The organism is Methyloversatilis sp. NSM2, assembly GCF_038066675.1.
In the GTDB taxonomy this organism is placed as follows: Bacteria; Pseudomonadota; Gammaproteobacteria; order Burkholderiales; family Rhodocyclaceae; genus Methyloversatilis; species Methyloversatilis discipulorum_A.
The window spans coordinates 54,267-110,720 of the sequence record NZ_JBBUKV010000010.1; the positions used below are offsets into that span (position 1 = coordinate 54,267).

At 67.4% G+C, this 56,454-nt stretch carries 55 protein-coding genes and 1 tRNA gene (2 of these 56 running past the window's edge); 36 read left to right on the forward strand and 20 right to left on the reverse strand.

Features of this window, described 5'->3' with window-relative positions; genetic code table 11:
- The 4 genes from WJU27_RS16265 to WJU27_RS16280 form a co-directional block, all read right to left on the reverse strand.
- Positions 1-622, reverse strand: the 5' end (the start) of a protein-coding gene (locus WJU27_RS16265) for a DNA topoisomerase III (protein ID WP_020162915.1). It extends 2,009 nt beyond the left edge of the window; 622 of the gene's 2,631 nt are visible here — the first part of the coding sequence; its start codon is at positions 620-622; the stop codon falls past the left edge of the window.
- A 185-nt stretch (positions 623-807) separates the two neighbouring features.
- Positions 808-1,269, reverse strand: coding sequence for a DUF494 family protein (locus WJU27_RS16270; protein ID WP_020162914.1), 462 nt, complete (start codon positions 1,267-1,269; stop codon positions 808-810).
- 82 nt (positions 1,270-1,351) lie between these two features.
- Complete coding sequence (gene dprA / locus WJU27_RS16275; RefSeq protein ID WP_341422755.1) at positions 1,352-2,434, reverse strand: DNA-processing protein DprA; 1,083 nt, start codon at positions 2,432-2,434, stop codon at positions 1,352-1,354.
- Positions 2,435-2,437: 3 nt separating this feature from the next.
- Positions 2,438-3,454, reverse strand: a complete 1,017-nt coding sequence (locus WJU27_RS16280) for a LysM peptidoglycan-binding domain-containing protein (protein ID WP_020162912.1) — start codon at positions 3,452-3,454, stop codon at positions 2,438-2,440.
- 222 nt (positions 3,455-3,676) lie between these two features.
- Here WJU27_RS16280 and def point away from each other — a divergent pair, with 222 nt between their 5' ends.
- The 9 genes from def (at position 3,677) to WJU27_RS16325 (ending at position 13,742) form a co-directional block, all read left to right on the forward strand.
- Positions 3,677-4,180 carry a peptide deformylase gene (def, locus tag WJU27_RS16285; RefSeq protein ID WP_020162911.1) on the forward strand — a complete coding sequence of 168 codons (504 nt, stop codon included), beginning with the start codon at positions 3,677-3,679 and terminating at the stop codon, positions 4,178-4,180.
- Positions 4,180-5,112, forward strand: a complete 933-nt coding sequence (gene fmt / locus WJU27_RS16290) for a methionyl-tRNA formyltransferase (RefSeq protein ID WP_341422756.1) — start codon at positions 4,180-4,182, stop codon at positions 5,110-5,112. The genes def and fmt overlap by 1 nt, the downstream gene beginning before the upstream one ends.
- A 128-nt stretch (positions 5,113-5,240) precedes the next feature.
- Positions 5,241-6,095: a zinc metalloprotease HtpX gene (htpX, locus tag WJU27_RS16295; protein ID WP_019915927.1), complete on the forward strand. Its 855-nt coding sequence runs from the start codon at positions 5,241-5,243 to the stop codon at positions 6,093-6,095.
- 102 nt (positions 6,096-6,197) lie between these two features.
- On the forward strand, positions 6,198-6,587 hold the full coding sequence (locus WJU27_RS16300) for a DUF2237 family protein (protein ID WP_020162909.1): 390 nt from the start codon (positions 6,198-6,200) through the stop codon (positions 6,585-6,587).
- Between the two features lie 139 nt (positions 6,588-6,726).
- Positions 6,727-7,947 carry a 16S rRNA (cytosine(967)-C(5))-methyltransferase RsmB gene (gene rsmB, locus WJU27_RS16305; protein ID WP_341422794.1) on the forward strand — a complete coding sequence of 407 codons (1,221 nt, stop codon included), beginning with the start codon at positions 6,727-6,729 and terminating at the stop codon, positions 7,945-7,947.
- A complete protein-coding gene (locus WJU27_RS16310; RefSeq protein ID WP_341422757.1) occupies positions 7,898-8,509 on the forward strand; it encodes a DUF4390 domain-containing protein in 612 nt (203 codons plus the stop codon). The genes rsmB and WJU27_RS16310 overlap by 50 nt, the downstream gene beginning before the upstream one ends.
- Complete coding sequence (locus WJU27_RS16315; RefSeq protein ID WP_341422758.1) at positions 8,506-10,608, forward strand: sensor histidine kinase; 2,103 nt, start codon at positions 8,506-8,508, stop codon at positions 10,606-10,608. The genes WJU27_RS16310 and WJU27_RS16315 overlap by 4 nt, the downstream gene beginning before the upstream one ends.
- 15 nt (positions 10,609-10,623) lie before the next feature.
- Positions 10,624-11,871: a sigma-54-dependent transcriptional regulator gene (locus tag WJU27_RS16320; RefSeq protein WP_020162905.1), complete on the forward strand. Its 1,248-nt coding sequence runs from the start codon at positions 10,624-10,626 to the stop codon at positions 11,869-11,871.
- A gap of 371 nt (positions 11,872-12,242) precedes the next feature.
- Positions 12,243-13,742 (forward strand): YifB family Mg chelatase-like AAA ATPase, encoded by a 1,500-nt coding sequence (locus WJU27_RS16325; protein ID WP_020162904.1) that lies wholly within the window; start codon positions 12,243-12,245, stop codon positions 13,740-13,742.
- A 10-nt stretch (positions 13,743-13,752) separates the two neighbouring features.
- On the opposite strand, the gene WJU27_RS16330 is transcribed toward WJU27_RS16325, so the two are convergent.
- Both WJU27_RS16330 and pyrE read right to left on the reverse strand, forming a co-directional pair.
- On the reverse strand, positions 13,753-14,379 hold the full coding sequence (locus WJU27_RS16330; protein ID WP_341422759.1) for a DUF4124 domain-containing protein: 627 nt from the start codon (positions 14,377-14,379) through the stop codon (positions 13,753-13,755).
- A gap of 2 nt (positions 14,380-14,381) precedes the next feature.
- A complete protein-coding gene (gene pyrE / locus WJU27_RS16335; protein ID WP_341422795.1) occupies positions 14,382-15,002 on the reverse strand; it encodes an orotate phosphoribosyltransferase in 621 nt (206 codons plus the stop codon).
- A 53-nt stretch (positions 15,003-15,055) separates the two neighbouring features.
- Between pyrE and WJU27_RS16340 the strand changes: the two genes are divergently transcribed.
- From WJU27_RS16340 to WJU27_RS16370, 7 genes are all read left to right on the forward strand, one after another.
- On the forward strand, positions 15,056-15,850 hold the full coding sequence (locus WJU27_RS16340) for an exodeoxyribonuclease III (RefSeq protein WP_341422760.1): 795 nt from the start codon (positions 15,056-15,058) through the stop codon (positions 15,848-15,850).
- 38 nt (positions 15,851-15,888) lie between these two features.
- A complete protein-coding gene (locus WJU27_RS16345) occupies positions 15,889-16,920 on the forward strand; it encodes an SGNH/GDSL hydrolase family protein (RefSeq protein WP_296807624.1) in 1,032 nt (343 codons plus the stop codon).
- A 55-nt stretch (positions 16,921-16,975) separates the two neighbouring features.
- Positions 16,976-17,296, forward strand: a complete 321-nt coding sequence (locus WJU27_RS16350; RefSeq protein ID WP_019915939.1) for a DUF883 family protein — start codon at positions 16,976-16,978, stop codon at positions 17,294-17,296.
- A gap of 7 nt (positions 17,297-17,303) precedes the next feature.
- Entirely contained in the window at positions 17,304-17,684 is a 381-nt protein-coding gene (locus tag WJU27_RS16355) for a phage holin family protein (RefSeq protein ID WP_020162899.1), read from the forward strand.
- Positions 17,681-17,971 carry a YqjK family protein gene (locus tag WJU27_RS16360; protein ID WP_296807621.1) on the forward strand — a complete coding sequence of 97 codons (291 nt, stop codon included), beginning with the start codon at positions 17,681-17,683 and terminating at the stop codon, positions 17,969-17,971. Before WJU27_RS16355 ends, WJU27_RS16360 begins: the two co-directional genes overlap by 4 nt.
- 70 nt (positions 17,972-18,041) lie before the next feature.
- On the forward strand, positions 18,042-18,899 hold the full coding sequence (locus WJU27_RS16365) for an HDOD domain-containing protein (RefSeq protein ID WP_020162897.1): 858 nt from the start codon (positions 18,042-18,044) through the stop codon (positions 18,897-18,899).
- 85 nt (positions 18,900-18,984) lie between these two features.
- The gene (locus WJU27_RS16370; RefSeq protein ID WP_341422761.1) at positions 18,985-20,376 is read left to right on the forward strand and encodes an AmpG family muropeptide MFS transporter; all 1,392 of its coding nucleotides are present in this window, start codon (positions 18,985-18,987) and stop codon (positions 20,374-20,376) included.
- A 50-nt stretch (positions 20,377-20,426) separates the two neighbouring features.
- Here the strand turns inward: WJU27_RS16370 and metW are convergent, their stop codons facing one another.
- The 4 genes from metW to WJU27_RS16390 form a co-directional block, all read right to left on the reverse strand.
- Positions 20,427-21,029 (reverse strand): methionine biosynthesis protein MetW, encoded by a 603-nt coding sequence (gene metW / locus WJU27_RS16375; RefSeq protein WP_020162895.1) that lies wholly within the window; start codon positions 21,027-21,029, stop codon positions 20,427-20,429.
- Between the two features lie 13 nt (positions 21,030-21,042).
- Positions 21,043-22,185 (reverse strand): homoserine O-succinyltransferase MetX, encoded by a 1,143-nt coding sequence (gene metX / locus WJU27_RS16380; RefSeq protein ID WP_020162894.1) that lies wholly within the window; start codon positions 22,183-22,185, stop codon positions 21,043-21,045.
- Between the two features lie 188 nt (positions 22,186-22,373).
- Complete coding sequence (locus WJU27_RS16385) at positions 22,374-22,691, reverse strand: heavy metal-binding domain-containing protein (protein WP_341422762.1); 318 nt, start codon at positions 22,689-22,691, stop codon at positions 22,374-22,376.
- A 68-nt stretch (positions 22,692-22,759) separates the two neighbouring features.
- The gene (locus WJU27_RS16390; RefSeq protein WP_020162893.1) at positions 22,760-23,488 is read right to left on the reverse strand and encodes a YebC/PmpR family DNA-binding transcriptional regulator; all 729 of its coding nucleotides are present in this window, start codon (positions 23,486-23,488) and stop codon (positions 22,760-22,762) included.
- Positions 23,489-23,628: 140 nt separating this feature from the next.
- On the opposite strand from WJU27_RS16390, the gene WJU27_RS16395 reads away from it, so the two are divergent.
- From WJU27_RS16395 to WJU27_RS16420, 6 genes are all read left to right on the forward strand, one after another.
- Positions 23,629-24,846, forward strand: coding sequence for a signal protein (locus WJU27_RS16395; protein ID WP_232415932.1), 1,218 nt, complete (start codon positions 23,629-23,631; stop codon positions 24,844-24,846).
- A gap of 8 nt (positions 24,847-24,854) precedes the next feature.
- Positions 24,855-25,280, forward strand: a complete 426-nt coding sequence (locus WJU27_RS16400) for a hypothetical protein (protein WP_043363971.1) — start codon at positions 24,855-24,857, stop codon at positions 25,278-25,280.
- Positions 25,270-26,889, forward strand: a complete 1,620-nt coding sequence (locus WJU27_RS16405; protein ID WP_232415931.1) for a sensor domain-containing diguanylate cyclase — start codon at positions 25,270-25,272, stop codon at positions 26,887-26,889. Before WJU27_RS16400 ends, WJU27_RS16405 begins: the two co-directional genes overlap by 11 nt.
- A gap of 97 nt (positions 26,890-26,986) precedes the next feature.
- Positions 26,987-28,516, forward strand: a complete 1,530-nt coding sequence (locus WJU27_RS16410) for a helicase HerA-like C-terminal domain-containing protein (protein WP_020162889.1) — start codon at positions 26,987-26,989, stop codon at positions 28,514-28,516.
- Positions 28,516-29,403 carry a DMT family transporter gene (locus WJU27_RS16415; RefSeq protein ID WP_341422763.1) on the forward strand — a complete coding sequence of 296 codons (888 nt, stop codon included), beginning with the start codon at positions 28,516-28,518 and terminating at the stop codon, positions 29,401-29,403. Before WJU27_RS16410 ends, WJU27_RS16415 begins: the two co-directional genes overlap by 1 nt.
- 70 nt (positions 29,404-29,473) lie before the next feature.
- Positions 29,474-31,375 carry a M48 family metallopeptidase gene (locus tag WJU27_RS16420; protein WP_341422764.1) on the forward strand — a complete coding sequence of 634 codons (1,902 nt, stop codon included), beginning with the start codon at positions 29,474-29,476 and terminating at the stop codon, positions 31,373-31,375.
- A 13-nt stretch (positions 31,376-31,388) separates the two neighbouring features.
- Here WJU27_RS16420 and WJU27_RS16425 read toward each other — a convergent pair whose 3' ends face one another.
- The 3 genes from WJU27_RS16425 to WJU27_RS16435 are packed head-to-tail and all read right to left on the reverse strand — an operon-like array spanning position 31,389 to position 36,306.
- The gene (locus tag WJU27_RS16425) at positions 31,389-32,972 is read right to left on the reverse strand and encodes a sensor histidine kinase (protein WP_020162886.1); all 1,584 of its coding nucleotides are present in this window, start codon (positions 32,970-32,972) and stop codon (positions 31,389-31,391) included.
- Entirely contained in the window at positions 32,972-33,340 is a 369-nt protein-coding gene (locus WJU27_RS16430) for a response regulator (protein ID WP_296807581.1), read from the reverse strand. The genes WJU27_RS16425 and WJU27_RS16430 overlap by 1 nt, the downstream gene beginning before the upstream one ends.
- Positions 33,337-36,306 carry an ATP-binding protein gene (locus WJU27_RS16435; protein ID WP_341422765.1) on the reverse strand — a complete coding sequence of 990 codons (2,970 nt, stop codon included), beginning with the start codon at positions 36,304-36,306 and terminating at the stop codon, positions 33,337-33,339. The genes WJU27_RS16430 and WJU27_RS16435 overlap by 4 nt, the downstream gene beginning before the upstream one ends.
- 126 nt (positions 36,307-36,432) lie before the next feature.
- Here WJU27_RS16435 and WJU27_RS16440 point away from each other — a divergent pair, with 126 nt between their 5' ends.
- A complete protein-coding gene (locus tag WJU27_RS16440) occupies positions 36,433-37,317 on the forward strand; it encodes a ChaN family lipoprotein (RefSeq protein WP_341422766.1) in 885 nt (294 codons plus the stop codon).
- A complete protein-coding gene (locus WJU27_RS16445) occupies positions 37,317-39,317 on the forward strand; it encodes a M1 family metallopeptidase (RefSeq protein WP_341422767.1) in 2,001 nt (666 codons plus the stop codon). The genes WJU27_RS16440 and WJU27_RS16445 overlap by 1 nt, the downstream gene beginning before the upstream one ends.
- Here WJU27_RS16445 and WJU27_RS16450 read toward each other — a convergent pair.
- The 6 genes from WJU27_RS16450 to WJU27_RS16475 form a co-directional block, all read right to left on the reverse strand.
- On the reverse strand, positions 39,304-40,290 hold the full coding sequence (locus WJU27_RS16450; protein ID WP_341422768.1) for a septal ring lytic transglycosylase RlpA family protein: 987 nt from the start codon (positions 40,288-40,290) through the stop codon (positions 39,304-39,306). The two genes, WJU27_RS16445 and WJU27_RS16450, sit on opposite strands and share 14 nt — an antisense overlap.
- A 2-nt stretch (positions 40,291-40,292) precedes the next feature.
- On the reverse strand, positions 40,293-41,456 hold the full coding sequence (gene rodA, locus WJU27_RS16455) for a rod shape-determining protein RodA (RefSeq protein ID WP_341422769.1): 1,164 nt from the start codon (positions 41,454-41,456) through the stop codon (positions 40,293-40,295).
- Complete coding sequence (mrdA, locus tag WJU27_RS16460) at positions 41,437-43,326, reverse strand: penicillin-binding protein 2 (protein WP_341422770.1); 1,890 nt, start codon at positions 43,324-43,326, stop codon at positions 41,437-41,439. The genes rodA and mrdA overlap by 20 nt, the downstream gene beginning before the upstream one ends.
- A gap of 182 nt (positions 43,327-43,508) precedes the next feature.
- Positions 43,509-44,033 (reverse strand): rod shape-determining protein MreD, encoded by a 525-nt coding sequence (gene mreD / locus WJU27_RS16465; RefSeq protein ID WP_020162878.1) that lies wholly within the window; start codon positions 44,031-44,033, stop codon positions 43,509-43,511.
- A complete protein-coding gene (gene mreC / locus WJU27_RS16470) occupies positions 44,030-44,932 on the reverse strand; it encodes a rod shape-determining protein MreC (RefSeq protein ID WP_020162877.1) in 903 nt (300 codons plus the stop codon). The genes mreD and mreC overlap by 4 nt, the downstream gene beginning before the upstream one ends.
- Positions 44,933-45,035: 103 nt before the next feature.
- Positions 45,036-46,079, reverse strand: a complete 1,044-nt coding sequence (locus WJU27_RS16475) for a rod shape-determining protein (RefSeq protein WP_019915967.1) — start codon at positions 46,077-46,079, stop codon at positions 45,036-45,038.
- 261 nt (positions 46,080-46,340) lie between these two features.
- Between WJU27_RS16475 and gatC the strand changes: the two genes are divergently transcribed.
- From gatC to gatB, 5 genes are all read left to right on the forward strand, one after another.
- Positions 46,341-46,628 carry an Asp-tRNA(Asn)/Glu-tRNA(Gln) amidotransferase subunit GatC gene (gene gatC / locus WJU27_RS16480; protein ID WP_304013681.1) on the forward strand — a complete coding sequence of 96 codons (288 nt, stop codon included), beginning with the start codon at positions 46,341-46,343 and terminating at the stop codon, positions 46,626-46,628.
- A gap of 8 nt (positions 46,629-46,636) precedes the next feature.
- A complete protein-coding gene (gene gatA / locus WJU27_RS16485; protein WP_341422771.1) occupies positions 46,637-48,091 on the forward strand; it encodes an Asp-tRNA(Asn)/Glu-tRNA(Gln) amidotransferase subunit GatA in 1,455 nt (484 codons plus the stop codon).
- Positions 48,092-48,240: 149 nt separating this feature from the next.
- On the forward strand, positions 48,241-48,552 hold the full coding sequence (locus WJU27_RS16490; RefSeq protein WP_020162874.1) for a hypothetical protein: 312 nt from the start codon (positions 48,241-48,243) through the stop codon (positions 48,550-48,552).
- Positions 48,549-49,055: a hypothetical protein gene (locus WJU27_RS16495; protein WP_341422772.1), complete on the forward strand. Its 507-nt coding sequence runs from the start codon at positions 48,549-48,551 to the stop codon at positions 49,053-49,055. The genes WJU27_RS16490 and WJU27_RS16495 overlap by 4 nt, the downstream gene beginning before the upstream one ends.
- 19 nt (positions 49,056-49,074) lie before the next feature.
- A complete protein-coding gene (gene gatB / locus WJU27_RS16500; protein WP_341422773.1) occupies positions 49,075-50,544 on the forward strand; it encodes an Asp-tRNA(Asn)/Glu-tRNA(Gln) amidotransferase subunit GatB in 1,470 nt (489 codons plus the stop codon).
- A gap of 226 nt (positions 50,545-50,770) precedes the next feature.
- Here gatB and WJU27_RS16505 read toward each other — a convergent pair whose 3' ends face one another.
- The gene (locus WJU27_RS16505) at positions 50,771-51,784 is read right to left on the reverse strand and encodes an integron integrase (protein ID WP_341422796.1); all 1,014 of its coding nucleotides are present in this window, start codon (positions 51,782-51,784) and stop codon (positions 50,771-50,773) included.
- Between the two features lie 130 nt (positions 51,785-51,914).
- Between WJU27_RS16505 and WJU27_RS16510 the strand changes: the two genes are divergently transcribed.
- From WJU27_RS16510 to WJU27_RS16540, 7 genes are all read left to right on the forward strand, one after another.
- Entirely contained in the window at positions 51,915-52,310 is a 396-nt protein-coding gene (locus WJU27_RS16510) for a hypothetical protein (protein WP_020163345.1), read from the forward strand.
- Between the two features lie 31 nt (positions 52,311-52,341).
- Positions 52,342-52,428, forward strand: a tRNA-OTHER gene (locus WJU27_RS16515).
- Entirely contained in the window at positions 52,428-53,201 is a 774-nt protein-coding gene (locus tag WJU27_RS16520; protein WP_341422774.1) for a hypothetical protein, read from the forward strand. Before WJU27_RS16515 ends, WJU27_RS16520 begins: the two co-directional genes overlap by 1 nt.
- 67 nt (positions 53,202-53,268) lie before the next feature.
- Complete coding sequence (locus WJU27_RS16525) at positions 53,269-53,784, forward strand: hypothetical protein (protein WP_341422775.1); 516 nt, start codon at positions 53,269-53,271, stop codon at positions 53,782-53,784.
- A 156-nt stretch (positions 53,785-53,940) separates the two neighbouring features.
- On the forward strand, positions 53,941-55,479 hold the full coding sequence (locus WJU27_RS16530; protein ID WP_341422776.1) for a transposase: 1,539 nt from the start codon (positions 53,941-53,943) through the stop codon (positions 55,477-55,479).
- Between the two features lie 219 nt (positions 55,480-55,698).
- Positions 55,699-56,301 carry a DMP19 family protein gene (locus WJU27_RS16535; RefSeq protein WP_341422777.1) on the forward strand — a complete coding sequence of 201 codons (603 nt, stop codon included), beginning with the start codon at positions 55,699-55,701 and terminating at the stop codon, positions 56,299-56,301.
- 137 nt (positions 56,302-56,438) lie between these two features.
- Positions 56,439-56,454, forward strand: the start of a protein-coding gene (locus WJU27_RS16540) for a hypothetical protein (RefSeq protein WP_341422778.1). Its footprint extends 266 nt past the window's final position; 16 of the gene's 282 nt are visible here — the first part of the coding sequence; its start codon is at positions 56,439-56,441; the stop codon falls past the right edge of the window.

Genomic DNA, 56,454 nt, shown 5'->3' on the forward strand with positions numbered 1-56,454 from the left:
CGCGGCGCACCACGATGGCCAGCGTCGGCGTCTGCACGCGACCGACCGTGGTCAGATGGAAGCCGCCGGTCTTGGAATTGAACGCGGTCATCGCCCGCGTGCCATTGATGCCGATCAGCCAGTCGCTCTCGGCGCGCGACATCGCCGCCTGACGCAGTCCTTCGACTTCCTGCGCCGAACGCAGGCCGGCAAAGCCGTCGCGGATCGCGGTGGCCGTCATCGACTGCAGCCACAGCCGTTCGATCGGCTTGTTCGTCTTGCTGTGCTCGACGATGTAATTGAAGATGAGCTCGCCCTCGCGCCCCGCGTCACAGGCATTCACCAGGCCGTCGACGTCCTTGCGCTTGATCAGCCGGGTGAGCAGGCGCAGCCGCTCGGCGGTCTTGTCTATCGGGTTCAGCGTGAAGCGGGGCGGAATGACCGGCAGGTGCGCGAACGACCACTTGCCGCGCTTGACCTCGTATTCCTCCGGCACCGCCAGTTCGAGCAGGTGGCCGACCGCCGAGGACAGCACGTAGTCCTCGCTCTCGAAGTAATCGCCTTCGCGCGTGAAACCTCCCACGGCGCGCGCAATGTCCTGCGCGACCGACGGCTTTTCCGCGATGATCAGTTTCTTGCCCATGCCCGCCCGATACCTGCCGCCGGCTTGCGCGCGCAGGATGCGCGCCGGTTCAAGCGGCGTGAAAGCGGCGCATGATAGGGACAAAAAATCCGAACAGGCAAGACAAGTTGACCCGGCGGACGAAATGCGGGCTGCGATTCATCCGGCCGGGCAGGTCCTGCGCCGCGGCGTCGGGACCGCACTTGTCAGTGCGGCGCGCGCGGCTCGTCGTCGTCCGACAGCAGTTCCTCGAGCACCAGCGTGTCGGTCGTGACCTGCTGGTTCCACAGCACCATCAGCACGATCACCTTGAGCTGGGCCAGCGACACTTCCTCGTCTTCCAGCGCCAGCGCGCGTTCGACGACGATTTCGCGGGTCAGCGCATTGATCGCGCCGGCCTCTTCGAGGAAGGCGAGAAAGCCGCGGCACTCGGTGTCGAGGCGCGACTGTTCGGCGGCCGAGTACAGACGGATGGAACGGCTTTCAGCCGCGATCAGCGGCTTCTCGGCGCCACCGGCGCTTTCGAGACCGGACAGCCAGCCCATGGCTTCCTCGATTTCATCCTGCTCGAAACCGGCGGCCGAGAGCTTGCGTGCGAGCTGGTTGGGCTCGGGATAACTGTCCAGGTGCGCGTAAGTTTCGAAAAGATAGACCAGAACGTCGATCATGATTCGGCTCCGCGCGAGCCGGTCGGCAGGCGTGCCTACCGGCGGGTTTGTAACCCGGCAGCGCGCGACGCGCACTGCCGTACTACCTGATGCGCTGGTAGCGTCCGTCGGGCAGCAGCGCCACCCGGTTTTCGAGTTCCAGCGAGAGCAGCATGGCGGAGAGGGTGTCCGCCGTCAAGCCGGTATGTTGCGACAGCACATCGATTCCGACCGGGTCGAAACCCATCGCGTCGAGCAGCGGACTGCCGTCCCCGGTCGGCGTTTCCACGGCGGTTTCAGGTGGCGGCGCCGGCTGCAGCTCGGACAGGATGTCGCGCGCATCGTCGACCAGCTTGGCCCCCTGGCGGATGAGCTGGTGGCAGCCCTTGGACAGCGGCGAATGGATGGAACCAGGAATCGCGAACACCTCGCGCCCCTGTTCGCCGGCCAGCCGGGCGGTGATCAGCGTGCCGCTGCGCGCTGCCGCCTCGACCACCAGTACGCCGCGCGCGAGGCCGGAAATGATGCGGTTGCGGCGCGGGAAGTTGTCGCGCAGCGCGGGCGTGCCAAGCGGGAATTCGCTGACGATGGCGCCATGCTCGGCGATGCGCCGCGCAAGATCCTGGTTGCGCGGCGGATAGATGCGGTCGGCGCCGGTGCCTACCACGGCCACCGTGCTGCCGACGCCGTCCAGCGCGCCGGTGTGCGCCGCGGCGTCGCAGCCCAGCGCCAGTCCGCTGACGATGGTGAGCCCGCCGCGCGACAGCTCTCGCGCGAACTGCTCGGCGTTGGACGCGCCCTGAGCGGTCGCGTTGCGGGCGCCGACGATGGCCAGCGCGCGCGTATTCAGCAGTTCCGGCCGGCCCTTCACGTAGAGCAGCGTCGGCGGGTCGGCGATTTCGAGCAGGGCTTGCGGGTAGGCCGCGTCGGCCAGCGTGATCAGATGGTTGCCCGGCTGTGACGCCCAGGCCAGTGTGCGCGCGACCTGTTCGTCGCCGTCGAAAGCTGCCAGCGCACGCGCCGCGCGCTCACCGACCGCGGCCCGCACCGCTGTGCCGGCCGCGGCGAAGATGTGTTCGGGCAGGCCGAACACCGACAGCAGGCGGCGCTGCGTCTCCAGCCCGACGCCGCGGGTCAGCGTCAGCCGCAGCCAGGCTGCAGTCGAAGCGTCGCTGGCGACCGGCACGCCTTACGGCTTGCGGAAGCGGTCGCCGACGGTGATCGGACGCTTGGCGTCCATCACCAGCGCGTAGGAAATGTTTTCGTAGACGCGGAACACGAACACCAGGCCGGAACGTTCGTCCGGCAGCTGGTAGGTGTCGATCTTCTGATCCTGGCGGATATCGACCTTGCTGCCGGCCAGATAGGCGGCGAACACATGACCGATCTCGACGCCGTCGTTGGAGCCACGGTTCAGCAGCACGACGTTGTGGCGGCCGGACGACGCCACGCCGCCGACGATGCGTGCAACGCTGCCCTGGATGTCCTGCTCCGGCGCACGCGGCGCATAGGCAACGACCTCGGGCAGACGGGCCGGCACCAGACGGTCGCCCTTGCCGATCTCGAACTGCGCCGACACGACCTGGAAGGTGGCCGGCTCGCCTTCGCGCATCAGTTTCACGTCACCCAGGTACTCGGCCTCGTAGCCGATCACCTGTTTCGTTTCCGGATCGCGGATCGGCGCCGCCGGGCGATAGACATGCCACAGCGGCTTGTTTTCGGTGACGCCGCTCACGTAGGCGGTATCGCCGGCGCTCAGATAGACGCGCCCCTCTTCAGTGCCGACGACGCGCGGCGCCGTTTCGTTGAAGCCGGCTTCGACCGCGATCGGCTTGGTCAGGAAGGGCTCGATCGCCTTGTGCGGAATCGACGCGATCGGTTCCTTGACCGCTTCCTCGTAGGTCTGCGGGCTCAGCTTGACCGGCTGCCCGACGCGCAGCCGCGGCGAACCGCCGAAGTCATCGAGATAGACGATCTGGCCGGGATAGATCAGGTGCGGATTGCGGATCTGCTCGCGATTGAGCCGCCACACTTCGGGCCAGCGCCACGGCTCCTTCAGGAAGAGGCCGGCGATGCCCCACAGCGTGTCGCCCGGCTTGACGACGTGCCGGTCCGGCGCGTTGCCGGCGATGGCCGGCGGTGCGGACTGGGCGAAGGCAGTCGCGCTTGAAAGGGCGACCAGCAGGGAGCATATAATCTTGCGCATGGTGTGGCCTCGCACGGGCAGCGCCTGCGCATGCAGGAACCTGCCGGGGGTTTGCCTTTCAATATCGTTACGAACCGGCTCCACCTTGAATGCCCTGCACCGTCGAAACGGTGACTTGGCAAGGCGGCACGCCAACTGCATGCCGAAGTGTAGCAAGCGGCGTCTTGTAATGACAGTCTGCATGAAAATTCACCGCTAATCCATTAAATCAGCACGACTTTTATGGCCCTGCTCCCGATTCTGAAATTCCCCGACCCCCGCCTGCGCAAGAAGGCGGCGCCGGTCACCGCGGTGGATGATTCCATCCGCAGGCTCGCCGCCGACATGGCCGAAACCATGTACGCCGCGCCGGGCATCGGGCTGGCCGCAACGCAGGTAGACGTGCACAAGCAGGTGATCGTGATCGACATCAGCGAGGACAGATCCGGCCTGATCACGCTGATCAACCCGCGCATCGTCGAGCGCGACGGCGAACAGGTCTACGAAGAAGGCTGTCTGTCGGTGCCCGGCATCTACGACAAGGTGACCCGCGCCGAACACGTGAAGGTGCGCACGCTGACGCTGGACGGCAGCGAGCAGGACATCGACGCGCACGGCCTGCTGGCCGTCTGCATCCAGCACGAGATGGATCACCTGCAGGGCAAGGTGTTCGTCGACCACCTGTCGCAGCTGAAGCAGACGCGGATCAAGACCAAGCTCGCGAAACAGGCGCGTGAAACCGCCTGATGCGTCCGCGCATCGCCTTCGCCGGTACCCCTGAGTTCGCTGCCCGCGCGCTCGACGCGCTGGCCGGCTTCGACTGCGACATTCCGCTGGTGCTGACCCAGCCCGACCGCCCGGCCGGGCGTGGCATGAAACTGATGCCCAGCCCGGTCAAGCAGCGCGCGCTGGCGCACGGCCTGAGCGTGGCCCAGCCGGACACGCTGAAGACGGCCGAACTGCGCGCACCGCTGGTCGAGGCCGCGCCGGACCTGCTGGTGGTGGTCGCCTACGGTCTGCTGCTGCCGCGCGCCGTGCTCGACATTCCGCGCCTCGGCTGCATCAACATCCATGCCTCGCTGCTGCCGCGCTGGCGCGGCGCCGCGCCCATTCACCGCGCGATCGAGGCGGGCGACGCCCGCACCGGCATCACGCTGATGCAGATGGACGAGGGACTGGATACCGGCCCGATGCTGGCCGAGCGCGTCGTCGACATCACCGACTACGACACCACCGCAACGCTGCACGACCGGCTGGCCGCCACCGGCGCACAACTGCTGATCGACACGCTGCCCGAGCTGCTGGCCGGACGCGTCAGACCGGTGCCGCAGCCGGCCGACGGCGCCTGCTACGCGGCGAAGATCGGCAAGGCCGAGGCGGCGCTGGACTTCCGTCGTCCGGCGGTCGAACTCGAGCGCGCGATCCGCGCCTTCAACGCCTTCCCCGGCGGACTGATGACGGTGGAGGGCACGCCGATCAAGCTGTGGCGGGCTCGCGTCGAGCCGACCAGCGGCGAGCCCGGACGCATTCTCGCGGTCGGCGACGAGGGTGTCGTGATCGCCTGCGGGGAGGGCGCGCTGCGCGTGACCGAACTGCAGAAGCCGGGCGGCAAGCGGCTGCCGGCCGCCGATTTCCTGCACGGCCATCCGCTGGTGGTCGGCCAGTACGCCGAGACGTGACCCGTCGCCGCAGTCTCGCCGCCCGCGGGATTTCCTTGTAAGCGCAGTTTTCACCGGCGGCGGCGCTTGAATTTCTTGCTTCGCGCACGATCTATAGTGCGCTTCCTCTCTTACTGAAAGGTATTCGAATGTTCGGCAACTGGCTCAAGACCTCGATACTGATGGCGGGCATCGTCGCGCTGTTCGGCGTGGTCGGTGCGGCCATCGGCGGTCAGCAGGGCATGCTGATCGCACTGCTGTTCGGTGGCGCCACCAACCTGTGGGCCTACTGGTTCTCCGACAAGATGGTGCTGCGCATGTACAACGCGCGCGAAGTCGACGCCGCCTCCTCGCCCTACCTGTACAACATGGTGGCCGAGCTGGCGCAGCGCGCGCAGCTGCCGATGCCGCGCGTCTACATCATCGACGAAGCGCAGCCCAACGCCTTTGCCACCGGCCGCAATCCGGAGAACGCCGCGGTGGCCGCGACCACCGGCATCATCCAGATGCTGTCGGCGCGCGAACTGCGCGGCGTGATGGCGCACGAACTGGCGCACGTGAAGAACCGCGACATCCTGATTTCGACCATTTCGGCCACCGTGTCAGGTGCGATCTCCGCGCTGGCGCAGTTCGGCATGTTCTTCGGCGGCGGCCGGGATTCGGAAGGCCGCCCGGCCAATCCGGTGCTCAGCATCGCCGTCGCCATCCTGGCGCCGATCGCCGCGATGCTGATCCAGATGGCGATCTCGCGCACCCGCGAGTTCGGCGCCGATCGCGAAGGTGCGGCCATCTCCGGCGACCCGGAGGCACTGGCGAGCGCGCTGGCCAAGATCGACGCCTACGCCCGCGGCATTCCGATGCCGACGGCCGAAGCGCATCCGGAAACCGGTCAGATGATGATCATGAACCCGCTGTCCGGCGGCGGCCTGCGCGGCCTGTTCAGCACCCACCCGGCGACCGAGGAACGCATCGCGCGGCTGCGCGCACTCGCCACCGGTCGCTGACACACACCCCCGCCATTGCGGCATCATGCCCGCAGCGTGCGCAGCTTTCGCGGCGCGCGCTGCGGGTTTCGTCTTTCATCTGTACAACGTGGAGATGCCGACATGGATCGAGGCTGGAACGGCGGCGGCGGCGCGCGCAACGTACTCGGCGGACCGCTGGAGCCCTGTTCGTTCAAGCCCATCACCGGTTTCTTCCGCGACGGCTGCTGCAACACGGACGAGAACGACTTCGGCTCGCACACCGTGTGTGCGGTCATGACCGACGCCTTCCTCGACTTCTCCCGCTCGCGCGGCAACGACCTGTCGACGCCACGCCCCGAGTACGACTTCCCCGGCCTGCGCGCCGGCGACCGCTGGTGCCTGTGCGCGATGCGCTGGCGCGAGGCATTCGAGGCGGGCCAGGCGCCGCAGGTGGTACTGGTCGCTACGCACGAGTCGGCCCTGCGGCACGCGCCGCTCGATGCATTGAAGGCCCACGCGTGGGCGGGCTGAACGCAGCGCTTACAATCGCGCTCCTGCGCCCGGCCATCACCCGCATCCAAGATTGAATTCCACTCCCCGCCCCCCCAGGACGCTTCCTGCTGATTCGCTCGCCGCATCGCTGCTCGACGCCGCACACGCCGTCGCCGGCGTGCTGCAGGGTGAGGCGCTCGATGACGCCTTCGGCCACGTCGCTGCGCAGTCGACCAACGGTGCCGCCGTGCGCGACCTGGCTTACCAGTGCCTGCGCGCGCACGCCGGCATCGAACGCCGGCTGGCCGTGCTGGTGCCCAGGCCGCTGCGCGAAACCGATCGCCGCGCGCTGCTGCTGGTCGCGCTGTGCCGGCTCGAAGCGCGGCCCGACACGGCGCACACCACGGTAAACCAGGCGGTCGAGGCAGCGCGCGTCCTGGGCGGTGATCGCTTTGGCGGGCTGATGAATGCGGTACTGCGCAACGCGCAGCGCCGTCACGCCGAACTCGACGCGGCGGTTGCCGCCGATCCGGCCGCCCGGCTGCAGCACCCGCAGTGGTGGCTGGACATGCTGCGTCACGACCATCCCGATCACTGGCAGGACATCGCCGCGCAGGGCAATGTCCACCCGCCGATGGCGCTGCGTGCGAACCGCCGCCGCACGACGCCACAGCAGGCACTGGCGCAGTTGCAGGCGGCCGGCATCGTGGCGCAGATCCGCGGCGACGACGGCCTGCTGCTGGACAAGCCCTGCCCGGTATCACGCCTGCCCGGCTTCGCCGACGGCGAGCTGTCGGTGCAGGATCTCGGCGCCCAGCGCGCGGCCGCGCTGCTCGATGTCGCGCCGGGCCAGCGCGTGCTCGACGCCTGCGCCGCCCCCGGCGGCAAGGCGTCGCACCTGCTCGAACGGGCCGAACTCGACCTGCTGGCACTGGACCACAGCGAACCGCGTACCCGGCGCATCGCCGAGAACTTCGAGCGGCTGGGTCTGCGTGGCCGGATCGCGGTCGGCGACGCCGCGCGGCCGGACGACTGGTGGAACGGCACAGCGTTCGACCGCATCCTGGCCGACGTGCCATGCAGCGCCTCCGGCGTCGTACGTCGCCACCCGGACGCCAAATGGCTGCGCCGTCCGCAGGACATCGCCAGCTTCGCCGCCCAGCAGCGCGCGATACTGGATGCGCTTTGGCGCGTGCTCGCTCCGGGTGGTAAATTGCTCTATGCCACCTGTTCGGTGTTCCGCGCCGAAAATCAGGATCAGGTGGCCGCCTTCACCGCCCGCCATTCCGACTGCCTACGTCTGAGCCCATGTGGTGCGCCAGATCTGCAACTGCTGCCGACCGCCGAGCATGACGGCTTCTATTACGCACTGCTGCAGAAGTCTCCGCGCGCTGGCTGAGCGCGCGCGCGCGCTGCTGCTGGCGTTGCTGATCGCGACGCTGGCCGGCCACGCGTCGGCCGCCGGCGTCACCCTGCGCGACGTGCGCCTCGACCACGGCGACGACGGCTACCAGTTGTCCACCGATGTTTCGATCGCGCTGTCGCCGCGGCTGGCCGAAGCGGTGACGCGCGGCGTCGCGCTGTACTTCGTGCTCGAGTTCGAGATCAGCCGGCCACGCTGGTACTGGCTGGACGAAGACGTGGTCGAACGCAGCCAGACCTACCGTCTCAGCTATCACGCACTGACCCGGCAGTACCGCGTGTCCACCGGCGCGCTGCATCAGAGCTTCGACACGCTGGACGAGGCACTGAAGCTGATCGGACGCCTGCGCAGCTGGCACGTGGTCGACTACGACCGCCTGAAGGCCGGCGAGAGCTATGTCGCCTCGCTGCGCCTGCGCCTGGATGTGACGCAGCTGCCCAAACCTTTCCAGCTCAGCGCAATGAGCAATCGCGACTGGACGCTGGAATCGGAATGGCAGCGCTGGGGCTTCACCGCACAGCCGCAGGAGGCGCGATGAGGGCCTTCATCGTCGCCACCACGGCGATCAGCGGCGTGCTGTTGCTGCTGCTGTCGCTGGCCAGCGAGAACACCGAGCTGTTCGCACGCAATTACCCGCTGCTGCTCGGCATGAACATCACGGTCGCGGTCGGCCTGCTGGCGCTGGTCGCCTGGCTGGTGACGCAGCTGCTGCGCGAGCACCGCGCCGCCGTGTTCGGCTCCCGCCTGAAGCTGCGTCTGTTCGCCGCCTTCGCCGCGCTCGCCGTGGCACCGGGCGCGCTGATCTACGTGCTGTCGGTGAACTTCGTGTCGCGCTCGGTCGATTCCTGGTTCAACGTGCGCATCGAACAGGCGCTCGAGGGCGGCCTCAACCTCGGCCGCAACACGCTGGACTACGTCTCCGCCGACCTGCTCGAAAAGGCCCGCGCGATGGCGCGCGAACTGGGCGACACGCCCTTGATCCGGCGCAGCGCGCGGCTGGACGAGCTGCGTGAGCAGTCGGGCGCCGCCAGCGCGACGCTGTTCTCGTCCGCCGGCCGCGTGCTGTCGACCAGCTCGGCGGCCACCCGGCTGGTGCCGCCGTTGCCGTCGCCGTCGCAACTGCGGCAGGCGCGCCAGGGCGCCGGTTTCGCCGCGGTCGAGAGCGACGTCGACGCCGGACTGACGGTGCGCGCGCTGGTGTTCGTCGGCAGCGGCGCGCTCGCCTCCGACGCCCCGGTGCTGCAACTGACCCAACCGCTGCCGGCTTCGCTCGCGCAGAACGCCGAAGCGGTGCAAAGCGCCTACCGCGACTACGAAGAGCTGTCGCTTGCGCGCGCCGGGCTGAAGCGCATCTTCGCGCTGACACTGACGCTGGCGCTGCTGCTCGCGCTGCTGTCGGCGCTGGCGGTGGCCTTCGTCATCAGCCGTCGCATGTCGGCGCCGCTGTCCATCCTGGCGCGCGGCACCGACGCGGTGATGCAGGGCGACTTCAGCCCCATCCCGGCGGTCGCCTCGCGCGACGAACTGGGCACGCTGACCCAGTCCTTCCGCCGCATGACGGAACAGCTGAACGAGGCGCGCGCGCAGGCCGAGCGCAGCCGCGCCGAAACCGAAGCGGCGCGCACCTATCTCGAAGGCGTGCTCGGCAACCTGTCGACCGGCGTGCTGGCCTTCAGCCCGTCGACGAAATTGCGCGCCGCCAACCAGGGCGCGATGGCCATCCTCGGTGACACGCTGGAGGGGTGGGAAACGCTGACGCTGGCGCAGTGGCCGCGGCATGCCGAACTGCGCGACACCATCGTCGCCGCGATCGACGAGGCGCAGGAATCGTGGAGCCGGCAGATCGACATCCCCGACCCCTTCGGTCCCGGCAAGACGCTGCTGATCCGCGGCTCGCAGCTGCCGGCGGCCGGCGGCGGCGGCTTCGTCGTCGTGTTCGACGACATCACGCAGCTCATTTCCGCGCAGCGCAGCGCCGCCTGGGGCGAGGTCGCGCGGCGGCTGGCGCACGAGATCAAGAACCCGCTGACGCCGATACAGCTGTCGGCCGAGCGGCTGCAGTTCAAGCTGTCGGACAAGCTCGACGCGGATGGCCAGAAGATGCTGGCACGCGCCACCTCGACCATCGTCGATCAGGTCGAGGCGATGAAGAACATGGTGAACGCCTTCCGCGACTACGCGCGGCTGCCGGCGCCGGCGCTGGCGCCGCTCGATCTGAACCGGCTGGTCGACGAAGTGCTCGGCCTGTACGAAACGTCGGCCGCCCGCATCGAGCGCCAGCTGTCGCCGGACCTGCCCCAGGTCGCCGGCGATGTCGGACAGCTGCGGCAGGTGATCCACAATCTGCTGCAGAACGCGCAGGACGCGCTGGCCGAGGCCGACGCGCCCTGCATACAGATCCAGACGCGGCGCCGGGGGGGGCGTGCGGAACTGGCGGTGCGCGACAACGGCAGCGGCTTTCCGCCGCAGGTGCTGGCGCGCGCCTTCGAGCCCTATGTCACGTCCAAGGCGCGTGGCACCGGGCTCGGGCTGGCCATCGTCAAGAAGATCGTCGATGAGCACGAAGGTCGCATAGAAATAGAGAACGTCGCGCCGCATGGCGCGGAAATCCGCATCTCGCTGCCACTGGCGGCATGAAGGAATCAGGGAAGAATGGCTCGCATACTGGTCGTAGATGACGAAATGGGGATCCGCGAACTGCTGTCGGAAATCCTCAGGGACGAAGGGCACGACGTGACGCTCGCCGAGAACGCGGCGGCGGCACGCGCGGCACGCACGGCGCAGAAACCGGATCTGGTACTGCTCGACATCTGGATGCCCGACACCGATGGCATTTCGCTGCTGAAGGAGTGGGCTTCGGGCGGACAGCTGACGATGCCGGTCATCATGATGTCCGGCCACGGCACCATCGATTCGGCGGTCGAGGCAACGCGCATCGGCGCGATGGACTTCCTCGAGAAGCCGATCGCGCTGGCCAAGCTGCTGAGCGCGGTCAAGCGCGCGCTGGCGCGCGGCGCCTCGCCCGAGCAGAGGCCGAGCGCGCCGTCGCTGAGCGCGGTCGGACGCAGCGGTGCACTGCGCGACCTGCGACGCAAGATAGAACAGATGGCCGCCCGCTCACGCGTCGTCCTGCTGCGCTGCGGTCCGTCCAGCTTCGGCGAACTGGCGGCGCGCACGCTGGCCGCGCCCGGCCGGCGCTGGCTGGAACTGGCGACCATCAGCGGACCGATCACGCAGGAACAGCTCGATGCCGCGCGCGGCGGCGTCATCCACACCGGCGACATCGCTCACCTGTCGCGCATGCAGCAGAAGAACCTCGCTTTCGCGCTGGAGCGGCTCGACCGCCTGGACGCCCGGCTGATCGCCTGCTGTGCGCAGGGTGCGCCGGAACTGCAGGCGGCAGGCTGGGAAGAGGCCGTGCTGGCGCGGCTGTTCGAGATCGTGCTGCCGCTGCCGGCGCTGGCCGAGCTGCGCGACGAAGTGGCCGATCTGGCCGAGGACGTGCTGAAACATCTGGTCGAGGCAGGCGAGGTACCGACGCGGCGGCTGGCCGAGTCGGCACGTCCGCTGCTGCGCCAGCACGGCTGGCCCGGCGGCTACGGCGAACTGGTGTCGGTGCTGCGCTCGGCCGCGCTGGCCGCGCTCGACGACGAGGTGGACGCGAGCGCGCTGCGCGCGCTGCTGCGGCCGACCGGCACACCGGTGCTGCCCGGCCTCGACCAGCCGCTGCGCGAAGCGCGCGAGGCCTTCGAGCGCATGTACTTCGAGCACCACATGGAACGCGAGGGCGGCAACATGACCCGCCTGGCGGAACGCTCCGGACTGGAGCGCACCCATCTGTACCGCAAGCTCAAACAGCTCGGACTGCCCATCGGACGGCGCGGCGAACACCACGAGTAGCGCGCGTCGCGGCCGGCACGATCCGACCGGAATGCCTTCTGCCCGGGCCGGAGGCGGGGTTCTGTGGGAGGGGTCCTGACCCCGACAGCAGCCTGCAGAGTGCAACGGCGGCGTCGCGGCCAGAGCCGCTCCCACAGGGGTTGCGCCTGACCGTGAGCTTGCGCTGGAGCCGGGGTTCTGTGAGAGGGCTCTTCTGACCCCGACGAGCCTGTGCCGAAGCCGGCGAACCTCGGCGCCCGCGTCGCCGCCAGGGCCGCCCCCACAAGAGTTGCGCTCGATCCGGTGTCAAGTTCGACGGCTCTCGCGGCACACGCCCCATGCCATGCGGATTTGCGGTTAGACTTCGCGGCGTCTCATTCCATGACATACAGATGTCTCTCGCCATCCTGCGCAGCCGTGCGCTTGCCGGCATGCAGGCGCCGGAGGTTGCGGTCGAAGTCCATGTGTCGAACGGCCTGCCCGCCTTCTCGCTGGTCGGTCTGCCGGACGTCGAAGTGCGCGAGGCGCGCGACCGGGTGCGGGCGGCCATCCTCAGTTCCGGCTTCGACTTTCCGGCGCGGCGCATCACGGTCAATCTGGCGCCGGCCGACCTGCCAAAGGAATCGGGCCGCTTCGATCTGCCGATCGCGCTGGGCATCCTGATCGCCGCCGGTTCGCTCGAAGCAACGGACATCGACGGCATCGAGTTCGCCGGCGAACTGTCGCTGACCGGCGCGCTGCGCCCGGTGCGCGGCGCCCTGCCGATGGCGCTCGGCGCCCGCGCCGCCGGCCGCACCTTCGTGCTGCCCGCCTCGTCGGCGCCGGAGGCGGTGATCGCCGGCGGCATCGACGTGCGCGCCGCGACCTCGCTGCTCGACGTATGTGCGCATCTGTGCGGGCAGTCGGCGCTGCCGCGCGCGGTGCCGGCCAGCATCACTGAACGGGTTGCTTGCGCGGATCTGGCCGACGTGCGCGGGCAGCGCGGTGCCCGCCGCGCCCTGGAGATCGCCGCCGCCGGCAATCATTCGCTGCTGATGTCTGGGCCGCCAGGCACCGGCAAATCGATGCTGGCCGCCCGCTTCACCGGCCTGCTGCCGGACATGGACGAAGCCGAGGCGCTCGATACCGCGGCAGTGCTGTCAGGCGCCGGTCTGTTCGACCCGGCGGCGCTCGGCCGCCGCCCCTTCCGCGCACCCCATCACTCGGCCAGTGCGGCGGCGCTGGTCGGTGGCGGCGCCATTCCGCGGCCGGGTGAAATATCGCTGGCGCACAACGGCGTGCTGTTCCTCGACGAACTGCCCGAGTTCGACCGCCGCGTGCTGGAGGCGCTGCGCGAGCCACTGGAAACCGGCCACGTGACCATTTCACGCGCCGCCCACCGCGCCGAGTTTCCGGCCCGCTTCCAGCTGATCGCGGCGATGAATCCCTGCCCCTGCGGCTATCTCGGTCACCCGTCGGCACGCTGTCGCTGCACGCCGGACCAGATCGCGCGCTACCGCGGCCGGCTGTCCGGGCCGCTGCTCGACCGCATCGACCTGACGGTCGTCGTACCACCGCTGACCGAACACGAACTGCGCGCCGGGCCGGGCGAGGCCAGCGTCGAAGTAAGGCAGCGGGTGTGTGCGGCGCGCGCGCTGCAGCAGCGGCGGCAGGGCAAACCGAACCAGCGGCTTGAAGCGGCAGACATCGACCGCCATTGCCCGCTGGACGACGCGGCGCACGCTCTGCTGGCGCAGGCGATGAACCGGCTCAGGCTGTCGGCGCGCGCCTATCACCGCTGCCTGAAGGTGGCGCGGACGATTGCCGATCTGAACGGACGGGAAGTGATTGCGGCGAACGAAGTCGCCGAGGCGGTGCAGTTCCGGCGCGCACTCGACGCGCCGGCGAGCTGAGGCCGGGCGCTCAGCGGTTGCCGGCGATCTCGCGGAAGCGCGCGCGGTCTTCCTCGAAGCGCTTGCGGGTATCGACCAGATCGCGCTCCTTCTGCGCGATGTTCTCGCCGATCTGCCGCAGATCCTCGCCATTGGTGTCCAGCCTGTCCTTGATTCCGGACGGCACACGCTTTCCCTTGGCGGTGAATGCGGCGGCGTCCTTCTCCAGCTTCTTGTGACGCTCGCTCAGCGTCTGCTGCTGCTCGCGCAGACGGGACAGCAGTTCTTCGATGTCGGCGATGCGCCGGTCGCGCGCGGCGTCGATCTCGCGTTCGCTGGTGTAGGTGTTGAGCAGCGTGGTGTCGCGACGTCGCTGCTCCTGACGCACCATTTCCTCGTCGCGCGCCTTCTTCGCATCGGCATCGCGCTTGGCGCGCTGCGCCTCGGTCATCGGCGCCTCGACCTGCTTGACCGTCGCGCCCTGGCTGTTCAGCTCGCGGTAGCCGCGGTCGGCACAGGCGGCCGGGAGCACGTCACCGCACACCTGCTGGCCGCGCGCGTCCTTGCAGCAGTAGACGCGCGCCTCGCTCGCGGGCACGTGCAGCAGGGCCAGCGCAAGCAGGCCCGGCGCAAGGTGACGCAGATTCCCGGGTTTCATCTTCAGCCATTCACTCCGTATTTCGCGCGGTAGGCACGCACCGCGTCGAGATTGCCCTGCATGCCCGGGCTTTCCTGCAGATAGCCGACCAGATCGTCGAGCGTGGCGCAGGCAATCACCGGCATGCCGTATGAACGTTCCACTTCCTGAACCGCTGACAATTGTCCGGTGCCCCGCTCCATGCGGTCGAGGGCAATCGCCACACCTGCCGGCTCGGCGCCGGCCGCGCGGATCAGCTCGACCGATTCGCGCACCGAGGTGCCGGCGCTGATCACGTCGTCGATGATGAGCACCCGGCCCTTCAGCGGCGCGCCGATCAGCGTGCCGCCCTCGCCGTGGTCCTTCGCTTCCTTGCGGTTGAACGCAAAGGGCAGGTCGCGGCCACGCTGCGCGATCTGCATCGCGGTACCGGCGGCCAGAACGATGCCTTTGTAGGCCGGTCCGAACAGCATGTCGAACTGCGGCGCACGACTGATGATCGTATCGGCATAGAAGCTGCAAAGCTTGAGCACCGAAGCACCGCTGTTGAACAGCCCGGCGTTGAAGAAGTAGGGGGATTCACGCCCCGCCTTGGTGGTGAAGCTGCCGAAGCGCAGCACGCCGGTATCGACGGCGAACTTCACGAATTCACGTCTAGAATCCACGGGCTTTTCCAATCAGAACGGACAAACCGGCCATGTTACGTATCGTGTCGCTCAACCTCAACGGTATCCGCTCGGCCACCACGAAGGGTGTGTGGGACTGGGTCGCCGGCACCTCGCCGGACGTGCTGTGCGTGCAGGAACTGAAAGCCCAGGCGGCCGACCTCGATGCGACGATGCGCGCACCGGTGGCGATGGGCGGCAGCAACGGCCACTTCCATTTCGCCACGAAGAAGGGCTACAGCGGCGTCGGCCTGTACGCGCGGCGACAGCCGTCGCGGGTGATCACCGGTTTCGGTGTCGAGGAGTTCGACAACGAGGGCCGCTATGTCGAGGCCGACTTCGACGATGTGACGGTGATTTCTCTCTACCTGCCCTCCGGCTCCAGCGCGCCCGAGCGGCAGGAGGCCAAGTTCCGCTTCCTCGACCGCTTCCAGCCGCATCTGGCCGCGCTGCGGGCGAGCGGGCGCGAGATCGTGGTGTGCGGCGACTGGAACATCGCGCACCAGGAAATCGACCTGAAGAACTGGAAGGGCAATCTGAAGAACTCGGGCTTCCTGCCGGAAGAGCGCGCCTGGATGACCGCGCTGCTGGGCGCGGGCGGCTGGGTGGACGTCTATCGCACACTGCACCCGGACGCCACCGACGACTGCTACACCTGGTGGAGCAATCGCGGCCAGGCCCGCGCGAAGAACGTGGGCTGGCGCATCGACTATCAGATCGCCACCCCGGGCATCGCGGCGAAGGCCCGCGCGGCAAGCGTCTACAAGGACGTCCGCTTCAGCGATCATGCTCCGCTCATTGTCGACTACGATGTCGATATCGCGTGAATTCCGAAGTCATCGCCCCGACCGCCGAAAGGACCGTCATGAAAGCTCTGCGCAGTCTCGCTCTCGTCGCCGCACTGGGTCTTTCGCTGCCGGCTGCGGCTGAATGGAACGAACTGGTCGTGTTCGGCGACAGCCTGTCGGACACCGGCAACTTCCAGGCGCTGACATCGGGTCTGTTCCCGTCCGCGGCTTTCGGTTACGCGCCGGGGCGCTTTTCCAACGGCCCGGTGGCGGTCGAGTATCTGGCCGCCTGGCTTAACCTGCCGCTGGACAATCATGCGGTCGGCGGCGCACGCACCGGCACGCCGGTCGGCGGCGGCTCCGACAACTACGTCGAGGACACCAGTCAGGGCACGCTGCTTGCGGGCCTCTTGCAGAAGTCTCCGGGCTGGCTGAACGGCACCGGCATCAGCGCCCAGGTGGGTGACTACGTGGCCGGAGGCGGCGGTGGCGCCGACAAGCTCTATTTCATCTGGGGCGGCCCGAACGACTATTTCCTGCCCGCCTCGCTGACCACGCCCGCCACCGTGGGCAATGCGGTCGGCAATCTGCAGACGGCGATCACCTCGCTGTACGAAGCGGGCGCCCGCGATTTCCTGATTCCCAACATGCCCGATCTCGGCCTGACGCCCTCCTTCGTCGAGGAAGGTCCGCTGGCGGCCGGTCTGGCCAGTTCGGTGTCGGCCGCCCACAACGCCGCGCTCGCGCTGATGCTCGACCAGCTCGACCTGAACCTGGCGGACGCACGGTTCCGCACGGTCGACGTATCGGGCCTGCTCAATGCAGTCGCACTTGATCCCGGTCAGTACGGCTTCACCAATGTAGATACACCCTGTCAGACACTGGCTGGCTGCCCGGCCAACCCGGCGGGCTATCTGTTCTGGGACGATGTCCACATCACGACGGCCGGTCATCAGGCTGTGGCGACCGCGTTTCTTGCCGCGGCCTTGGTCCCGGAGGCTGAAAGCTGGGCCATGCTGCTGGCCGGTCTGGGCGTGCTCGGTGTAGCCCGTCGCCTACAGCGGAAGCGTCCCACCGACGACACTGTCGCGTTGCGGACTGCAACCTGAACGGCTAACTTCGGGGTCTGCCCCGAAATGACTTCACTCGCAAAGGAGAAGAGCAATGTCCGAACTGATCGATCAGAACACCGTCACCAAGGAAAAGCTGGTTGCAGACCTGAAGGTGGTCATTTCCGACGCCGAGGAACTGCTGCGTGTGACCGCCAACCAGGCAGGCGAAAAGGTGGGCGAGCTGCGCGTGCGCATGCAGGAAAATCTCACCTCCGCCCGTCACAAGCTGGCCGACGCGGAAGCCGCGCTGAAGGAGAAGTCGCGCGAGGTGGCGCGTGCCACCGACGACTACGTGCATGAGCATCCGTGGAAGTCGATCGGCGTCGCCGCCGGTGTCGGCCTGCTGGTCGGTCTGCTGATCGGCCGCCGCTGAGTTCGCGATGGCCGCATCGCCCCGGCCTGAGCGCCTCGCCGTATCGCTGAAGGGATTCGTTTCCAGCCTGATCGAGATCGTTCACGTCAGGCTGGAACTGATTACCGTCGAAGCGCGCGACGAAGCACTGCGTCTGACCGAACTGCTGGTCTATGGCGCGCTGGCCATCGCCTTCCTCACCTTCGGCATCGCCTTTCTGGCGGTACTGCTGACCGTGCTGCTGTGGGACAGCCATCGCCTGCTGGTGCTGACGCTGTTCTCGACGCTGTTCATCACGCTGGGTGTCGTGGCAGCGGTGATCGCCCGCGCGCGCATGGCCGAAGGCACGCGGCTGTTCGCATCCACTCTCGACGAACTGAAGCGCGACCGCGACGGGCTGGGCGGATGAACGCACGGCGCCTGCGCCTCGCCCTGATGCGCGAACGGCTGGTCGAACGTTCGCGCCGTCTGCGCGTCGAAGCGGCAGCCCAATCTGCGGTGCTCGATCCGGTACTGAACGTCGGCGACCAGATCCGCGACGGTGCCGCCTGGGTGCGCAGTCACCCACAGGTACTGGCTGCGGCTCTGGTCGGCTTCGCCGTCGTGCGGCCGCGACGGGTGTGGCGATGGGGCCTGCGGCTTTGGGGTGCCTGGCGCCTGCTCGGCACGCTGCAGCACAGGCTGACGTCGCGCTGAGAGGCGAGCCCTCAAGTTTTCCTGCAGGACGCCGAATTCAGCTCATTGCCACTGCATCCCCGCTCTCCCGATGACCACACACTCCGCACAGGAACTGGCGCGCAGAACGACCGAGCTGGTCACGCTGCCTGCCATCTACCATCGGGTGAAGCAGGTCATCGACGACCCGGATGGCTCGGTGATCGAACTGGCCAAGGTGGTGGCGGCCGACCCCGGCATCACGATGCGCGTGCTGCGCGTCGTCAACAGCGTGTTCTACGGCTTCCCGGGCAAGATCGAAACGATGCAGCGCGCGGTGAGCGTGCTCGGCATGCAGCAGGTGCACGACATCGTGCTGGCGACGACGGTGACCGCCGTGTTCGCCGGCATGCGCCCGGAGCGCATGGATGTCGCCCGCTTCTGGCGCGCCTCGGCGATGCGCGGCCTGCTGTCGCGCGCGGCCGCCAAGAGCTGCGGCCTGCTCGACGCCGAACGGCTGTTCGTCGGCGGCATGCTGGCCGACATCGGTCACATGGTCATGTACATGCACGTGCCGCAGGAATCGGAACAGGCGCTGGTCGACAGCCGCGCATCGGGAGCGCCGATCGAGCAGCTGGAACGCGAAATCGTCGGCTGCGACTACGCCGCGGTGGGCGAAGCACTGCTGACCGAATGGCGGCTGCCACGCAGCTTTGCCGTCGCCATCGGCGCCCAGATCGATCCGGCGCACGGCGCGCCGCACGAGTTCGAAGCGTCGCTGCTGCATCTGGCGCGGCACGCGGTCGGCTACGACGCGGAACTGATCGATTCGGCCCGCATCGTCGCCTCGGCCTCGCCGGCCGCCTGGCAGATCACCCGGCTGGAGCCGCAGGCCTTCGAAGGCGCCTGCGCCGAAGCGGGCAGTTCGCTGGCCGCGGTGATGGGGCTGTTCTTCTCCGAATACGCCTGATCGGCGCATCACGACCCGCCGCAGACCGGACGGAAGGCGCGGGCACTGGTATCTTCCAGCCCACCTGCCGCCATTCCGTCCGCCCTTGATCCCCACTTCCCCTGCCGCCAGCTGGCTCGACAGCCTCAAGGTGTATGCGCACCCGCGCGTCATCGGCATGCTTTTCCTCGGCTTTTCCGCCGGTCTGCCGCTCATCCTGGTGCTCGGCACGCTGTCCTACTGGCTGCGCGAAGCCGGCATCGACCGCTCGACCATCGGTTACTTCAGCTGGATAGGTCTGGCCTACGGCTTCAAGTGGGTGTGGTCGCCGCTGGTGGATCGCCTGCCGCTGCCCGGACTGACCCGGCTGCTCGGGCGTCGGCGCAGCTGGCTGCTGCTGTCGCAGCTGGCGATCGCCAGCGCGCTGTTCGGCATGGCCAACACCGACCCGGCGCAGGCACTTGAACGCATGGTGTGGTGCGCACTGGCGGTGGCGTTCGCGTCCGCCACACAGGACATCGCGCTCGACGCCTACCGCATCGAGGCGGTCGAGCAACGGCTGCAGGGCGCGATGGCGGCCACCTACCAGGGCGGCTACCGCATTGCGATGATCGCCGCCTCGGCCGGCGTGCTGTGGCTGGCCGCCTCGGTAGATGCAACCGATACCACTTACGAACACGCGCCCTGGCGCTTCGCCTATCTGATCATGGCGGCCAGCATGGGCGTCGGTATTCTGACGACCTTACTGATACGCGAGCCGGACGCGCCAGTATCGGCGGACACCATGCAGCGCGAGGCGCGCACCCGCGAGTGGCTGGCGCACGAAGGGCTGCACGGCCCGCTGCTGGCCGCCGCCGCCTGGGTGCATGGCGCCGTGGTGTCGCCCTTCGTCGATTTCATCCGCCGCTATCGCTGGCACGCGGTGCTGCTGCTGGCGCTGATCGGCACCTACCGCATTTCCGACGTGGTGATGGGCATCATGGCCAACGCCTTCTACGTGGACATGGGCTACACGAAGGACGAAGTGGCCAATGTGGCCAAGGTGTACGGCGTCGGCATGACCATCGTCGGCGCGGTGATCGGCGGCGTGCTGACGGCGCGCATCGGCGTCATGAAGACGCTGTTCCTCGGCGCCGCGCTGTCGTCGGCGACCAATCTGCTGTTCGTCTGGCTGGCCGGCCGCGGCCACGACGTGAACGGCCTCATCTTCGCGATCTCCGCCGACAACCTGTCGGCCGGCATCGCCTCGTCGGCCTTCGTCGCCTATCTGTCAGGGCTGACGAACGTGGCCTACTCGGCCACCCAGTACGCGCTGTTCAGTTCGCTGATGCTGCTGCTGCCGAAGTTCATCGCCGGCTTCTCCGGCGTCTATGTCGACGCCCACGGCTACGAAGCCTTCTTCACCGCCACCGCGCTGCTGGGGGTTCCGGTGCTGGGGCTGGTGCTGCTGGCGGCGCGGGCGAGAGGCAGGGACCAGGGAGGAGAGGCTAGGGGCTAGCGAATGCCGGGCGGAGAAGCCGCCCGCATGCTTCCTCCAGCCCCTGACCCCTAGCCTCTAGCCCCTCCCAATCTGTACAGCGCAAAACTGCCGAGAAAGTTCGGCTCGTCCTGCACCGGCTGTCCTGCGTCGTCGAGCACTAGTCGCTCACGGATCTCGATGCCCAGCTTTTCGCACAGCGCCTCGAAGTCGGCGATGGTGAAGAAGCGGACGTTGGGCGTGTCGTACCACTGGTAGGGCAGGCGGTCGGACACCGGCATGTGGCCGTCCATGATGGCCATGCGGTGCTTCCAGAACGCGAAGTTCGGGAAGCTCACGACGGCCTCGCGGCCGACGCGCAGCATTTCGGTCAACAGCTTTTCGGTGCGGTGCAGGGTCTGCAGCGCGTTCGAAATGATGACCAGGTCGAAGCTCTGGTCGACGAAGTCGTACAGGCCCTTCTCCAGGTCGATCTGCAGCACGTTGATGCCGTTGCGCATGCAGCTGATCACGCGCTCGATGTCGATCTCGACGCCGTAGCCGCTGGCGCCGCGGCTGTCCTTCAGGTGGCGCAGCAGCGCGCCGTCGCCGCAGCCGAGGTCGAGTACGCGCGCGCCCGGGCTCACCCAGCCGGCGATCACGTCGTAGTCTATGCGTCCGTCCAGTGCAGTCATGTCGGTACCCGCCTCACACCGTGATGTTGTCGAAATACGCACGCAGTACTGCGTGGTAGTGCGGATCGTCGAGCAGGAAGGAATCGTGGCCGGCCGACGATTCGATCTCCGCATAGCTCACGTTGCGCCCCTTGCGCATCAGCGCATCGACGATTTCGCGCGAGCGCGACGGCGCGAAGCGCCAGTCGGTCGAGAAGGACACCAGCAGGTAGTCGGCCGTGGCCGGCGCGAAGGCGTTTGCCAGATCGCCGCCGGCGTCGTGCGCCGGGTCGAAGTAATCGAGCGCGCGAGTGGCCAGCAGATAGGTGTTGGCGTCAAAGCTGCCAGCGAACTTGTCACCTTGGTAGCGCAGATAGGACTCGACCTCGAACTCGACCTCGAAACTGAACTTGCGTCCGCCCTCGCGCAGCCGGCGTCCGAATTTCTCGGCCATCAGATCGTCCGACTGGTAGGTGATGTGACCCAGCATGCGCGCCAGCCGCAGACCGCGACGCGGCAGCGTGTTGTGCTCGTAAAAGTGGCCGCCGTGGAAATCCGGGTCGGTGATGATGGCCTGGCGCGCCACCTCGTTGAACGCGATGTTCTGCGCCGTCAGCTTGGGTGCCGACGCGATCACCAGCGCATGGCGCACGCGCGCCGGCAGATGGATGGACCACGCCATCGCCTGCATGCCACCCAGGCTGCCGCCGATGATGGCCGCCCAGCAGTCGATGCCGAGGCGGTCGGCCAGCAATGACTGCGCCGCCACCCAGTCCTCCACCGTCACCACCGGGAAATCCGCCCCCCAGGGCTTGCCGGTTTCCGGATTGGTGCTCATCGGGCCGGTCGAGCCGTGGCAGCCGCCGAGATTGTTGACGCTGATGACGAAGAACTTGCGCGTATCGAGCGGCTTGCCCGGGCCGATCAGGTTGTCCCACCAGCCGGTGTTCTTCGGCGCGTCAGCGTGGATGCCGGCCGCGTGATGGTGACCGGACAGTGCCGGACAGACCAGCACGGCGTTCGAGCGGGCGGCGTTCAGTTCGCCATAGGTTTCGTACATCAGCTCGAAACCCGGCAGTACGGCGCCGCTCTTCAGCGTCAGCGGCGTGTCGAAACGCGCGCACAGCGGGCTGACGATGCCGACGCTGTCTTCAGGGATGGATATTTCGTTGGCCATGAAAAAACCCGGTTGACCAAAGCCAGGACCGGGTTCGCCCTCGCTTTAGCCGAATTTGTAAGGGAGGCCCGGCAGCACACCGCCGGAGGAACCCGGGCGCCCGCAAGCTGAGACAAATCGGCGCCATGAAACAGGGGAAACTGCCTGCATTCTGGCGAATCAGGCAGGTTTGTCAATCGTGCGGCGCGTCACGTACTGACCGCGGTACCGCTCACGCACACCATCAGCATGCCGTTGTCGGCGCCCAGCACTTCGTAGTCGATGTCGACGCCGACCACCGCGTTGGCGCCCAGCTTCGCCGCCGCCTCGCTCATTTCCTGCATCGCCGCGTCGCGCGCGTCGGCCAGCGTGCTTTCGTAGGCGCCGGCGCGGCCGCCGACCACATTGCGGATGCTGGCAAACAGGTCCTTGAAGATGTTGGCGCCGATGATGGCTTCGCCGGTGACCACGCCGTGGTACTGGCGGATGGGCCGGCCTTCGAGCGTGGGCGTAGTGGTGAGCAGCATCGACGTTCTCCGGTGACTATGCGAAACATCCTGGGCGAAAGCCCCTGGCGACCTTACCCCTGACGACTTTACTCTTCGTCCATCACCGCGGTGGTGTAGACCTCCTGCACGTCGTCCAGGCTGTCCAGCACGTCCAGCAGTTTCTGCATCTTCACTGCGTCGTCGCCGGCCAGCGGGCTTTCGTTCAGCGGCTTCATCGTCACTTCGGCGAATTCGGCCTTGAAGCCGGCCTTTTCCAGCGCGTCCTTGACCGCAACGAAGTCGGCTGGCGGACTGAGCACCTCGATCGAGCCGTCGTCATTGGTGAGCACGTCCTCGGCGCCGGCTTCCAGCGCCGCTTCCATCAGCGCGTCCTCGGAGGTGCCCGGAGCGAAGATGAACTGGCCGCAGTGCTTGAACATGAAAGCCACCGAGCCGTCGGTGCCGAGGTTGCCGCCATACTTGGAGAAGGCATGGCGTACGTCGGCGACGGTGCGGGTGCGATTGTCGGTCAGGCAGTCGACCATGACAGCAGCACCCCCGATGCCGTACCCTTCGTAGCGGATTTCCTCGTAGCTTGCCCCGTCGAGCTCACCGGTACCGCGCTTGATGGCGCGATCGATGTTGTCGCCGGGCATGTTTTCGCCCTTCGCCTTGTCCACAGCCATGCGCAGGCGCGGATTGAAATTGGGATCACTGCCGCCCATGCGGGCTGCCACGGTGATTTCCTTGATCAGCTTGGTGAACACCTTGCCCCGCTTGGCGTCCTGACGACCCTTGCGATGCTGGATGTTGGCCCACTTGGAATGACCGGCCATGAAAGAAGACGTCCGTTGGAAATGTGCAAGCGGCGATTTTAATCGAGAGCGCCGATGACGGGCTCAAGAGCGTTGCGCGGGACTCCGTTAATTCCGAATGGGAATTTTCCGGCCCCCGTGGCCGGCGGGTGAATGCAATCGTGACAACTACAAGACTTCTGATCGCTCTGCTGGCCATCAGTGCCAGCAGCGGCGCGCTGGCGGACGACCCGGCCAGCGAACCGTTGTGGCATTTCGGCGGCTTCGGCACGCTGGGCGCCGGCTATCACAGCCAGGAGGACGTCGTCTATCGGCGCGATCTCGAACAGGCCGGCGGCATCGAGGGTGACAAGCTCGGCTTCCGTCTGGACACCCGCATCGGCCTGCAGGCGAGCGCCACCTTCAATCCGCGCTGGTCGACGACGATACAGGCGGTCAGTCGCCTGAACAGTGAAGGCAACTGGGCACCCATGCTGAGCTGGGGCTTCGTGCGCTACGCCCCGACCGACTGGCTGGAACTGCGTGCCGGACGGCTCGGCGCCGACATCTACCTCGAAGGCGATTCGCGCCACGTCGGCTATGCCTACACCGCGGCGCGGCCGCCGACCGAAGTGTACGGCGTGGTGACGCAGGACCGCTTCGACGGCGCCGACCTCACGTTGCGCACGCCGATCGGCGACGGTCTGGGCAGCGTCAAGGTGTATGGCGGGCAGTCGCGCGGCGACTTCTACCTGTACGGCCAGCGGGTGACGCAGGACGACGCGACCACCGTAGGCGCGACGATCGAATGGGCGAGCGACACGCTGACGCTGAAGGCGGCCTGGGCAGACATTCACGCGCGCGGCGACCGTTCGCTGGTGGAACTGCGCGATGCGCTGGCGTCGGTACCGCTGGCGCAGGCGCAGTTGCGGGCATCGCAGATACAGACTTCGCACCACATCACCTTCGCCGGTCTCAGCGCGCGCTACGAGAACGGCCCGTGGTCGCTGCAGGGCATACTCGCGCGCGAGACCTTCTCGCAGTTTCCGCGCTACTCCGGCTGGGGTTCGAGCGTGGTCGCCGGCTATCGCATCGGCGCGTGGAAGCCCTATCTGACCTGGGGACGCATCTCCTTCGAACCGGACGACAGTGCGCTGACGCTGCCGGCTCCGGCGGCTGCGCTGCAGGTCGTCTACGACCGCGTCGTCGACCGGCTGACGATGAATCAGCGCACTTTCGGCGCCGGTGTGCGTTATGACTTCGCCACCGATTACGCCTTGAAGGTACAAATCGAAAAGATCAATGCCTCATCGTCGTCGATACTGATCACCCCCAGCGGCCTGCCGGTCCGCGATGCCAGTCTGACGCTGTTCACCGTCGTGCTGGATTTCGTCTTCTGATGCCGCTGATGCATTTGTTCACCCGACGAACCCTGCTCACGCTCGTACTTGCGTTCGTGAGCGGATGGGCGCGTGCGGAAACGCTGGCGGTCATCGTGCACCCCTCAAGCGGGGTGGACAGCCTGAGCCGGGAGGAAGTGAGCCATCTGTTCCTCGGTCGCATCAAGCACCTGCCGTCCGGCACACCCGCCGTCGTGCTGGATACGAAATCGTTGCGCGCGGACTTCTACCGCGCACTGGTCAATCGTGAAATGAACGAGATCAGCGCCTATTGGGCGCGCCTGAAATTCTCCGGACGGACCCAGCCGCCGGAGCAGATCGACGACGCCGAGTCGGTGCTGAGACGCGTCGCGGCCGAGCGCGGCGCGATCGGCTACATCGACGCCGCGCGGGTGGACAAGCGCGTCCGGGTGGTGCTGCTCCTTGAGTACTGAACCGGCTTCCCGCCCGCCCGACACGCCCGACGCAGCGCACTCGCCGCGCCGGCTGCAGACCAGCGTGGTCTGGCGGACCATGCTGCTGATGCTGTTCTTCGGCGGTCTGGTCGGCGTTCTGGTCGCGCTGGCCAGTACCGTCATGGTCGGCCGGGAAGAACGGGAGCGGATGCAGCGGCAGCTGGCCGAGCTGATGGCCACCGTCGAACGCACCGCCAGCGTCGCTGCCTTCGCGCGCGACGAACAACTGGCGAACGAGGTGGCCCAGGGCCTGCTGCTCAACGATGCGGTCGCCCGCGTCGTCATCACCGAAGCCGACCACGTGCTGGCGTCGGTGGGCGAGGCCGACACCGAGGCAGGCGTGCTGCGGCTGCCGGTGCTGGTCCGCCCGCTGACCTCGCCGTTCTCGCCCGACCAGCAGGTCGGCGAGCTGAGGTTGTGGCCGGCCAGTTCGAAGATCGCACAGGCTGCGGGTTCCTATTCGCGTTTCATCGCCATCATCCTGCTGATCGAGCTGGTGTTCGTCGTGCTGTCGGTTGCCTGGGTGGTGCTGAACGTATTCACGCGCCCGGTGAAGAAGCTGTCGGACGACCTGCATCACCTCGAAATCGGTGTCGGCAAGCATGTTTCGGTACCGACCGGACACGCCGGCGACGAGATCGGCCGGCTGGCCGGCGACGTCAATGCGCTGATCACGCGGATGGACGACCTGCTCGCCGCCGAGCGCGATACGCGGGCACAGCTCGAGGCATCCGAGCGCAAGTTCAGGCTCATCTTCGAGAGCGCGGAAACGGGCATCTTCACCGTCGACAATGCCGGTCGCCTGCACGACTGGAACCCCTGGCTGGCGGCCAAGCTGCGACTGCCGGCGCGCGAAGGCAGCGATCGCAGCTATGCGCTGGGCACCCTGCTCGGCGACGCTTCGTCACGGCTCGACACGCTGATGGTGCGCGCACTGAGCGACCAGCGTCCGACCTCGGCCGATTTCGGCGTGCAGTACGGCGAATCGGGCGTGCTCTGGCTGCACGTCGTGCTGAACCCATTGCCCGACGGCCTGCTGCAGGGCATCGCCAACGACGTGACCGAACGCAAGCGCGCCGAGGCCAGCGCGCTGGCGATGGCGGAGCGCGACCCGCTGACCGGTCTGCTGAACCGGCGCGGCATCGAGCACCGGCTCAGCAGCGCGCTGGAAAGCCTGCACGGCAGCGGTCTGGCGCTGATGCTGGTCGATCTCGACGGCTTCAAGCAGGTGAATGACACGCAGGGTCACGAAGCCGGCGACCGCGTGCTCAGCTGGGTCGCCCGGCAGCTCGAAGCCGTCGTGCGGCGCACCGATCTGGTCGCGCGGCTGGGCGGCGACGAGTTCGTCGTCGTGCTGTGCGCGCTGGAAAGCCCGGACACCGCGCGCTTCATCGCGGCCAAGATCGTCAGCGCACTGGCGCGGCCGATAGACGCCGGCGGTAACCAGCCGGTGCAGATCGGCGCCAGTGTCGGCATCGCCTACACCGACTCCCGGGCAGACGCACCGGAAGCATTGATGCGCCGTGCCGACGAGGCGATGTACGAAGCCAAGCGCGCCGGCAAGTCGCAGTACCGCTTCGCATCCTAGGCCATTGCATCGCGAAGGCCGCTCACCGTCGGTTTTCCGCACTGTCCGCCGGACGCTGCGCTGGTAGCATCGCGCCATCCCCTCCGAGGAAGAAGCCATGGCCGAACCGCTCCACATCGCCCGCGCCGGCGACCTCTCACTCGCCCTGCTGCCGAATATGGCCAACCGCCACGGGCTCATCACCGGCGCCACCGGCACCGGCAAGACCGTCACGCTGCAGTCGCTGGCCGAACGCTTCTCCTATATCGGTACTCCGGTGTTCATGGCCGACGTGAAGGGCGACCTCTCGGGCATGGCTGCGGCCGGCACCGTCAGCCCGAAGCTGCAGCAGCGCCTCGACATGCTGGGCATCACCGATTTCGTGCCCTACCCGAGCCCGGTCTGCTTCTGGGACGTGTTCGGCGAATCCGGCCACCCGATCCGCGCCACCGTCAGCGACATGGGTCCGCTGCTGCTGGCCCGTCTGCTCGGTCTGAACGAAACGCAGGCGGGCGTGCTCACCATCGTGTTCAAGGTGGCCGACGACCACGGCCTGCTGCTGCTCGACATGAAGGACCTGCGCGCGCTGGTACAGCACGTCGGCGACAACGCGGCGCAGTTCAAGACCCAGTACGGCAACATCTCGACCGCGTCGATCGGCGCCATCCAGCGCGGCCTGCTGCAGCTCGAGGAGCAGGGCGCCGACCGCTTCTTCGGCGAGCCGATGCTGGACATCGCCGACCTGATGACCTTCGACGAGCACGGCCGCGGCACCATCAACATCCTGGCCGCTGACCGCCTGTACAACTCGCCCAAGCTCTACTCCACCTTCCTGCTGTGGCTGCTGGCCGAACTGTTCGAACAGCTGCCGGAAGTGGGCGACATGGACAAGCCCAAGCTGGTGTTCTTCTTCGACGAAGCCCACCTGCTGTTCAACGAGGCGCCGCCGGCGCTGCTGGAAAAGATCGAACAGGTGGTGCGGCTGATACGCTCAAAGGGCGTCGGCGTCTATTTCGTGACGCAGAACCCGCTGGACGTGCCCGATTCGGTGCTCGCCCAGCTCGGCAACCGGGTGCAGCACGCGCTGCGCGCGTTCACGCCGCGCGACCAGAAAGCGGTCAAGACCGCTGCCCAGACCATGCGGCAGAACCCCAAGTTCGACGCCGAACAGGCCATCCTCGAACTGGGCACCGGCGAAGCGCTGGTGTCCTTCCTCGACGAGAAGGGCCGGCCGTCTATGGTCGAGCGCGCCTTCGTGCTGCCGCCGGCATCCCGCCTCGGCCCGCTGACCGCGGACGAGCGCAGCGCGATGATCCAGCACTCACCGATGCGCGGCCGCTACGAACAGACGCTGGACCGCGAGTCCGCCTACGAAATGCTGGCCGCTGCAGTGAACGCGAATCCGGTCGCCACCGGCAAGCCTGTGCCGGGCGCACAACCCGGTGCGACCAACGCACCAGCCGGTGACGGCGGCCTGCTCGGCGGGCTGCAGGATCTGGTGTTCGGCTCGACCGGCCCGCGCGGCGGCCAGCGTGACGGTCTGGCCCAGACCGCCGCCAAGACGGTGGCGCGAACCGTCGCCAGCTCGATCGGCCGCGAAATCGTGCGCGGCGTGCTCGGTTCCATCCTCGGCGGACGACGAAAATAGTGAGCAGCGCCGACGCGCGCCTCGGCATCTGGCTCGCCGTCATCGCATCGGCCGGCTTTTCGCTGAAGGCCATCCTGGCCAAGCTCGCCTATCCACACGGCGTCGATCCGGTGACGCTGGTGGCGCTGCGCATGCTGCTGGCCGCCCCCGTCTTCGTCGTCGTGGCTTGGCGCGAAGCGCGGCGCGGCGCGCCGCTCAGCGCCCGCGACTGGGCGACCGTCACGGTGCTCGGCCTGTTCGGCTACTACGGTGCCAGCATGCTGGATTTCTATGGCCTGCTCTACATTTCCGCCGGTCTGGAACGGCTGGTGCTGTTCACCTACCCGACGCTGACGCTGCTGATTGGCTGGATGGCGCACGGCCGCCGCATCACGCGGCGCGAAATCGTCGCCAGCCTGCTCTGTTACGGCGGCATCGCGCTGGCCGTGGTGCACGACATCGAAGTGAGCGGCGAGGTGGCCGTCATCGCGCTGGGCTGCGCGCTGGTGTTCGGCTCCTCGCTCAGCTTCGCCATCTACCTGACCGGTGCCGCGGCGCCGATACGCAAGCTCGGCGCGACGCGCTTTTCGGCGCTCGCCACGCTGGTGTCGACGGTGGCGGTCAGCCTGCACTTCGTCGCCGTGCGCCCGCTCGACGCGCTGGCACAGCCGGCGCCGGTACTGTGGCTGGCGGTGGCGATGGCACTGTTCTCGACCGTGCTGCCGGTGTTCCTGCAGTCGGCGGCGATCCGCCGCATGGGTGCGCAGACCGCAGCGCTGGTCGGCAGCACCGGCCCGGTCATCACCGTCTTCCTCGCCTGGTGGATGCTGGCCGAACCGGTGTCGGCACTGCAGATCGCCGGCACCGTGCTGGTGATCGCCGGCGTGCTGTGGGTGGGCCGGCGCTGAGCAAAGCGTCACGGCAGCGGAATACGGTCATGCTATTTTCATCGTCCTTTCCGGGGACAGGGATGGATGCATGGACGTATCGCGTTTCGAACAGCTGATCCACCGCCTCGAAGCGGTGGCTGCGCGCAACCCGTCGGGCTATCGCGCGCGCGTGGCGGCGGTGGCGCTGCTCGGCTTCGTCATCCTGGCCGTCGTGCTCGGCATGGCCCTGCTGATGGTCGGCGCGCTGGCCGGCGTCGTGCTGATGCTGTTCAAGGGCGGTGGCGCGGTCGCGCTGATCGCGCTGAAGCTGGGCAAGGCCCTCATCCTGCTCGCGTTGCCGCTGTGGCTGCTGCTGAAGACCTCCTTCCGCATGCTGCTGGCGCGCTTTCCGGCCCCGGAGGGCCTGGAGATCACGCGCGCCGACGCTCCGCGGCTGTTCGAGCGCCTCGACGACATGCAGCGACGGATGAACGGACCCGCCTTCCATCACGTGCTGCTGGTCGACCAGCTCAATGCCGCCGTCGTGCAGCACCCGCGGCTCGGCCTGTTCGGCTGGAACCGGCACTACCTGATACTGGGCCTGCCGCTGCTGCAGACGCTGGACGAGGACGAGGCGCTGGCGGTGGTCGCCCACGAATACGGTCACCTGGCCGGCGACCACGGCCGCTTCGGCGCCTTCATCTACCGGCTGCGCGGCGCCTGGGGCCAGATGCAGGCGATGGCGCAGACCTGGGACGACTGGGGCAGCCGCCTCGTCGCCCGGCTGTTCGGCTGGTACGCGCCCTGGTTCAACGCCTACTCGTTCGTGATGGCGCGCGCCAACGAATACCAGGCCGACCGCTCGTCGGCCGAACTGGTCGGTGCCGCCGCGGCCGCCCGCGCACTGCAGCGGGTGGGCGTCGCCGCGCGCTTCGAGGCGCAGGATTTCTGGCCGGGCATCGACCGCCTGGCCCGGGCGCAGGCCGAGCCGCCGGCCGCACTCAGCGGCGAATGGCGACGCGCGCTGTCGTCGCTCGACGAAGCGCGCGCCTGCAGTTACCGCGACGAGGTGCTGCAGGAAAGCACCGGCTACGGCGACACCCACCCGTGCCTGAACGACCGTCTGCGCGCATTGGGCGAAGCGCCGTCGCCCGTCCTGCCAGCGATCGGTACGACCGCGGCCGAGCGCTGGCTGGGCGACGCACTGCCGCGACTGGCCGGCGTACTCGATGCCCGCTGGCGCGACGACGTACGCACGCGCTGGCAGGAGCGCAACAGCTATCTGGCCGAACGTCTGCAGCAGTTGCAGGCGCTGCGCGAGAACCGGGAGCGCAGCGTCGAGGATGAATGGACGCTGCTGCTGCTGACCGCCGAACTGGACCCGGATGTCGACCGGCGCCCGGCCATCGAGGCGCTGCTCGCGCGGGCGCCGGACCACCTTGCGGCACGCTTCGCGCTCGGCGACCTGAAGCTGGACGCCGATGACGCCGGCGGCATCGACGACATCGAGGCGGTGATGCAGGCCGACGCGGACGCGATACTCGCCGGCTGCGAAACGATCTGGCGCTGGCTGCGCACGCGCGACCCGGTGCGCGCCGACCTGTACCGCGAACGCTGGGAAAGACGGCAGGCACATCTCGCCGGCGTGCAGCACGAAATGGACACGCTGGACCCGAAGTGCGAACTCGGTCGGCACGACCTGTCGCCCGAGGTCGAAGCGGACATCGTGCGCGCCGTGCTGCCGCACGTCGATCGCCTCGCCCGCGTTTTCCTGCTGCGGCGGCCGATCGGCGCCGACCCGCGGGCGCGTGCCTACGTGCTGGCTTTCGACATGACGCGGCGCTGGCTGCGCAGTGAAGAGGCGCTCGGCAAGCTGGCGCGGACGCTGGCGGCGGCGGACTATCCGGTGTCACTGCACGTGGTGCCGCTGGGCGCAAAAGCCTTCCGCGGCTGGCGCAAGCGCATCCGCGCGCTGGGCGTCGACGCGCTGCCGCTGGGCGGCGAAAGCTGAACCTCAGGCGGCCTCAGGCGGCGATCGGCGGCAGTTCGGCGTCGCTCTCGCCCAGCGTGAAACAGAAGGTGGCGCCCTTGCCCGGCTCGGCGCGCGCCCAGACGCGGCCGTTGTGGCGACGGATGATGCGCTGGACCAGCGCCAGGCCGATGCCGGTGCCCTCGAACTCACCTTCGCGATGCAGCCGGATGAAGGGATTGAACAGCTTGTCGGCGTGCGCCATGTCGAAGCCCACGCCGTTGTCGCGTATGTAGATCACCGCCTGCTGACCACGGCCTTCGGCGCCGACTTCGATGCTGCCGTGCGGCACCGGCGACGAGAACTTCCACGCGTTGCGCAGCAGGTTGTCGAGCGCAATGCGCAGCAGGCCGACGTCACCGGCCACCAGCATGCCGGGCTGGATGACGAAGGTGCAGTCGCGGCGCGGATCGCTGGCGCGCAGCATGTCGGCGATCTCCTGCGCCAGCGCGCTGAGGTCGACCGGCTGGCGCTGCAGCGGCATCCGCGTCACGCGCGACAGTTCGAGCAGGTCGTCGACCAGGTGCTCCATGCGCAGCGCGGCGCGCAGGATGCGCGACAGCGCATCGAAACTCGCCTTGCCGAGGCCGCTCACGTCGGGCCGTGTCATTTCCGATTCGAGCACGCTGGCGAAGCCGTGAATGGCGCGCAGCGGGCCGCGCAGGTCGTGCGACACCGAGTAGCTGAAGCTTTCCAGTTCCTCGAATGCGGCCCGCAGGCTGGAGGTGCGGCTGCGCACGCGCTCGTCCAGCTCGTGATTGAGTGCGCGCAGATCCTCTTCCGCCTTGACCTGGCGACTGACGTCGCGCGCACTGCCGCGGTAGCCGGCGATCTGGCCGGAGGCGTCGCGCCACGGGCGGCCGGACAGCGCCATGATGCGCACGCCGCCGTCCTGCTGTCGCCAGTCGATCACGATGTCGCGGAAGGGACGGAATTCCTGCGTCAGCAGCGCGATGTCGTCGTGCCGCTGCGGGCCGGGCCGGCGCATCGCGAACAGCGCGTTCAGCGACAGGCCGCGCAGCGGCCAAGCGCCGTCCGACGTGTACACAATGGTGCGCTCGGCGTCGGTTTCCCAGAACCAGTCGGCCGCCGCCTCGGCGAAATCGCGCAGCCGCGTGCGCTCGGCTTCGAGTTCGCTGATCTTCTTGTCCAGCTTGTCGCGCAGCCGCTCGGCGTACAGCGCGTCGGCGTCGCCGACCACCGGCCGCTGCGGGCCGCGGCTGCCCAGTGCCTCCAGCTCGGCGACCAGCGCGCCGATCTCGCAGGGCTTGACCAGGAAGCGGTCGGCGCCCAGCCGGTAGGCCAGTTCCTCGTCGCGGCGGTCGGTGAAGGTGGCGGTGTAGAAGGCGAACGGGATGGCGGCCAGCTGCGGGTGGGCGCGCACCGCGCGGCACAGGCCGTAGCCATCGAGTTCCGGCATCAGGATGTCGGACACGATGAGGTCGGGCGGCTGCGCCTTGGCCAGTTCGAGCGCGGCGCGCCCGTCGGCGGCGGTGCGCACTGCGTGGCCGCGCGACTCCAGCGCGGCGCTGAGCATCAGGCGAGAGTTCTCGTCGTCTTCGGCGATCAGGATGTCCATCAGGCTCGGGCCAGTACGTCTTCGATCTGTTTCATCACCCGCAGCGGGTCGATGGGCTTTTCGATATAGCCGTTGCAGCCGGCGGCCAGCACGCGCTCACGGTCGCCGGCCATCGCGAACGAGGTGATCGCGATCATCGGAATCGGCGGCCAGCCCTCGGCCGCGCGGATGCGGCGGGCGACCTCGATGCCGTCGATGTCCGGCAGCTGGATGTCGAGCAGGATGAAGTCGGGACGCTCGCGCAGCGCCTCGGCAACCCCGTCCAGCCCGGTCATCGCGCAGCGCGTACCGTAACCTCCGGCGTGCAGGATGAATGTGATCAGTTCGAGGTTGTTCTCGTTGTCCTCGATCACCAGCGCGGTCTTCACGGGCGGCTGCCCTCCGTCGCACGGCCCGAGCCCTCGCGCGGCAGGTGCAGCGTGAAGCGGCTGCCCACGCCCGGCGTGCTCTGCACGTCGACGCTGCCGGACAGCAGTTCGGTGGCGATCTTGCGCGTCAGGTAGAGACCGAGCCCGGTACCGGGCGTCTTCACGCGCAGGTGGGAATCGATGCGTTCGAAGGGCTGGAAAAGACGGGCCAGCCCGGTATCGTCCATGCCGATGCCCGTATCCTCGACGCTGATGTCGAGCCAGCTGCCACGCACGCTCGCCTCCACAGTGATGGTTCCTTCGACGGTGTACTTTACCGCGTTGCTCACGAAATTCAGTATGCATTGGAGCAGCCGGCGGCGGTCCGCCTGGACCAGGATGCCCGGCGGCACGCGCACCTCGATGTCCAGCTTCTTCTCGCGCGCGGCCGGCGTCACCGACTGCACCGCCTCGTCGATCACCGCCTCGACCTCGAAGCGCTCCTCGAACACGTCGATGAAGCCGGCTTCGATCTTCGATATGTCGATCACGTCGGTGATCAGCGCCAGCAGGTGCTTGGCCGAGCCATAGACCCGGCTGAGCTGATCGTGCTGGCGCGTGTTCAGCTCGCCCGCCATGCCGGCCAGCACCACACCGGTGAAGCCGATGATGGAATTGAGCGGAGTGCGCAGTTCGTGTGACATCGAAGCGATGAACATCGATTTCAGCCGGTCGAGATCCTTCAGTCGCTCGTTCGCCTGCGCAAGTTCCGCGGTGCGTTCGGTCACTCTCTGTTCCAGCGTTTCATTGGCCACGCGCAGCGCCTGTTCGGTGCGCTTGATGTCGCTGATGTCGCGCAGCACGCTGGAAATGAACTGCACCTCGCCATCGGCGCCGCGGTGCGCGACCCGTACCGCCGACATCGGCACGCTGCCGCCACCGTGTTTTCGCAACCGCGTCTCGCCGACCCAGATGCCGTCCTTCATCACCGCCGGCAGTTCGACCGTGAGGTAGTGGCGGTAGGCATCCGGCGGGTAGAGGTCGCCGACCAGCAGGTTGTCGGGCAGCTCGCTGCCGGTCAGGCCGACGGTGCGCCGCGCGGACAGGTTCAGGTAGGTGATGCGCAGATCGGTGTCCACCGTGGACACGTAGTCCGGCGTCGCGTCGAGGATGGCCGACAGCCTGACCTGCTCCGCCTGCGCCCGGTGCCGCTCGCGCGCGACCAGGAAACGGCCGAGCAGCGTCGCCACCTCGCCGGCGAAGCGCTGCTCGTCGTGCGCCCACTCGCGCACGTCGCCGGTATGTTCGAGACAGACGACGCCGGCCAGCCGGCCGTCGAGAAAGACCGGCGCGTCCAGCATGGCGCTGACGCCCTCGGCGTCGAGGTAACCGCCGGTGAATTCGTGCACCTGCGGATCGCGGCGCGCATCGGCGGCAGCGATGGTGCGGCCGCTGCGCAGCGCGGCGAAATAGTCGGGGAAGGCGGACGCCGCCAGCACGGCGCCGGAGACATGACCGCGATCGACGTCGATCCGGCGCCGGTCGTACAGGTCCAGGCAGCGCAGCCGGCCGCTGTCGACGTCCAGCCGCCACACGCTGGCACGGCTCACCGACAGTGCGTCGGCCACCACTTCGGTCAGCGTGGCGAGCGCGGCATCGTCGCCGGTCGACAGTGCATGGTCCACGCTGAGACGCATGATGGCCGCGAGCTGGCCGTCCTGCCGTTCGAGCCGGCCGCGTTGCTCGCGCCGCGCGCGCAGGTCGTCGGTCACGTCGATGAAGGTGGCCTGGATGGCCTGGGCGCCGTCCCAGCTGACCTGGCGGATGACCGAATCCAGCGTGCGCCGCTGGCCGTCCGTGCGCACCACGTCGAGCTGCATCGGCAGCACGCGGCCGGACGCCAGCAGGCGGCGGTTGCTGTCGCTGGAAATGACCGGCAGGTCGTCCGCCACCACCATGTCGGCCAGCGAGTGCTGTCCCATCAGGTCAGCCACCGACTGGAAGCCGAGCAGTTCGGCCGCGCGCCGGTTGGCGTACAGCGGCTGGAACTGGCGGTGAATCAGGATGCCCTGGATCGAGCCGTCGAACAGGTCGAGCAGCTGCGCTTCGCGGGTACGCGCGCGACGCGACGCGGCGGCGCGCTCGTTCAGCGTGATCGACAGCGAGTAGGGCGCGATCGACATCGTGATGACGAAGGCCTGCAGCAACAGCAGCGCACGCAGCGGCGTCTCGCTGCCGAAGGGGCCCAGCCCGGTCTGCGTGCCGTACAGCGCGACGCCGTTCATCAGCACCAGCAGCAGGCTCATCCAGCGCACCTTGAGGCGGATCGCCGACCACACCAGCACCGCCGGCAGCACCAGCATGTAGGGCTCGGGACCATCGAGCACGCGCAGGAAGAGCGCAGCCGTCACGCCCAGCGTCAGCAGCAGCCAGGGCAGCACGGTCCGCAGGTCGGCCATCAGCCTCTGCAGCTGCAGGCGACCGATCCAGCCGGCGACCAGCTGCACCACCAGCAGCGTGCCGGCGAAGTGGGCGGCCGCGTGCAGCGTCCAGTCCGACAGATAGAAGGGCGCGCCGGCCGACCAGGCGTCGCTGGCGCCGCGGGCGATGGCCAGCAGCAGCGCAACGCCGATGAACCACGCGTAATGGTCGGCGCGCATGCGCGGGTAGGGCTGCAGCGGGAATGTGCGCAGCACCTGCGTGCCGACGCAGACCAGGACGCCGGTCAGTGCTGCATTCAGCGTCGCGGCCAGCGGCGTCTGCCCGGCCAGCACACCCTGCACCAGCGTCACCAGCATGACCGGCACCGCGTGCGCGAGGCCGAACAGCAGCACCACGGCGAAGGCGATGCCGAGGCCGATCTGCAAGACCGGCGGCTGGCCGTCGGACAGGCCGAGCAGCGGATCGACCTGGGTCGCCAGTGCACAGGCGGCCGCGCTGGCGACGTAGCGGAGCGGATGCAACGAGGCGCGCGGAGATGCAGACACGATATGCTGCGGCAGTGAATGGTCGGCGCATCTTAGCGTCCTTCCGGCGCCGCGACCTATCGGCACAAGGAACGATGGACGCGGCGCGGCGTCCACCGCCCAGCTCTTCAACCCTCGTCAACCACGATGACACGCCTGCTCCGCCTCGGCCTCATCCTCGCCGCCCTGCTGCAGCCCGCGCTTGCCGCGCAGTGCGTACCGCCCGGCCGCTGGATCGCCCCGGGCAAGGGCGAACTCGACGCCGGCAGCGTGCTCGCCCGCGCCAGCGCGCAGAGCGTGCTGCTGCTCGGCGAGACGCACGACGTCGCCGCTCACCATGACTGGCAGCTCGACACGCTGCGCGCGCTGCACGCGCGGCGCCCGCAGATGGTGATCGGCCTGGAAATGCTGCCGCGCAACGCACAGCCGGTGCTCGACGCCTGGGTGCGTGGCGACATCGACGAGACGGCGCTGTTCGAGCGCACCGGCTGGACGCGCACCTGGGGCGTGCCGCCGTCGCTGTACGCGGGCATCTTCCGCTTCGCGCGCGAGCACCGGCTGCCGATGCGCGCGCTGAACATCGAGCGCCAGGTGGTGCGCGAGGTGTCGAAGCTCGGGCTGGCCGGCGTACCGCCGGCGCGGCGCGAAGGCGTCGGCGATCCGGCCGACGCCCCCGACAACTATCGCAACTGGCTCAAGCAGATCTGGAGCGATCACATGCCGCGGGCGCAGGCGACGTCGAACGAGGCCTTCGTGCGCTTCATGCAGGGCCAGCTGCTGTGGGACCGCGCGATGGCCGAGGCGCTGGTGACCGCAGCGCGCGAGTACCCGCAGGCGCTGGTGGTCGGCCTGATGGGCAGCGGCCACGTCATCCACGGTCACGGCGTTGAACACCAGCTGCGCGCACTTGGCGTGGCCGACGTCGGCAGCCTGCTGCCGTGGGACAGCGACGCCGACTGCGGCGATCTGGTCGCCGGCGTCGCCGACGCCGTGTTCGGCATCGTGCCGACGGTGCAGGACAGACTGCGCTGATGCGCGCGCTGCACCGGCTGGCCGTCGCCTGCACACTGTGCTGCGGCAGCGCGCTGGCCGCACCGCATTACACGATCACCGCCCGGCTGGCGCTGGCCAGCGGCACGCTGGACGCCGCCGCCCGCATCGTGCTGCCGGCCGGCGAAACGGTGGCACTGCGCATGGACGGCGCCCACCGCATAGAGTCGATGCAGCTCGACGGCCGCCCGCTGAGCGCCGCGCGCGACGGCGGGCAGTGGCGCATCGAGCTCGCCCCCGCCACGCGCGACCGCCAGCTCGAACTGCGCTGGCAGATCCGCGCCCAGGCGCCGGACAGCGCCGCCCGCCATCGCGACACGCTGACTGCCTTCGCGCCACAGATCGGCGAGGCAGGCAGCTTCCTGCCGGCCGGCGGCGCCTGGTATCCGCTGCCGCATGACAGCGCCGGCCCGCTGCTGCACCGTTACGCGCTCAACGTAGACCTGCCCGCCACGCAACGCGCGCTGGCGCCGGGCGACCTGACGCAGGACACGGTGCGCGACGGCCGCCGCAGCCAGCGCTTCGAAGCGCGCCAGGACGGCGAGGGCGCCGACCTGATGGCCGGCCCGTGGCAGCAGACGACGCGCGCGCTGCGCGCCCGCGACGGCCGCACACTGACGCTGGTCACGCTGTTCCACCCCGAGCTGGCGGCTGAAGCCGGGGGCTATCTCGACGCTGCGGCGCAGGCACTGACGCAGTTCGAGGCGCGCTTCGGCGACTACCCGTACAGCCGCTTCAGCATCGCCTCATCGCCGACGCCGACCGGCTTCGGCATGGCCGGCCTGACCTACCTCGGCATCGACGTGCTGCGCCTGCCCTTCATCCGCCACACCTCGCTGCCGCACGAAATCGCGCACAACTGGTGGGGCAATGGCGTGCATCTGGCGCCGGACAGCGGCAACTGGTCGGAAGGCCTGACCACTTTCGTCGCCGACTACGCACAGCGCGAAGCGCAGGGCGACGACGCGGCGCGCACGCTGCGCCTGGACTGGCTGCGCGGCCTGTCGGCGCTGGCGCCGGCGGCGCACGACAGCCTGGCCGACTTCGGCGGCCGCACGCATGACGCATCGCAGGCCATCGGCTATCACAAGGCGGCGCTGGTGTTCCTGATGCTGCGCGACACGCTGGGCAGCGCCACCTTCGACCGCGCGCTGCGCACCTTCTGGTCCACCCACCGTCACCGCCGCGCCGGCTGGGACGATCTGCGCCTCGCTTTCGAGCAGGCGTCGGGCCGCGACCTGCGCCGCTTCTTCGCCGAATGGGTGGAGGGCCGTGGCCTGGCCGAACCGCGGCTGGACGCAGTCAGACCGGGCGCCGACAGCGTGACGCTGACACTGGCGCAGCCGGCGCCGCCCCATCTGCCTGGCCTGCCGCTGCATCTGCGCGACCCGGACAGCGGCGCGCTGCGCATCGAAACACTGACGGTCGACCGGCCACAGCAGTCCTTCACGCTGCCGCTGAAGGGCTGCGCCGAACTGGCGATCGACCCGGACTTCCGCACCGCGCGGCGGCTGCGCCCGGGCGAGGCACCGCCCATCCTGCGCGAAGCGACGCTGGACGGCACGCTGGCGCTGACCGTGCTCGACGGCGGCGACGCGCGCGTCGGCGCAGCGGCCGACGCACTGGTTGGCGACTGGCTGGACACGCCGCCGCCGCGGCTCGCCGCCGACGCCGCACCCGGGCGCACTGCCCGCATGGTGATCGGCCGCAGCGCCGACCTCGACCGCTGGCTGGCGCGGCACGGCCTGCCGGCCCGCCCGCGCGACGGCGATGTCGTGGCCTGGGCCGTGCGCAGCGCGGCTGGCGGTACGCTGGCATTGGTCGCCGCACGCGACGCCGACGCGCTGACCGGCGCCCGGCGAGCGTTGCCGCACTACGGTCAGCAGGGCTGGGTAGTCATCGACGGCGGACGCGCCAGCGCGCGCGGCCAGTGGCCGGCGCAGACGCAATGGACCCGGGTGTGCGCGCTCAGCGCGCGATGAGCAGCGCGTCCAGCCCGAGCCGGTCGCGCAGCAGGCGGGCGGCCGATTCGGCCGCTTCGCGGCTGGCAAAGGGCCCGGCCTGCACCCGGTGGCGGCTGCCGTCGCTGTTCACCCGCACCCGATCGGCCAGTTCAACCAGACCGTCGACGACACGCCGGCTCAAGGCCTGCGCGTTGTCGAGGCCGGCAAAGGCGCCCAGCTGCAGCCAGTGACCGGTGTCAGCCGCCGCTGGCGCGGCTTCGGTCGACAGCGCGGCAATCACGTCAGCTTCGGCGGCACGCTCGACCGGCGGCGTGCGCTGCACTTCCGGCCGTCCGGCGGCGCGACGCGCCAGCAGATCACCCGGGCTGCCTTCGGCGAACACGGCCTCGACCTCGACCTCGGCGCTGCCGTCGTTCACATAGCCGAGCTTGGCGGCGGCGGTCCACGACAGGTCGATCACCCGGCCCGGCTTGAACGGGCCGCGGTCATTCACCCGCACGACGACCGAGCGGCCACTGGCCAGGTGAGTGACGCGGGCGTAGCTCGGGATGGGCAGCGTCGCGTGCGCGGCGGTCATCGCGTACATGTCGTACACCTCGCCGCTGGAGGTTTTCTGGCCGTGGAACTTGCGGCCGTACCAGGAACCGCGGCCGCGCTGGCGGAAAGGTTTCGCCTCGGTCATCGGCACGAACTGCATACCCAGCGCTGAATAGGGCCGGTTGGCGAAGCGGTGCAAGGGTTCGTCGCGCGGCACGGCGTCGGGGATGGCGGCCAGCGTGGCGGCGTCCGGCGCGTTGTCGCCCGGGCCGTCGTCCAGGTAGTAGCCGCCACCACGCTTCGTCACCGGCGGAGCCGGTTTCGCCGGCTCGCCCGGCGGAGCGCGCACGACCGGCGCCGGGTCCGGCTCGACCTCGGTCACCGGCGGCGCACCGGCACAGCCGGCGAGCACGGCGGCGGCCGACAGCAGCGCGAGCAGGCCACGGATGTGCACGATCAACGCTCCCGCCGCCGGCGCCGGTGCGCCTCGATCGACATCAGCAGCCCGAGGCCGATGCACAGCGTCACCAGTGCGGTGCCACCGTAACTCACGAAGGGCAAGGGCACGCCGACCACCGGCAGCACGCCGGTCACCATGCCCATGTTCACGAAGGCATAGGTGAAGCAGGACAGCGAAATCGCGCCGGCCAGCAGGCGACCGAACAGCAGTGGCGAGCGGGCGGCGATCATCAGGCCGCGCCCTATCATCGCCATATAGATGAACAGCAGCACCACCGCACCCAGCAGGCCGAACTCCTCGGCCATCACGGCAAAGATGAAGTCGGTGTGGCGCTCGGGCACGAATTCGAGATGGGTCTGCGTGCCTTCCTTCCAGCCCTTGCCGAACACGCCGCCGGAGCCGATGGCGATGCTGGACTGGATGATGTGAAAGCCGCTGCCGCGCGGGTCGGAGGTCGGATCGAGCAGCGTGCACACGCGCTGCCGCTGGTAGGCCTTGAAGCCCGGCCACTCGACGCCTTCGGCGCACATCGCGTCGCCCTCGACCGCCAGCGTCGCGATGCCGACCACGCCGATCGCGAGCACCGGGATGATGAGCTTCCACGACAGGCCGGCGAAGAAGATGACGAATACGCCGGCCGCCAGCACCAGGATGGCAGTGCCCAGATCCGGCTGGTGGAAGATGAGGCCGACCGGTATCAGCAGGATGACCAGCGCCACCAGGAAGTCGCGCAGCCGCAACTGCGCCTCGTGCCGGTGGAAGTACCAGGCCAGCATCAGCGGCACCGAAATCTTCAGCATTTCCGACGGCTGTATCCGGGTGAAGCCGATGTTGAGCCAGCGTTGCGCGCCCTTCGACGTTTCGCCGAACAGTTCGACGCCGATCAGCAGCACGACGCCGACGACGTAGAAGGGCAGCGCCAGCTGCATCAGGCGCAGCGGCGGAATCTGCGCCACCACCAGCATGACGCCGAGGGCGACCGCGAGATTGACCAGATGGGCGTCGAAACGGAAGGAGAAGTCGGCGGTGGCGCTGGCCATCACCAGCGTCGCCAGCGACAGCAGCACGAAGGTGATCGCCAGCAGCGGCGGATCGAGCGCCGACAGCAGGCCGAAGATGCGCTCGCGCAGCGCCGACCATCTACTCGCTGTCAGTTGCATCGGCATCCTCCGGTGCAGGGCCTGCAGGCGTATTGCCCAGCAGGTAGTAATCGAACACCTGGCGCGCGATCGGCGCCGCCGACTGGGCGCCGAAGCCGGCGTTCTCGACGATGACGGCAAGCGCGATCTTCGGGTCGTCGGCCGGCGCATAGGCGATGAACAGCGCGTGGTCGCGCAGCTTTTCCGCCAGCTTGCCGCCGCGATACTGCGCACCGCGTAGCGAGAAGGCCTGCGCGGTGCCGGTCTTGCCGGCAGCGACATAGGGCGCGCCGGCGAAGGCACGAGCACCGGTGCCGGCCTTGTTCACGTCTTCCATCGCCTGCTTGATCACCGCGATGTGCTCCGGCTTCAGGTTCACCCGCCGCGTCGGCTGCGGCTCGATCTCGCGTACTGCGCCGGTGCGCACGTTCTCGACCTGCTTCACCAGATGCGGCTTGTAGACGACGCCGTCGGCCGCCAGTATCGACACCGCGTGCGCCAGCTGCAGCATCGTATAGGCGTTGTAGCCCTGACCGATGCCGACCGAAATCGTTTCGCCGGCGTACCACTTCTGCTGTTCCGGCTTCTTGAAGCGCTTCTTCTTCCATTCCGGCGATGGCAGCACGCCGGTCGCCTCGCCCTCGATGTCGATGCCGGTGCGGCTGCCCAGCCCCATCTGCGACATGAAGCCGGCGATGCCGTCTATGCCCCAGTCGGCGGCCAGACGGTAGTAATAGGTGTTGCACGACACGACGATGGACTTGTGCATGTCCACAGAGCCGTGACCGCCCACCTTGTCGTCGCGGAAGCGGTGGCCACCGAAGTCGAAGTGGCCGGGGTCGGCGATGGCGAACTGCGGCGTGCGCTTGCCGGCGGTCAGCGCGCCGAGCGCCATGAAGGGCTTGAAGGTCGAGCCGGGCGGGTAGGCCGAATAGATGGCACGGTTCAGCAGCGGGTGGTCGGCCGAGGTGTTCAGCGCCTCCCAGTTGGCGCTGTCGATGCCATCGACGAACAGATTGGGATCGAAGGTGGGCTTGCTCACCAGCGCCAGCACGCCGCCGGACGACGGTTCGATCGCCACCAGCGCACCGCGCCGCTCGCCGAAGGCCTGTTCGACCACGCGCTGCAGGCCGGCGTCCAGCGTCAGCCGCAGGTTGTTGCCGTTCTGCGGCGGCGTGCGCGACAGCACGCGTACCGCGCGACCGGCGGCGGTCACCTCGACCTGTTCGAAGCCGGTGACGCCGTGCAGGTCGTTCTCGTACGACAGTTCCAGCCCGCTCTTGCCGATGTGGTCGGTGCCACGATAGTTGTCGGCCACGCCTGCCTCTTCTATGCGCTCGGCGTCGCGCCGGTTGATGCGGCCCATGTAGCCGAGCACGTGCGAGGCCAGTTCGGTGTTCGGGTACTGGCGGAACAGCCGCGCCCTCACCTCGACGCCGGGAAAGCGATAGCGCTGGGCGATGAAGCGCGCCACTTCCTCGTCGGTCAGCCGGGTACGTATCGGCAGCGAATCGAAGTTGCGCGACTCGTCCATCAGCTTGCGGAAACGCTTGCGGTCGCGCGCCTCGATATTCACCAGCTGCGCCAGCTCGTCTATCGTCGTTTCGAGATCGGCCACGCGCGAGGGCTGTATTTCCAGCGTGTAGGCCGAGTAGTTGCGCGCCAGCACCTCGCCCTTGCGGTCGATGATGAGGCCGCGATTCGGCGTGACCGGCAACAGCGCGATGCGGTTGTCCTCGGCGCGGGTGGCGTAGTAGTCGTGCCGGACCACCTGCAGCCAGAAGAAGCGCGAGAACAGCAGCGCGAAGCACACCAGCACCAGCGCACCGGCGAAGTACACGCGGCGGCGGAAGCGGACGAGCTGCAGTTCCGGGCTGTTCAGGTCGGTCATGCGCAGGAAGAACCCTTGTCAGTCACGCGTCGTGCCGGACGAACGGGCCGGCTGTGCAAAGCCGGCACTCCTGAGCGAACGAAACGGAGTGAGCGTAGAGGCCGAAGCGCCGTCCGAAGGGCCGCCCCGAGGGCGAGCGCAGCCCCCTTGGGGGGCAGCGAACGAAGTGAGCGTGGGGGCTCTCATATGGGCCGGTTCTCGTCCTTGTTCTCCGGCCGGTACTGCGGCAGCAGCAGCACGAAGCTGATCGGATGCCACAGCAGCGTCGCGATCAGCGCGCCGGCGAAGTATTCGAGGCCGGGAAACTCGGCGTCGCCGGCCAGCCGCACCAGCAGCATCACGCACTGGGCGCCGACCAGCATAGGCAGCACGTGCAGCGACTGGCGCAGCGGGCCGAACCACAGGATGCGGCGGGAGAAGGTGGTCGCCGCGTAGGCGAGCAGCACGTAGGCGAGCGCGTGCTGACCCATCAGGCTGCCGTAGCCGACGTCCATCACGACACCCATCACGAAGGCGCTGCCCATGCCGACGCGCAGCGGCTCGCGCACGCACCAGAAGCACAGCACCAGCGCCACCCAGTCGGGCAGCCAGAAGGCGCGGCCGAGCGGCATCAGGTTCAGCAGCAGGGCGACCAGCAACGACAGCCAGACGAACCACGGACGGACCGGGCGCAGGATGCGGCGCGAACTGAAGGAGGGCTGGTTCATTTCTTCGCCTCCTGCGGCGCGGCGGCGGCCGGCAGCACGCTGTCCGGCTGCACCGGCTTGCCGGGCGCCATGATGAGCACGGCCGAATGCGCCTCGACGCCGGCGATCGGCACGCAGAGGATGCGCACGAAGCCGCCTTCGCCGTCGCGGTCGACCGACTTCACGCGCGCCACCGGCAGACCGGGCACGAACACCCCGTCGAGGCCGGAGGTGACGATGCGGTCGCCCTCGCGCAGATCGACGTCGGCCGCCAGGTAGCGCAGTTCCAGCGTGCCGCTGCCGGCGCCGAACATGACCGCGCGCACGCCGGTGCGGGCGACCTGCACCGGCAGCGCCTGGTCTTTGTCGGAAATGAGGGTGACTTCGGCGTTGAGCGGATAGACGCGGGTGACCTGGCCGATCACACCGACGTCGTCCACCACCGGGCTGCCCGGCTCGATGCCATGGGTGAGGCCCTTGTCGACGACGACGCGACGCGAGAACGGGTCGCGCACCGCGTAGATCACCTCGGCGACGCGCGCATCGACCTTCACCCGCTCGCGCATGTCGAGCAGCGCGCGCAGCCGGGTGTTCTCCTGGTCCAGCTGTTCCTGGCGCAACCGTATCGTCGCCAGTTCGGTGTGTTCGCGTCTGAGCTGCGCGTTTTCCGCCTGCAGCCGGGCGAGGTCGGCGAAGTACTCACCGGCCGAACGGACGCCGGCCACCGGCATGCCGGCGGCGACCTGCAGCGGCGTGGTCACCACCGACAGCGCCTGGCGCACCAGTTCGAGGTAATGCAGCCGGTAGTCGACCACGATAAGCGTGAGCGAAGCGCTGGCCAGCAGCACGAGGCGCACGAGCGGCGCCGGGCCGCGCCGGAAGAACGGCGGTGGGGAATGTCCGGCGACCGGTGAAGCCATGAATCAGGAAACCGTCACGAAGGTGCCGCGCACACCGCGCGGCGGGCGTCCCGCCGCGCCAGCGGCGAGGCGGGCGTGAGCAGGCGGGACGTCACGGGCTGGATCACTCGTTGGCGAAGATGCTGCCGAGCTGGTCCATCTTCTCCAGCGCGGTGCCGGAGCCGCGCACCACGCAGGTGAGCGGGTCGTCGGCCACCACCACCGGCAGGCCGGTCTCTTCCATCAGCAGACGGTAGAGGTCGCGCAGCAGCGCGCCGCCGCCGGTCAGCACCATGCCGCGCTCGGCGATGTCGGCGCCCAGTTCCGGCGGGGTCTGTTCGAGTGCGCTCTTCACCGCCGACACGATCTGGTTCAGCGGCTCGGTCAGCGCCTCGAGAATTTCGTTCGACGAAATGGTGAAGCTGCGCGGGATGCCTTCGGCCAGGTTGCGGCCCTTCACTTCCATCTCCTTCACCTCGGAGCCGGGGAAGGCGGAGCCGATTTCCTTCTTGATCGCCTCGGCAGTGGTTTCGCCGATCAGCATGCCGTAGTTGCGGCGGATGTAATTGATGATGGCTTCGTCGAACTTGTCGCCGCCGACGCGCACGCTGCCGGCGTACACCATGCCGCCGAGCGAGATCACGCCGACTTCGGTGGTGCCGCCGCCGATATCGACCACCATCGAGCCGGTCGCTTCCGACACCGGCAGACCGGCGCCGATCGCGGCGGCCATCGGTTCCTCGATCAGGTACACCTGGCTGGCGCCGGCACCGAGCGCCGATTCACGGATGGCGCGGCGTTCGACCTGGGTGGAGCCGCAGGGCACGCAGATGATTATCCGGGGCGACGGCGAGAACAGCCGCGAGTCGTGCACCTTCTTGATGAACTGCTTGAGCATCTGCTCGGTCACCGTGAAGTCGGCGATCACGCCGTCCTTCATCGGCCGGATGGCAGTGATGTTGCCCGGCGTCTTGCCGAGCATCAGCTTGGCCTGCAGACCCACGGCCTGGATGGTTTTCTTGGCGTTGGGGCCGCCTTCGGTGCGGATGGCGACAACCGAAGGTTCGTCCAGCACGATGCCCTGGCCACGCACGTAGATCAGCGTGTTGGCGGTGCCGAGGTCGATGGCCAGATCATTGGAAAAATAGGAACGCAGGAAACCGAACATGGATGGTCTTATATGAAAGCGGCCGCTCAGCGGCCGGAACAGGAATCGGGTCGGGTGTGGTCAGCAGCGGTGTTGCGGCGGGCGACCCGGCGGCAGCTTTCGTCGGACCCGGGCCGCGAGTGGCGGCCGGACGTTCGGGCCAGCTGCCGGGCGGGCAGCCTGAATGGTTCATAATGATAACCCAACAGTGCATAAGCTCCTTGAACCGAAACATCTTTGCCTGCGGGTGCCCCGGCACCTGACACCCCGGATCTGCATTCCATGTCCCTGACCGACCAAGAAGTCCGCCACATTGCGAAGCTGGCGCGCATCGAACTGCCCGACGCAGAACTCGAACGCACGCGCAGCCACCTCAATTCCATGCTTGGCCTGATCGAGCAGCTGCAGGCCATCGACACCACCGGCGTCGAGCCGATGGCGCACGCCACAGATCTGGTGCTGCGCCTGCGCGAGGACCGCGTGACCGAAAGCGACCGCCGAGCCGCCTACCAGGCGGTGGCCCCGGCGGTCGAGGACGGCCTGTATCTCGTGCCCAAAGTCATCGAATGAGCGATCGTATGAGCAGCCCCGAAACCGTGAAGTCGCTGGCCGCGAAGCTGGCGGCAGGCGAAGCGTCGGCCGTCGAGCTGGCGCAGGACTACCTGGCGCGCATCCGCGCCGCCAACGCCGCGCTGAACGCCTATGTCGAACTGAACGACGAACAGACCCTGACCGAAGCCCGCGCCGCCGACGCGCTGCGCGCCGAAGGTCGGGCCGGCCTGCTGACCGGCGTGCCGATCGCGCACAAGGACATCTTCTGCCAGACCGGCTGGCACGCCCGCTGCGGCTCGAAGATGCTGGAAAGCTTCGCCGCGCCCTACGACGCCGGCCTGATCGAGCGCTCGCGCGCCGCCGGCCTGGTCACGCTGGGCCGCACGAATATGGACGAGTTCGCGATGGGCTCGACCAACGAATCGAGCTACTACGGCGCAGTGCGCAACCCGTGGAACACGGATCACGTGCCGGGCGGATCGAGCGGCGGTTCGGCCGCGGCCATCGCCGCCGGCCTGGCGCCGGCCGCCAGCGGCACCGACACCGGCGGTTCGATCCGCCAGCCGGCTGCCTTCTGCGGCATCAGCGGCATCAAGCCGACCTACGGCGTCGTGTCGCGCTGGGGCATGATCGCCTACGCCTCCAGCCTCGACCAGGGCGGTCCGATGGCGCGCACCGCCGAAGACTGCGCGCTGCTGCTGAACGCCTTCGCCGGCTTCGACGAACGCGACTCGACCAGCCTGCAGCGACCGGCCGAGGACTACACCCGCGCGCTGGCGCAGCCGCTGGCCGGCCTGCGCATCGGCGTACCGAAGGAATTCTTCGGCGACGGCATGTCGGCCGACGTGCGCGCCGCGGTCAAGGCCGCGCTCGCCACCTTCCGCACGCTGGGCGCGGTCACCGTCGAGGTGAGCCTGCCGCGCTCGGGCATGGCGGTGCCGGCCTACTACGTCATCGCGCCGGCGGAAGCCAGCTCCAACCTCAGCCGCTTCGACGGCGTGCGCTACGGTTACCGCGCCCCCGAGTACGGCAACCTCGACGACATGTACGCAAAGACGCGCGCTCAGGGTTTCGGCGCCGAGGTGAAGCGGCGCATCCTGATCGGCACCTACGTGCTGTCGCACGGCTACTACGACGCCTACTACCTGCAGGCGCAGAAGGTGCGCCGGCTGATCGCCGAAGATTACGAAGCGGCCTTCGCGCAGTGCGACCTCATCATGGGGCCGACCACGCCGAACACCGCCTACCGCATCGGCCAGAACGACGAAGACCCGCTGGCGATGTACCTCGGCGACATCTACACCACGTCGATCAATCTGGCCGGCCTGCCGGGCATGAGCATTCCCGCCGGCTTCGGCGCCGACGGCCTGCCGGTCGGCTTGCAGATCGTCGGCCGCTGGTTCGACGAGGCGCGCATGCTGGGCGCCGCCCACCAGTTCCAGCAGGCGACCGACTGGCACCTGCGCACACCGGAGAACTGACATGAAAAAAGCCCCCACGCTCACTGCGCTCGCTGCCCCCCGAGGGGGCTGCGCTCGCCCTTGGGGCGGCCCTGCGGGCGGCGCGACGCTCGTTTCATTGGCTGTGGTGAAGCTCAGTTCCTTCGGAACGGCCGTGCGGAACTGACACGATGCAGACATTCCGCTACAGCAGCACGCAGCTGCAACTGATACTCGACCAGGCCGGCATCTACATGTGCGCATGTCCGGCCCAGCTGGCGGCGCAGATGATGGAGCTGCGCACGCTGCACCAGTACCAGATGAACTGCATGAGCGAAATGCCTGACATGGCCGACAGCCATCGCACCATCGCCGACGCCGTTTTCCGCGCGCACGCGCTGCTCGAAGAGGCGCTCGACCGCGTGCTCGACATCGAGGGCTGGGACAAGACCTCGCTGAAGATGCCCGACGGTCTGCGCAAGAAGCGGGACGAACTGCTTTGACCTTTCGTTTCGCGCTGCCGCTGATCGCGGCGCTGGCGCTGCTTGCCGCTTGCGCCCCTCTGCAGCAGCCGCCGTCGCAACAGCGACCGCTGCCGCCGGCACAGACGCCGGAAGCGGGGCGTCCGAAGCCGCCGATCAAGAGCACCAAGCCGCTGCCGATTCCCGCGCGGCCGCTGCAGGCGAAGGCCGACTGCAGCTACCGCGACGAGGTCGGCACCGAAGGCCGGCTGCAGCTGGAAGTGAAGAATTCGAAGGTCGAACGTTTCGCCTCCGACGTGAACATGGGCAGCAAGGGTCGCTGCAGCTTCGACCTGTCGGCTTTCCGGCAGACGAGTTTCGATCACACGCCCACGCTGGTCGCCGGTGCCTGCACCATCAGCATGTGGGAACAGAAGGACGAAGTGACCGTGTCCTACCGCAACTGCGCCGCGTACTGCACGCCCGGCGCACACGATTACCTGTGGCCCACGCTGGTGAGCCGCAGGACCGGCAACTGCCGGTAAAGCACAGAGAGAAAGCACCATGAGCAGAGCGAACTGGGAAGTCGTGATCGGTCTGGAAACACATACCCAGCTGAACACGGCCTCGAAAATCTTCTCCGGCAGCTCGACCGCCTTCGGCGCCGCGCCCAACGCGCAGGCCAGCCCGGTCGACCTGGCGCTGCCCGGCGTGCTGCCGGTGATGAACCGCGCCGCCGTCGAGCGCGCCATCCGCTTCGGCCTCGCCATCGGCGCCACCGTCGCACCGCGCTCGGTGTTCGCGCGCAAGAATTACTTCTACCCCGACCTGCCGAAGGGCTATCAGATCAGCCAGTACGAACTGCCGGTGGTGCAGGGCGGCACGCTGACGATACGTGTCGGCGAGGGTGACAAGGCTTACGAAAAAGTGGTGCGCCTCACCCGCGCCCACCTCGAAGAAGACGCCGGCAAGAGCCTGCACGAGGATTTCCATGGCATGTCGGGCATAGACCTGAACCGCGCCGGCACGCCGCTGCTGGAAATCGTCAGCGAGCCCGACATGTCATCGAGCGCCGAGGCGGTGGCCTATGCGCGCGCGCTGCATGCGCTGGTGCGCTGGGTAGACATCTGCGACGGCAACATGCAGGAAGGCAGCTTCCGCTGCGACGCCAACGTGAGCGTGCGCCGCCCGGGCGAGCCGCTGGGCACCCGCCGCGAAATCAAGAACCTGAACAGCTTCCGCTTCCTGCAGCAGGCGATCGACTACGAGATCAACTGGCAGATCGAACAGATCGAGGACGGCCACAAGATCCAGCAGGCCACCGTGCTGTTCGACCCCGACACCGGCGAAACCCGCATGATGCGCAGCAAGGAAGACGCGCACGACTACCGCTACTTCCCCGACCCCGACCTGCCGCCGCTGGTAATCGCCGCCGAGTGGGTGGACGAGGTGCGCCGCGCGATGCCCGAACTGCCGGCCGCGCTGGCCGCGCGGCTGCAATCGGACTACGGCCTGTCCGCCTACGACGCCGCCGGCATCACCGCCAGCCGTGAAACCGCCCAGTACTTCACCGACGCGCTCGCCATCGCCGGCGCCGCGCAGGCCACTCAGTTGGCTAAACCGCTCGCCAACTGGGTCATGGGCGAACTGGCCGCACGGCTGAACCGCGAAGAGCGCGACATCGCGCAAAGCCCGGTCAGCCCGGCCCAGCTCGCCGGCCTCGTTGCCCGCATCGCCGACAACACCATTTCGAACAGCATTGCCAAGAAGGTGTTCGACGCGCTGTGGAACGGCGAAGGCAAGGACGCCGACGCCATCATCGAGGCGCAGGGCCTGAAGCAGGTGACCGACGCCTCGGCCATCGAACCCATCATCGACGAAGTGCTCGCCGCCAACCCGAAATCGGTCGAGGAATACCGCGCCGGCAAGGAAAAGGCCTTCAACGCCCTGGTCGGCCAGGTGATGAAAGCCAGCCGCGGCAAAGCCAGCCCGGCGCAGGTGAATGAACTTCTGAAAAAGAAGCTGGGCGGCTGAGTCAGGTGCAACGGTTTTGCCCTCATCCGCGTCAGCGGGTGAGGGTGGCGCACAGTGCCGGGTGAGGGCCGCAGCGCCTGAACGCCGCAGACCATGGATCACGCCATGGCCGCAAACAGAAGCCCACCCTCACCACATCGTCCGTACGCGAAACGCGGCAAGAGCGGCGTCGCGGGTAATCCGCGCCACCCATTCCAGTTCGCGTTCCGCGGCGGCCTGCCGTACCTTAGCGAACCATCCCCAATGCATCCAGCGGCGACCGGACGCCGTGCGCCCCGCGATTCAGCACGTGCGTGTAGATCATGGTCGTACTTACATCCGCATGGCCGAGCAGTTCCTGCACGGTGCGGATGTCGTGGCCGGACTCCAGCAGATGGGTTGCGAAGGAATGGCGCAAGGTATGCACGGTGACCGGCTTCACGATTCGTGCCGTGTGCGCCGCACGACGCAAGGCTCGCTGGATGCGCTGCTCGAAAAGATGGTGACGGCGCACTACGCCTGTCTGCGGATCTATCGATAGCCGTTCCGATGGCCACACCCAGAACCAGCCCCACGACATGGCTGCACGCGGATACTTGCGCTCCAACGCATCCGGCATATGCACCCCTCCGCGGTCCTCGGCCCGATCGCCCTTCCAGATCACCCTCGTCTGCAGCAGACGGGCTGCAAGCACTGCGCTCAAGGCCTGCGGCAACATGACCCGCCGATCCTTCCCGCCCTTACCCTCGCGCACCACGATCTCGCCACGCTCGAAATCAACATCCTTGACGCGCAACCGCAAGGCCTCCATCAGACGCATGCCGGTACCGTAGAGCAGATGCAACACCTCGCCCTCGACCCCCGCCGCCGCATCCAGCACGCGCCGGACTTCCGCCATCGACAACACCACCGGAACGCGCTCGCGCGCCTTTGGCCGCCCAATCTCGTTGAGCCACGGCAACTGAACGCCGAGCACCTCGCGATACAGAAACAGGAGGGCCGACAGAGCCTGGTTATGCGTCGAAGGCGCCACGCTGCGCTCACCGGCCAACCATCGAAGAAACGCCTCGACCTCCTCGACGCCCATTTCCCGCGGATGCCGAAGTCCGTGGAACCGGACGAAGCCGCGTACCCAATGCACATACGCCCGCTCAGTACGCAGGCTGTAATGCCTGTAGCGTATTCTCTCCCTCACCTGATCGAGCAAGCGGGGCGCCTGACCCTGTTCACGCTCCTGTTCGTGTAACACCGCAGCCTCCATACTGTACGTAAACACAGCATAGAGACCTAAGCGCTGATTTCAATGCCAAATGGGTTGCCCGGTCCACTGGAATATCACGCACGCTTCTGATATATCACGCAGTCATGATGTATACATCACGTTGGGCGTCATGAGAATCACAGTTCTGCTCTTCGGGTTGCTTATACCGACACTTGCAGCCGCAGAGGTGTCGGACAAGATTCCGACCATTGGTTTTCTTCTGCTGCAAGGCATCTTATTCGGCGCTGCCGCCTTGGCGTTGGCTGGGTTCCGCTGGTGGCTAGCCTTACTCGGCATGGGCTTAGGGGCAATCATGCTGTGGGGTACTTGGGACCTGTGGCAGGAGCCCTACATGAGAACGGCAATATTGAACGAGCAAGGCATGGTGTACTTTTTCTCGGCCGCCGCTTCATCTCTGCTGGTTGCCGTGGGTGCGCTTGGCGGGCTTGTCCTTGGTAAACGAAAAGCGCCCAACAAGGCGCTCCATCGGACGCCAAAAAGGCTACCGCCTTTTTGGCGCCGCTGAGCTTTCACGTTAGCCCGTGCTACGCTCACCCGGGGCGTGAGTTAGAAGGTGAAACGCCGGCCTATTAAGATCAACAAACTTAAAGCCTGGAGACCGGGTTCAATTCCCGGACGCCCTATGCCAACACCTGCCTTATCTTTTTTTCTCAGCAACGTCGGACAGACTGTTCACCACCTCAACACCGCAGTGGTGGCTCTAAGTGGACTGGAGCATGGGGATGTCCGAAAGCCTGATGATCTCGACATCACTTGGAAGCCTGCCGACGTAGTCACCTCAGCGCGAAAATCGCGCCTATTTCTTGTAAAGTCGAGCTTGGTGTTCGTTGCTACTGCGCTAACAGAGTACGTGGACACAGTCGTTAGCTATCCATGCCTCACGCGCCCTTCCAATTGGTCCGAGCTCTCAAACGCTGAGAAACTTGTATCGCTGAATCGCCTTACAGGATCGAGCGAAGACTATTTGGTTCTTGGTCCATCGCTGTTGATTCACTGGAGAAACCGGATTGTTCATCCGAAGTCAAACGCAGCTCTGAGTAGCAGGCAGCGCGACATTCTTTTAAAAGCCTCGCCTGAGATCAAAGCAAATTACAAGAATCTTGATCCGGCAAAGCTGATAACTGACTTTGAGTCGGAAACATTCACGCTAAAGGGCGCATCATCGCTTGTAGCCATGAGCATCAACCTTGCACGCAGAATCGACAAATCTTTCTTTCCCCCAGCGACAGTTGATGATCTCAAAGAATGGATCGAGACCTTTGGTTTTTCCAGCGAGCTCGAGGCTGTCGAAAAGTCTGCTCAAGGTGAGCATGGACTCAAGAAGGGTGAGATGTATTTACGTACGAACTGTAGCTTTCTAGCAAATTCATACGCAGCGTTAAAGCGCACGGGCTAACAATTCATTCAAGCCGACGCCGCTTCGCGGCGCGGCTTAATTCAAGCGTTAGGAGTCACAACGAGTCATGGCGAGTCTTCTTTTCTACGCCGGGCCTGCGGATAACGAGATGCTCCGGCGCTACATCGAGTCGCTGCAACTACACGTATACGAAGGTCAGTTCGAGCTACCTGGCGTTCTCAGAGAAACATCGAAAGATACCTTCAATGGATTTATATCCTTTCTTAAGCCCGAAGAACTTCATCCCTACCCCGGCCCCGCTAAAAACTTCTCATACCGAATATCCACTGTCACCGATCCCCTAATAATGTGGTGCCCGTCTTATACGATGAGGCACGAGTCTAAGAACTACCTCATTCACGGAAATTTGTTTTTGGACTTCTCAGACAAAACGCGGATCGAAGAACTTGCTCAAGGGAAGAGATACTTCGGGCAGATCTCCCGCTGGATCAGAAAGCAGTGGCCACCTCGTCATGCGCGAGGCGTGTGCGCTGGCCCTGACGCTCTGCGGCTTATTGAACAAGAGGGTCATATCGCACAAGGCCTCCCTCCAAATATCGACATCGAGTACGTGGTGACATGACTCCTAACTAATGGTTCAAACCGTTCGCTTCGCTCACTGGGACGGGCTAAAGCCCGCCCCTTAACCAAACGTTGAGGCTGTAGAAAAACCCCTCCCCACCCTCACCCGTTTACATGCCGTTGTTATGATTCCGCATCGCCTCTCCGGAGCCCCGCGATGCCGCGATTCAAGACACCCGACTACGGCCTGAAGTTGATCCCGGTCGATTTCGCGCAGCAGGTGCTGCCCGGTACCTTTGAGTTCGCGCTCTGCCACCTGGTCGACAACGAACTCGATCTCTCCGCGCTCCGAGCCCGCTATGCCAACGATGCCGGCGGTGCCCCGGCCTTCGATCCTGCGGTGCTGCTCAAGATCGTGCTGCTCGGATACTCGCGCGGGCTGATCAGCTCCCGCTCCATCGCCAGTGCCTGCCGCACCAACGTGCTCTTCATGGCCGTCTCCGGCGACAGCGCACCGCACTTCACCACCGTCGCGCACTTCATCAGCAGTCTGGGCGATGAAGCGCAGACGCTCTTCACTGAGGTCCTGCTGGTGTGCGACCGCCAGGGGCTGATCGGGCGCGAGCTCTTCGCCATCGATGGCGTGAAACTGCCCTCGAATGCCTCCAAGGCGAAGAGCGGTACGCGTGCCGATTTCGAACGCGAGGCGGTGAAGATGGAAGCGGCCGTGCAGCGCATGATTACCGAGCAGAAGGCGCGCGATGCCGCCGGCTGCGACGACGAGGCCGCCCGCGCGCAGCGCACCCGCGAACGCTTGAGCCACGAAGCAGCAAAGATCCGCGACTGGCTCGCAGGTCACCCGGATGACCGACGGGGCGTCAAGGGCGCGCTGCGCCTCTCCAACCGCACCGACAACGACTCGGCCAAGATGGCCACCGCCAAGGGCGTGGTTCAGGGCTATACCGGCGTAGCAGCCGTCGATGCCGCCCACCAGATCGTGGTCGATGCCCAGGCGCACGGCACCGGGTCGGAACAGGAACTGCTGTTGCCCGTGGTCGACGCAATCCTCACACAGCGAGAACAGCACACGGCGATCTGCGCCGATGCCGGCTATCACTCCGAAAAGAATCTCGCTGGACTGGATAGCCGGAACATCCCCGCCTGGGTCTGCGACAACGGCTACCGGCAACGCGACCCGCGATACGCCGATCAGGCAAAGCACAAAGCGAAACCCGATGCGCTGTGGGACAAGAGCGAGAAGGCGAAGGAAGCGCGCACCGCCAGCAGGACCCGCCGCTACGCCAACACCGACTTCACCGAAGCGCCGGACCGCAGCCACTGCCTCTGCCCGGCGGGCAAGCGCCTCTATCGAAACGGCGGTGAATGCACGATCAACGGCTACGCCGCCACCAAATACACCGGGGCCGCGCGCGACTGCGTACCGTGCGCCCAGCGCACCCGCTGCCTGCGCACGCCGGAGACGACGAAGGTGAGGCAGGTCGCCTTCTTCCGTGGCAAGCGAGGCCACACGGAATCACACACCGAGCGGATGAAGCGGCGCATCGATTCCGCTGAGGGCAAACGGATGATCGCCGCGCGCTTCGCCACCGTCGAACCGGTGTTCGGCAACCTGCGGCACAACAAACGGCTCACCCGATTCACGCTGCGTGGGTGCACAAAAGTGGATGGGCAGTGGAAGCTGTACTGCATGGTGCACAACATCGAAAAGCTCGGGCACCATGGATACGCGAATTAGGTAAGCTTGCGGGCGGAAAAGATACCGCCGCGATGGCGAACAGCACGGCCCAAGGCAACCGGCAGGGGACGAACATGAAACGACGATCGCGGGACTGAAATGAGGATGAACGACTTCGAACCGGCAACGGCCGGAAGCAATCGCTTGCCCCGGAATGGGGTATTTCTACAGCGTCGTTAGGCCTCATTCAGAATCGCGGAAGCGTCGAGGAGACCAAAGTTGTTCAAGTGGTTCAGAAAGCCCAAGCACAGGGCCGAGAAGACTCTTACGGCCGAAGATCACCTCGCACCCGATGCTCCCTTCAACCCAAACAACTTTTCTCCTTGGCATGGCTTTAGGAGTCTAACGCCCGCAGTCCTGGCATCAGTTGCGGACAATGACATCCACAGAGCGATATCGAATCACGTTAGGCTGAAAGAGGCCGATGTCCTTCGGGCGGGCAGGCAACTTTCGCGGCAGGACTTCACCAACGAGGTGCTGCTCCTGCATGCTGTCTGGATTCTCGAAGCAGAGGTCAGGAACGGAGCATTCACGCAGTTCTTTGGCAACCATGACGCCCAGGCTGTCCGAGATGCAATTGCGGGACTAAGGATGATCGGCGCTGAGAGTTCTCTGCGCGTACTTCAAGAGGCAATCGGAGTGTTCAGCCATCACTTCCCATATCTCTTGACAGTAGTCGACGAGTACAGCCTTCCGCGCCCAAGCGAGATTCCAGACTCGGAGACTGTGACACATGACTTTCATGTTCATCAAAGTGACCTTGACGCCTGTCGTGTAAGGTTCATGCGCGCCATGTCAGCCGCACAGCTGGCACCGCAATGAGGCCTAACCCTTCGGTCAACGCGACCCATACCAGCAGGCCTCTTTGGGCGCGAGACACCCAGGCCTATCATGTGTCTCGCGCCCCAAGCGTCCTGCCGGCACGGGCGCGTTACCTCAAACGTTAGAGCGCAAAAGCTATGACAACCACGCTCT

Excerpts from the sequence above, each read along its gene's own strand:
- htpX (WP_019915927.1), top strand. The coding sequence starts at position 5,241 with ATGTTCGGCAACTGGCTCAAGACCTCGATACTGATGGCGGGCATCGTC.
- WJU27_RS16300 (WP_020162909.1), top strand. The coding sequence starts at position 6,198 with ATGGATCGAGGCTGGAACGGCGGCGGCGGCGCGCGCAACGTACTCGGC.
- rodA (WP_341422769.1), bottom strand. The coding sequence starts at position 41,456 with ATGCAACTGACAGCGAGTAGATGGTCGGCGCTGCGCGAGCGCATCTTC.
- mreC (WP_020162877.1), bottom strand. The coding sequence starts at position 44,932 with ATGGCTTCACCGGTCGCCGGACATTCCCCACCGCCGTTCTTCCGGCGC.
- WJU27_RS16420 (WP_341422764.1), top strand. The coding sequence starts at position 29,474 with ATGGACGTATCGCGTTTCGAACAGCTGATCCACCGCCTCGAAGCGGTG.
- WJU27_RS16530 (WP_341422776.1), top strand. The coding sequence starts at position 53,941 with ATGCCGCGATTCAAGACACCCGACTACGGCCTGAAGTTGATCCCGGTC.
- WJU27_RS16505 (WP_341422796.1), bottom strand. The coding sequence starts at position 51,784 with ATGGAGGCTGCGGTGTTACACGAACAGGAGCGTGAACAGGGTCAGGCG.
- WJU27_RS16475 (WP_019915967.1), bottom strand. The coding sequence starts at position 46,079 with ATGTTCGGTTTCCTGCGTTCCTATTTTTCCAATGATCTGGCCATCGAC.
- def (WP_020162911.1), top strand. The coding sequence starts at position 3,677 with ATGGCCCTGCTCCCGATTCTGAAATTCCCCGACCCCCGCCTGCGCAAG.
- WJU27_RS16325 (WP_020162904.1), top strand. The coding sequence starts at position 12,243 with ATGTCTCTCGCCATCCTGCGCAGCCGTGCGCTTGCCGGCATGCAGGCG.
- WJU27_RS16355 (WP_020162899.1), top strand. The coding sequence starts at position 17,304 with ATGGCCGCATCGCCCCGGCCTGAGCGCCTCGCCGTATCGCTGAAGGGA.
- WJU27_RS16270 (WP_020162914.1), bottom strand. The coding sequence starts at position 1,269 with ATGATCGACGTTCTGGTCTATCTTTTCGAAACTTACGCGCACCTGGAC.
- gatC (WP_304013681.1), top strand. The coding sequence starts at position 46,341 with ATGTCCCTGACCGACCAAGAAGTCCGCCACATTGCGAAGCTGGCGCGC.
- WJU27_RS16525 (WP_341422775.1), top strand. The coding sequence starts at position 53,269 with ATGGCGAGTCTTCTTTTCTACGCCGGGCCTGCGGATAACGAGATGCTC.
- WJU27_RS16365 (WP_020162897.1), top strand. The coding sequence starts at position 18,042 with ATGACCACACACTCCGCACAGGAACTGGCGCGCAGAACGACCGAGCTG.
- gatB (WP_341422773.1), top strand. The coding sequence starts at position 49,075 with ATGAGCAGAGCGAACTGGGAAGTCGTGATCGGTCTGGAAACACATACC.
- mreD (WP_020162878.1), bottom strand. The coding sequence starts at position 44,033 with ATGAACCAGCCCTCCTTCAGTTCGCGCCGCATCCTGCGCCCGGTCCGT.
- metW (WP_020162895.1), bottom strand. The coding sequence starts at position 21,029 with ATGACTGCACTGGACGGACGCATAGACTACGACGTGATCGCCGGCTGG.
- WJU27_RS16315 (WP_341422758.1), top strand. The coding sequence starts at position 8,506 with ATGAGGGCCTTCATCGTCGCCACCACGGCGATCAGCGGCGTGCTGTTG.
- WJU27_RS16425 (WP_020162886.1), bottom strand. The coding sequence starts at position 32,972 with ATGGACATCCTGATCGCCGAAGACGACGAGAACTCTCGCCTGATGCTC.
- WJU27_RS16410 (WP_020162889.1), top strand. The coding sequence starts at position 26,987 with ATGGCCGAACCGCTCCACATCGCCCGCGCCGGCGACCTCTCACTCGCC.
- WJU27_RS16440 (WP_341422766.1), top strand. The coding sequence starts at position 36,433 with ATGACACGCCTGCTCCGCCTCGGCCTCATCCTCGCCGCCCTGCTGCAG.
- WJU27_RS16390 (WP_020162893.1), bottom strand. The coding sequence starts at position 23,488 with ATGGCCGGTCATTCCAAGTGGGCCAACATCCAGCATCGCAAGGGTCGT.
- WJU27_RS16520 (WP_341422774.1), top strand. The coding sequence starts at position 52,428 with ATGCCAACACCTGCCTTATCTTTTTTTCTCAGCAACGTCGGACAGACT.
- WJU27_RS16350 (WP_019915939.1), top strand. The coding sequence starts at position 16,976 with ATGTCCGAACTGATCGATCAGAACACCGTCACCAAGGAAAAGCTGGTT.
- mrdA (WP_341422770.1), bottom strand. The coding sequence starts at position 43,326 with ATGACCGACCTGAACAGCCCGGAACTGCAGCTCGTCCGCTTCCGCCGC.
- WJU27_RS16490 (WP_020162874.1), top strand. The coding sequence starts at position 48,241 with ATGCAGACATTCCGCTACAGCAGCACGCAGCTGCAACTGATACTCGAC.
- WJU27_RS16340 (WP_341422760.1), top strand. The coding sequence starts at position 15,056 with ATGTTACGTATCGTGTCGCTCAACCTCAACGGTATCCGCTCGGCCACC.
- metX (WP_020162894.1), bottom strand. The coding sequence starts at position 22,185 with ATGGCCAACGAAATATCCATCCCTGAAGACAGCGTCGGCATCGTCAGC.
- WJU27_RS16445 (WP_341422767.1), top strand. The coding sequence starts at position 37,317 with ATGCGCGCGCTGCACCGGCTGGCCGTCGCCTGCACACTGTGCTGCGGC.
- fmt (WP_341422756.1), top strand. The coding sequence starts at position 4,180 with ATGCGTCCGCGCATCGCCTTCGCCGGTACCCCTGAGTTCGCTGCCCGC.
- WJU27_RS16510 (WP_020163345.1), top strand. The coding sequence starts at position 51,915 with ATGAGAATCACAGTTCTGCTCTTCGGGTTGCTTATACCGACACTTGCA.
- WJU27_RS16330 (WP_341422759.1), bottom strand. The coding sequence starts at position 14,379 with ATGAAACCCGGGAATCTGCGTCACCTTGCGCCGGGCCTGCTTGCGCTG.
- WJU27_RS16360 (WP_296807621.1), top strand. The coding sequence starts at position 17,681 with ATGAACGCACGGCGCCTGCGCCTCGCCCTGATGCGCGAACGGCTGGTC.
- WJU27_RS16280 (WP_020162912.1), bottom strand. The coding sequence starts at position 3,454 with ATGCGCAAGATTATATGCTCCCTGCTGGTCGCCCTTTCAAGCGCGACT.
- WJU27_RS16320 (WP_020162905.1), top strand. The coding sequence starts at position 10,624 with ATGGCTCGCATACTGGTCGTAGATGACGAAATGGGGATCCGCGAACTG.
- WJU27_RS16345 (WP_296807624.1), top strand. The coding sequence starts at position 15,889 with ATGAAAGCTCTGCGCAGTCTCGCTCTCGTCGCCGCACTGGGTCTTTCG.
- WJU27_RS16310 (WP_341422757.1), top strand. The coding sequence starts at position 7,898 with ATGACGGCTTCTATTACGCACTGCTGCAGAAGTCTCCGCGCGCTGGCT.
- gatA (WP_341422771.1), top strand. The coding sequence starts at position 46,637 with ATGAGCAGCCCCGAAACCGTGAAGTCGCTGGCCGCGAAGCTGGCGGCA.
- WJU27_RS16400 (WP_043363971.1), top strand. The coding sequence starts at position 24,855 with ATGCATTTGTTCACCCGACGAACCCTGCTCACGCTCGTACTTGCGTTC.
- WJU27_RS16385 (WP_341422762.1), bottom strand. The coding sequence starts at position 22,691 with ATGCTGCTCACCACTACGCCCACGCTCGAAGGCCGGCCCATCCGCCAG.